The 57,671-nt window shown below is 60.4% G+C and carries 33 protein-coding genes and 2 pseudogenes (1 of these 35 running past the window's edge); 14 read left to right on the forward strand and 21 right to left on the reverse strand.

Annotated features, from left to right (window positions below; all coding sequences use genetic code 11):
* Positions 1 to 168: 168 nt before the first annotated feature.
* Positions 169 to 1,500: a hypothetical protein gene (locus TU81_RS23375; protein ID WP_048396705.1), complete on the reverse strand. Its 1,332-nt coding sequence runs from the start codon at positions 1,498 to 1,500 to the stop codon at positions 169 to 171.
* Positions 1,501 to 1,814: 314 nt separating this feature from the next.
* Here TU81_RS23375 and mrdA point away from each other — a divergent pair, with 314 nt between their 5' ends.
* Together mrdA and TU81_RS23385 are read left to right on the forward strand one after the other, a co-directional pair.
* Complete coding sequence (gene mrdA / locus TU81_RS23380) at positions 1,815 to 3,707, forward strand: penicillin-binding protein 2 (protein WP_048396707.1); 1,893 nt, start codon at positions 1,815 to 1,817, stop codon at positions 3,705 to 3,707.
* Between the two features lie 255 nt (positions 3,708 to 3,962).
* Entirely contained in the window at positions 3,963 to 4,217 is a 255-nt protein-coding gene (locus TU81_RS23385) for a DUF1652 domain-containing protein (protein ID WP_030131459.1), read from the forward strand.
* A gap of 145 nt (positions 4,218 to 4,362) precedes the next feature.
* On the opposite strand, the gene TU81_RS23390 is transcribed toward TU81_RS23385, so the two are convergent.
* From TU81_RS23390 to TU81_RS23400, 3 genes are all read right to left on the reverse strand, one after another.
* Positions 4,363 to 4,764 carry a lysozyme inhibitor LprI family protein gene (locus tag TU81_RS23390; protein WP_048396709.1) on the reverse strand — a complete coding sequence of 134 codons (402 nt, stop codon included), beginning with the start codon at positions 4,762 to 4,764 and terminating at the stop codon, positions 4,363 to 4,365.
* Between the two features lie 106 nt (positions 4,765 to 4,870).
* On the reverse strand, positions 4,871 to 5,269 hold the full coding sequence (locus tag TU81_RS23395; RefSeq protein ID WP_038982307.1) for a GFA family protein: 399 nt from the start codon (positions 5,267 to 5,269) through the stop codon (positions 4,871 to 4,873).
* Entirely contained in the window at positions 5,262 to 6,209 is a 948-nt protein-coding gene (locus TU81_RS23400) for an ADP-ribosylglycohydrolase family protein (RefSeq protein WP_038982308.1), read from the reverse strand. Before TU81_RS23400 ends, TU81_RS23395 begins: the two co-directional genes overlap by 8 nt.
* Positions 6,210 to 6,406: 197 nt before the next feature.
* Here TU81_RS23400 and TU81_RS23405 point away from each other — a divergent pair, with 197 nt between their 5' ends.
* The gene (locus TU81_RS23405) at positions 6,407 to 6,892 is read left to right on the forward strand and encodes an SRPBCC family protein (protein ID WP_038982309.1); all 486 of its coding nucleotides are present in this window, start codon (positions 6,407 to 6,409) and stop codon (positions 6,890 to 6,892) included.
* A 524-nt stretch (positions 6,893 to 7,416) separates the two neighbouring features.
* Here TU81_RS23405 and TU81_RS23410 read toward each other — a convergent pair.
* Positions 7,417 to 8,352 (reverse strand): AraC family transcriptional regulator, encoded by a 936-nt coding sequence (locus TU81_RS23410; RefSeq protein ID WP_038983655.1) that lies wholly within the window; start codon positions 8,350 to 8,352, stop codon positions 7,417 to 7,419.
* A 201-nt stretch (positions 8,353 to 8,553) separates the two neighbouring features.
* On the opposite strand from TU81_RS23410, the gene TU81_RS23415 reads away from it, so the two are divergent.
* Together TU81_RS23415 and TU81_RS23420 are read left to right on the forward strand one after the other, a co-directional pair.
* Positions 8,554 to 9,291 carry an SDR family oxidoreductase gene (locus TU81_RS23415; RefSeq protein WP_038982310.1) on the forward strand — a complete coding sequence of 246 codons (738 nt, stop codon included), beginning with the start codon at positions 8,554 to 8,556 and terminating at the stop codon, positions 9,289 to 9,291.
* A 10-nt stretch (positions 9,292 to 9,301) separates the two neighbouring features.
* A complete protein-coding gene (locus TU81_RS23420; RefSeq protein ID WP_267885943.1) occupies positions 9,302 to 9,808 on the forward strand; it encodes an SDR family NAD(P)-dependent oxidoreductase in 507 nt (168 codons plus the stop codon).
* Positions 9,809 to 9,849: 41 nt separating this feature from the next.
* Here the strand turns inward: TU81_RS23420 and inhA are convergent, their stop codons facing one another.
* A complete protein-coding gene (gene inhA, locus TU81_RS23425) occupies positions 9,850 to 10,536 on the reverse strand; it encodes an isonitrile hydratase (RefSeq protein WP_038982311.1) in 687 nt (228 codons plus the stop codon).
* A gap of 91 nt (positions 10,537 to 10,627) precedes the next feature.
* Between inhA and TU81_RS23430 the strand changes: the two are divergent.
* A pseudogene (locus TU81_RS23430) lies at positions 10,628 to 11,614 on the forward strand (GlxA family transcriptional regulator); the annotation flags it as partial.
* Here the strand turns inward: TU81_RS23430 and TU81_RS31040 are convergent.
* The 11 genes and pseudogenes from TU81_RS31040 to idi all read right to left on the reverse strand — a co-directional run.
* Positions 11,589 to 11,693, reverse strand: a pseudogene (locus tag TU81_RS31040) (alpha/beta hydrolase); the annotation flags it as partial. The pseudogenes TU81_RS23430 and TU81_RS31040 overlap by 26 nt on opposite strands.
* A 48-nt stretch (positions 11,694 to 11,741) precedes the next feature.
* Complete coding sequence (locus TU81_RS23435) at positions 11,742 to 12,131, reverse strand: hypothetical protein (protein WP_038982312.1); 390 nt, start codon at positions 12,129 to 12,131, stop codon at positions 11,742 to 11,744.
* Between the two features lie 508 nt (positions 12,132 to 12,639).
* Positions 12,640 to 14,463: a glycoside hydrolase family 15 protein gene (locus tag TU81_RS23440; protein ID WP_048396712.1), complete on the reverse strand. Its 1,824-nt coding sequence runs from the start codon at positions 14,461 to 14,463 to the stop codon at positions 12,640 to 12,642.
* Positions 14,464 to 14,563: 100 nt separating this feature from the next.
* On the reverse strand, positions 14,564 to 15,562 hold the full coding sequence (locus tag TU81_RS23445; RefSeq protein ID WP_231983828.1) for a flavodoxin-dependent (E)-4-hydroxy-3-methylbut-2-enyl-diphosphate synthase: 999 nt from the start codon (positions 15,560 to 15,562) through the stop codon (positions 14,564 to 14,566).
* Complete coding sequence (locus TU81_RS30840; protein WP_231983818.1) at positions 15,457 to 15,852, reverse strand: flavodoxin-dependent (E)-4-hydroxy-3-methylbut-2-enyl-diphosphate synthase; 396 nt, start codon at positions 15,850 to 15,852, stop codon at positions 15,457 to 15,459. The genes TU81_RS23445 and TU81_RS30840 overlap by 106 nt, the downstream gene beginning before the upstream one ends.
* 25 nt (positions 15,853 to 15,877) lie before the next feature.
* Entirely contained in the window at positions 15,878 to 16,807 is a 930-nt protein-coding gene (gene ispH, locus TU81_RS23450; RefSeq protein ID WP_048396714.1) for a 4-hydroxy-3-methylbut-2-enyl diphosphate reductase, read from the reverse strand.
* A gap of 40 nt (positions 16,808 to 16,847) precedes the next feature.
* Positions 16,848 to 17,936 carry a terpene synthase family protein gene (locus TU81_RS23455; protein WP_048396716.1) on the reverse strand — a complete coding sequence of 363 codons (1,089 nt, stop codon included), beginning with the start codon at positions 17,934 to 17,936 and terminating at the stop codon, positions 16,848 to 16,850.
* 30 nt (positions 17,937 to 17,966) lie between these two features.
* The gene (locus tag TU81_RS23460; RefSeq protein ID WP_048396718.1) at positions 17,967 to 18,932 is read right to left on the reverse strand and encodes an SAM-dependent methyltransferase; all 966 of its coding nucleotides are present in this window, start codon (positions 18,930 to 18,932) and stop codon (positions 17,967 to 17,969) included.
* A 27-nt stretch (positions 18,933 to 18,959) separates the two neighbouring features.
* The gene (gene dxs / locus TU81_RS23465; protein ID WP_048396720.1) at positions 18,960 to 20,792 is read right to left on the reverse strand and encodes a 1-deoxy-D-xylulose-5-phosphate synthase; all 1,833 of its coding nucleotides are present in this window, start codon (positions 20,790 to 20,792) and stop codon (positions 18,960 to 18,962) included.
* Positions 20,793 to 20,843: 51 nt separating this feature from the next.
* Positions 20,844 to 21,788 (reverse strand): polyprenyl synthetase family protein, encoded by a 945-nt coding sequence (locus TU81_RS23470; protein WP_231983819.1) that lies wholly within the window; start codon positions 21,786 to 21,788, stop codon positions 20,844 to 20,846.
* A gap of 16 nt (positions 21,789 to 21,804) precedes the next feature.
* On the reverse strand, positions 21,805 to 22,368 hold the full coding sequence (gene idi / locus TU81_RS23475; RefSeq protein ID WP_048396722.1) for an isopentenyl-diphosphate Delta-isomerase: 564 nt from the start codon (positions 22,366 to 22,368) through the stop codon (positions 21,805 to 21,807).
* 162 nt (positions 22,369 to 22,530) lie between these two features.
* Here idi and TU81_RS29820 point away from each other — a divergent pair, with 162 nt between their 5' ends.
* From TU81_RS29820 to TU81_RS23510, 8 genes are all read left to right on the forward strand, one after another.
* Complete coding sequence (locus TU81_RS29820) at positions 22,531 to 22,728, forward strand: hypothetical protein (RefSeq protein WP_082157873.1); 198 nt, start codon at positions 22,531 to 22,533, stop codon at positions 22,726 to 22,728.
* 79 nt (positions 22,729 to 22,807) lie between these two features.
* The gene (locus TU81_RS23480; protein ID WP_048396724.1) at positions 22,808 to 23,980 is read left to right on the forward strand and encodes an MFS transporter; all 1,173 of its coding nucleotides are present in this window, start codon (positions 22,808 to 22,810) and stop codon (positions 23,978 to 23,980) included.
* 104 nt (positions 23,981 to 24,084) lie between these two features.
* A complete protein-coding gene (locus tag TU81_RS23485) occupies positions 24,085 to 24,825 on the forward strand; it encodes a thioesterase II family protein (protein WP_048396727.1) in 741 nt (246 codons plus the stop codon).
* A 42-nt stretch (positions 24,826 to 24,867) separates the two neighbouring features.
* Positions 24,868 to 25,851 (forward strand): TauD/TfdA family dioxygenase, encoded by a 984-nt coding sequence (locus TU81_RS23490; RefSeq protein ID WP_048396729.1) that lies wholly within the window; start codon positions 24,868 to 24,870, stop codon positions 25,849 to 25,851.
* 316 nt (positions 25,852 to 26,167) lie between these two features.
* On the forward strand, positions 26,168 to 29,575 hold the full coding sequence (locus TU81_RS23495) for a non-ribosomal peptide synthetase (RefSeq protein WP_048396732.1): 3,408 nt from the start codon (positions 26,168 to 26,170) through the stop codon (positions 29,573 to 29,575).
* On the forward strand, positions 29,572 to 37,401 hold the full coding sequence (locus TU81_RS23500) for a non-ribosomal peptide synthetase (protein ID WP_048396734.1): 7,830 nt from the start codon (positions 29,572 to 29,574) through the stop codon (positions 37,399 to 37,401). The genes TU81_RS23495 and TU81_RS23500 overlap by 4 nt, the downstream gene beginning before the upstream one ends.
* 12 nt (positions 37,402 to 37,413) lie before the next feature.
* Positions 37,414 to 51,084: a non-ribosomal peptide synthase/polyketide synthase gene (locus TU81_RS23505; RefSeq protein ID WP_048396736.1), complete on the forward strand. Its 13,671-nt coding sequence runs from the start codon at positions 37,414 to 37,416 to the stop codon at positions 51,082 to 51,084.
* Between the two features lie 75 nt (positions 51,085 to 51,159).
* A complete protein-coding gene (locus TU81_RS23510; RefSeq protein WP_038982320.1) occupies positions 51,160 to 52,116 on the forward strand; it encodes an alpha/beta hydrolase in 957 nt (318 codons plus the stop codon).
* A gap of 134 nt (positions 52,117 to 52,250) precedes the next feature.
* Here TU81_RS23510 and TU81_RS23515 read toward each other — a convergent pair whose 3' ends face one another.
* The 4 genes from TU81_RS23515 to pvdO all read right to left on the reverse strand — a co-directional run.
* On the reverse strand, positions 52,251 to 52,610 hold the full coding sequence (locus TU81_RS23515; protein ID WP_048396738.1) for a DUF6124 family protein: 360 nt from the start codon (positions 52,608 to 52,610) through the stop codon (positions 52,251 to 52,253).
* 563 nt (positions 52,611 to 53,173) lie between these two features.
* The gene (locus TU81_RS23520; RefSeq protein WP_082157874.1) at positions 53,174 to 55,654 is read right to left on the reverse strand and encodes a TonB-dependent siderophore receptor; all 2,481 of its coding nucleotides are present in this window, start codon (positions 55,652 to 55,654) and stop codon (positions 53,174 to 53,176) included.
* A gap of 115 nt (positions 55,655 to 55,769) precedes the next feature.
* Positions 55,770 to 57,419 carry a cyclic peptide export ABC transporter gene (locus tag TU81_RS23525; protein WP_038982323.1) on the reverse strand — a complete coding sequence of 550 codons (1,650 nt, stop codon included), beginning with the start codon at positions 57,417 to 57,419 and terminating at the stop codon, positions 55,770 to 55,772.
* A gap of 201 nt (positions 57,420 to 57,620) precedes the next feature.
* On the reverse strand, positions 57,621 to 57,671 hold the 3' end of the coding sequence (gene pvdO, locus TU81_RS23530; RefSeq protein WP_048396742.1) for a dihydropyoverdine dehydrogenase. 837 nt of this gene lie beyond the right edge of the window; 51 of the gene's 888 nt are visible here — the last part of the coding sequence; its start codon lies beyond the right edge, outside the window — the gene reads right to left on this strand; it ends in the stop codon at positions 57,621 to 57,623.

Below are 57,671 nucleotides of genomic sequence, written 5' to 3' on the forward strand. Positions count from 1 at the left end.
CATCGCCGATGGTAGTGTGGGGTTTCCCCATGTGAGAGTAGGTCATCGTCAAGATTAAATTCCGAAACCCCTATCTGCGTATGCAGGTAGGGGTTTTGTTTTGTCCGCAGGAAAGTTCGTACAGCAACATCGGACCGCTCCATCAAATACATCAGTAGGTCCATTGTCTTATTGGGCTGCCTGTTCAGATATCTTGTCTATCAAACTGTTGGTTTTTGTTTCTCCGTCTACTTTGAGGGGAGGGATCTTTGTCGCAACCAGCTTCTTTTGATCCTCATTTGCGCTCTCAAGAGAGTTGCTTAGAATCAGCAAAAGATTGTATTTTCCGTCTTCTGAAGCTGATGGGATATTTTCGAGTGCAGGCTCTATCACCCTCGGGTCTTCCAGGCGATATAAAAACTCCGAAGCGTAAACCCGAATGGTTTTATCATCGTTTGTTGCTGCTTTGAGCAGGCGATTTATATCAGCAGGCTCAATATCTTGTTTTATGCCCTCAAAATTCGCATTCGGGTTCCGTGAAATTTGGCTCAGAGCCACCAGCGAACCTAACTGCATGCGATAACTGGCATCATCTTTGGCCAGGTTATCGAGGAGCGGTTTGACGACCGCATCACCACTTTTACCGAGTTGATCCCTGGCACTGCGGCGCAGCTTGACTCCATCTGAGTCCAGGTACTCAATCAGTTGTTCGGTAGGTGCACTTGAGACCCGTTGGTTTTCCGGGACTTCTTCGGCATAAGCTACAGGGAAAAGGCTAACGGTTGTGTCCAGGCGTTTTGTCGGGATGTAGTGGGCAAATGTACCCTCTAGTGTCGTGCACCCCCCGACAGCTGTGGCGACAAGTTTATGTGTGCGGGTATTTATGATCGTCGTTTTGGCTTCATTATATTCCCATTCAATCGTCGAACTGGATGCAAGAAGGGGCACAATCTCTCCTGCGTCGATGCATTCAAACAGTCGTTCAGTGTCACCCAGTAGGGTTATGCGTAGCATTAGCTTTGATGACTTTATTTCTTTGCCGAAAATAAAGAACCCCCAATTTTCTTTGCCGGGTAATAGTCCTCCGACATACTCACGGTCGCCGATGAGTTCAACGGATTTAACCTGTTCTTGTTTGATGTCTCCAGATAGCTTGATGTGAACGTAGCGCTCTGACATTTGATTCAGCAATACGGTGAATAGTCCAATCGCTATGGCGGCCACTCCCATAAAAGTGATGGACTGTCCTGGGATGCTCACGGACGCGGTAGAACCAAACGCACCAAGAATAATGCTGAGTCCGGCACAGATCACAAGCACTTCAAGTACCCAGTTCATGGGAAAGAAAATCATACAGGCTCCACCGAGGAGCAAAAGCACGAAACCTACAGCCAGCCCGGCTTTGAACACAGGTCCCGTATGATTGGGCCAACCAGCATTATTCTTGGCATGCTTTTCATTTTGCGTTTTAGGAATGGGTTCTTCGTTGCCCGAAGGTGGTAATGGCTGATCGTTCGGCATTTCCTGAACTCCTTGTCTGGATGAAAGGCGCAGTAGTAATCGATTGGATTGCCGTGAAAGTGTCCTTCTGCTTACAACGTTAGTGTATGAGTGTACCGGCGTTGGGTTTGTAGATAAGCGGTGGCAGGTTGCGCACCAGCGAGGCTGAGCAGCAAACAGAGGGATATCGTTGCCATCTTGATAGACATGAACTATTCAAGGAATAATCCCTGAAGCGGTTGCCGTGTTTTGGTATGGTGCAGCTCGTTTTTTAACGGACTGATTTCAAGCCTACGGATCGGCATCTCCTCTATAGTCAAAGAGCCGCTGCAGAAATGCCTGAGCCAATACCAATCAAGGACCACGAAAAAGAGACGCGCCTGGTCAACAAAAGACTGATGGCCTGCGCCTTGTTCGTCGTCGCTATTACCTGCGCGCTGGTGGTGCGGCTGTATGTTCTGCAGGTGGTCGAGTACGACTACCACTCGACGATCTCCGAAAACAACCGTGTACACGTATTGCCGATCGCCCCTACCCGCGGGCTGATCTACGACCGCAACGGCGTGGTACTGGCGGACAACCGGCCCAGTTTCAACCTGACCATCACTCGCGAACGCGCCTCCGACGTCAAAGAAGAGCTGGATGAGGTGGTCAACCTCCTGCACCTGCCGGCTGAAGACCGCACGCTGTTCGACAAGGCGATGAAGCAGGCTCGACACCCCTTCGTGCCCGTCACCTTGTTCTACGAACTCAGCGAAGAACAGATCGCGGTGTTGGCAGTCAACGAGTTCCGTTTGCCAGGAATCGACGTAGAGCCACAGTTCGTTCGCCACTACCCGATGGGCGCACACTTCGCACACTCGATCGGCTACGTCGGCCGCATCAACGAGAAAGAATCCAAAGCCCTGGATACGGTGGAATACCGTGGCACCCAATCCATCGGCAAAACCGGCATCGAGAAATTCTACGAGCCCGAGTTGCACGGCCATGTGGGTTATGAAGAAGTCGAAACCAACGCTCAGGGTCGCGTGCTGCGAGTGCTCAAACACACCGATCCGGTCCCCGGCAAAAACATCGTATTGAGCCTCGACGTCAAACTTCAGGAAGCTGCCGAGGAGGCGTTGGGCGATCGCCGTGGCTCGGTGGTTGCTCTCGATCCCTCGACTGGTGAAGTGCTGGCCATGGTCAGTAAGCCAAGCTTCGACCCGAACATGTTCGTGACGGGCATCAGCTTCAAGGAGTACGCGGCGCTGCACGATTCCATCGACCGGCCGCTGTTCAATCGTGTGCTGCGTGGGCTCTACGCGCCGGGTTCGACCATCAAGCCGGAAGTGGCGATCGCCGGCCTCGATGCCGGGGTGGTCACCCCGCAGACCCGCGTCTTCGATCCGGGTTATTACCAGCTACCGGATTTCGATCATAAATACCGTAACTGGAACCACAGTGGCGATGGCTGGGTGGACATGGACGCGGCGATCATGCGCTCTAACGACACCTACTTCTACGACCTGGCGCACAAGCTGGGCATCGACCGTCTTCACGACTACATGGCGATGTTCGGCCTCGGTGAGAAGGTCTCGCTGGACATGTTCGAAGAGTCTGCGGGGTTGATGCCATCCCAGGCCTGGAAACGCGCCACGCGCCGTCAGCCGTGGTTCCCTGGTGAGACAGTGATCCTCGGCATCGGTCAGGGCTACATGCAGGTCACACCCCTGCAGCTAGCTCAAGCCACCGCGCTGATCGCCAACAAAGGTGTATGGAACCGACCACACCTGGCCAAAACGGTGGATGGCGTAGCGCCGGTGGACGAGCATCCGATGCCGAACATCCTGCTCAAGGACCCGCGTGACTGGGAGCAGGTCAACCACGGCATGCAGATGGTGATGCACGACGCTCGCGGGATTGCCCGCGCGGCAGCGGCGGGGGCTCAGTACCGTATCGCCGGCAAGAGTGGGACCGCGCAAGTGGTGGCGATCAAACAGGGTGAGCGCTACAACCGGGCGAAAACCCTGGAGCGCAACCGTGACAATGCCTTGTTCGTCGGTTTCGCCCCGGCCGAACATCCGAAGATTGTCATCTCGGTCATGATCGAAAACGGCGAGGCCGGTGGTCGCGTTGCCGGTCCTGTGGTGCGGCAGATCATGGATGCCTGGCTACTCGATCAGGACGGTCACCTGAAGCCGCAATACGCTGTGCCGAGCAAAGGGCCGGGCGACCCTCACGTCTAAGCGATCAAGGCTTCACAGCACAGGCTCACAAAGATTGAGTATGTGCTGGCGGGTTAATCGATTGCGAACATTATCTCAGCTCGCCTGCCCTGCCGGGCAGCCCCCAAGTTTGTCGCAAATCCCGACAACCAATGAGACGACGAACAACCTGTTACGGTCTTGAGACACCTGCTATTGAGGATTAGAATTTTTGGGCTAAAGAGTGAATGACGGAGCATTTGCCCGGGTCACACATCTGGCGTGAGGGAGGTAGCGATGTTCCTTTCAACCCTGGAAATTCAAAACATCATTGAACACAGTTTTCTGCCCGCCGTGTGCACTTGCAGCATGGAGGCGGACCAGTCCCTGACGATTCGGGTCTGCGATTGCATGACCGGCAAAGTGGATCTGGTGGCCACTCATGTTCCGGTATGGACACTGGACAGCCCCCACGCGATTGCATCGCTGGTGGCTGATATGCGGCAAGAAATCGAGGCTCACAAAGGCATTCACCCTCCGTTTTACCGCTGAACCTGCGTCACGCCGCACCACGTTGGCGGTGCGGCGTGAATCCCGAAGCCGAGAAGGATCCGGCCACCGCCGAGTACCTCTACGGGCGAAGCTCCCTGTAGGAGCGAGGCTTGCCCGCGAAGAGGCCCTCAAGATCACTGCAGCATCAAGCTCCAGGCACCGGGCAACTCATATCGCCTTCCTCACACGTGAGGTAGCGATTGAAGGTTTCGACGCGCGCCTTGGTCAGGTTGGTGGTGCACAAGCTGTAGATCAGCGGATACACACTGCCACCCGACACCGTAGAGGTCGAAAACTCACACTCGGCATCACGAAACGCCACCCAGTTGCGTTGCGCACTGACCAGCAGCTTCTTGGCATCGGGATTGTCTTTCAATCGTTTGGTGATTTGCTGGTAAAGTGTGTTCAGCTCTTTATCAGCTGCTTTGTACTGCTCGGCGGCGCACTGATTCATGGTGCCCTGATCGTTCGCATTGGCACAGTCCACGGCATGCGCCACGGTGGTGAACAGCAGCGGCGTCAGTGCCAGGAGAAAGCGTGGGTGCATGGGTGATTCTCGTGGGGACATTGGAAAGTTGAGGTGCAGTGTAGCGAAGCGGATGGTTAATCAACGAATCTGCCGCTCGCCACAAAAGCGCTGCGCTGTTCAGAATTTATACCTGCCACTCCAGACACTTCTCATTCGATTCATATTCAAGCCAGGACACGTCATGGGACGTCCAGATATGAGCCTGAGGTGCCATTTTCGGATCATCGTCGAGAGTCGCCACGCGAACGATTACATGGGGTTGGGTCAAGCGCTCTGCCATCAGATGCGATCCGCAGATCGAACAGAAATGCCGAAGCTTGCCCGGCGACGACTCATAGGTGCTTAGCCGGTCCTGTCCTTTTATCCAGCGAAAATGCTCACGCATGACCCCGGCCGTCGAGGCGAATGCCGCTGCGTGTGCCTTGCGACAGGTGTGGCAGTGGCAGTGACTGATGGGCATGTCGAGGCCATCAAGTTCGTATTCGATGGCTTTGCACAAGCAGCTGCCATGCAAATTATTCATGGGGTTTCCCTGGTTGCGTGGCCGAGATGGCAGCAGCGGTGGCTGCCCGAAATAGGGCGTCAGCCGTGGCTTCGATATCTTCGCGCATGTGCAACTTCGCTAGCCAGCCGTCAGGGATGGCCTGCACACCGTAGTGAGCCCCGGCCAACTGGCCGACAATGGCGGAAGTGGTGTCGGCGTCATCGCCCAGGTTCGCGGCTTCGAGGATGGCGGCTTCAAAACTGTCAGTGTGGTGAAAGCACCACAAGGCCGCTTCCAGTGATGCAACGCAGTAACCGGTACCGCGAATATCGTCTTTGGATTTTCCGAGGTAATCGCCGCGGGCGATGCTCGCGACCTTCGGTTCCACGAACGTCGTCTCTGGCAGGCTCTGCAAATCCGGCTTGGGCGCGCCTTGCAATGCCTTGCGGATCAGATCGGCAAGCAACTGACAGCATTCAAGTGCCTCCGGCGCCGCATGGGTAGTGCGCGAGCTGTCTGCGGAAAACCTCCTGATCCGGTCGGGGTCGGGAAAGTAGTACAACACTATTGGCGCTAATCGCATCAGCGAACCGTTGCCGGCCGTATAGGGATCGGTGGATCCCGCGAATGGCTGACCGGTTTCCTGATAACGAGCCAGCGCTTCACGGACGGTCATGCCGATGTCGAAGCATTCGCCGGTTGAACTCAGGTAACCCCATTGCCACCAGTTGAGATAACGGCCCATTTGGTCGGCCGCATCAAAACCTTTTTTGTTCAACAAGCTTTCTGCCAGGCAAAGTGCCATGGACGTGTCATCGGTCCATTGGCCTGGCTTCAGATTGAACGGGCCGCCCCCAACCATATCGGTCAGAGGGGCGAATGAGCCGCGCGGCTGGAATTCGGCATGGGTGCCAACGGCATCCCCACAAGCAAGCCCCAGCAGGGTTGCGCGATAACGTTCCGTGAGTGAGGGCTGCATGAATCTTCCTTGTAAGGTTCCACGTCGCCGCAAACGTTAGCAGTTTCGGCTCGCCGACTCCCCCTTCAAACCAGAACTTATGGCCAAAACTGAGGCCGAATATTTCAGGTACGGGTGATTGCCGCACCCGTTTGATACAACTTTAAGGTTGGTCTTATGGTCTTTACAGGCCTACTGTTCAATACAGGAGGTGACTTATGAACCCAGCATCAGATCGCATCGAAAGGAAAATCCTGCTCAAGGTGCCGCGCTCGCAGGTCTGGCGTGTGCTGGCCAATGCCGAAGCCTTCGGGCAATGGTTCGGCGTGGCACTCGAAGGTAAGCGCTTTGTTGCCGGCGAGTGGACCCAAGGGCAGATTACTTACCCTGGTTATGAGCACTTGTTGTGGAATGTACTGGTGGAGCGGGTCGAGCCGGAGCGGGTGTTTTCGTTTCGCTGGCACCCGTATGCGGTGGAGCCGGAAACCGATTACTCCCAGGAGCCCACCACGCTGGTGAAGTTCGAACTCCAGGATATGGACGAAGGCACGTTGTTGACGGTTGTCGAGTCTGGTTTCGATCACATCCCTCAGTCGCGCAGGCTCAAGGCGTTCCGCATGGACAGCCGGGGTTGGGATGAGCAGATGAGCAATATCGAAAAATTTCTGGTAGACACTAAGGATCATGAGCGTCAGGGCGGCTGATGGCTGCAGGCCACGTAAATCGGGGCTTCAGGGCATAATGGCTGGCTCGGCTAGGAGTTTTCGGAAGGGCGGCTATAGCGAATGTCTTACACGCAGTAGTAGCTAAGTCTTCTATTGCAGATTGGATCCGAAGCGTAATCTAGCTTCATCAACTGAAGCACAGGAAGTGCTCCAGGGTCACGGACGATCGACCATAGCAAGGATTGCTGCCGACAGGGAGTCGATATGGTCTTGGGAAAAACCCGCTTCGGCGGGTTTTTTTTCGTCTGCAGAAAACTGAAGCCCGTTTCAGGCGCTGAATGGTCAATGGCTTACACGTAGCCGGTGGTATGTCGTCTTTTGAAGCGTCAACGATGCGTCTAATCTGGATCCATCAACTGAAGCACAGGAAGTGCTCAGGATCACGGATGATCGACCATACGCCAGGATGGCTGCCGACAGGATGTCGCAATGGTCTTGAGGAACCCGCTTAGGCGGGTTTTTTTATGCCTTTGATTTGGCTGATTCTGGTGTACACAAAACTGCTAAATCGCCTGAGCGCGCAGCCGGGCGATGTCCTTGCTCGGCGAAGCACCGAACAGACGGCTGTATTCACGGCTGAATTGCGAAGGGCTTTCGTAGCCCATTTTGTAGCCGATTGACGAAACATCGCTGTTCTCCAACAACAGCAGCCGTCGGGCTTCCTGCAAGCGCAATTGCTTCTGGTACTGCAACGGGCTCATGGCTGTCACCGATTTGAAGCGGTGATGCAGCGCCGAGGTGCTGAGATTGATCATCTGCGCCAGGTTTTCGATGCTCAGGGGTTCGGCGTAATGGTTGTTCAGCCATTCGATAGCACGGCTGACGCGATGGGTTTGGGTGTCGGGGATAGCGATTTCATGCAAGCGCTGGCCCTGCTCGCCGCGCAATAACCGATAGAAGATTTCCTGTTGCGCCAGTGGTGCCAGGGTCGCGATGTCGTCCGGTGTTTCCAGCAACCTCAGTAGCCGCAACACGGCATCAAGCAAGGGTGCGTCGATCCGGTCCAGAAACAGACCACGTCCAGTGGTTTTCACCCCGGGTACCCCGATTGGGCTGACGTCGGCGATCAAACGGCAGATCTGCGCCGGGTCAATGTCCAGACGCAAACACAGATAAGGCCGATCCGGGCTGGCCTCGATCACTTTGCCGGCCAAGGGCAGGGTGACCGACACCACCAGGTAATTGAGCGGGTCGTAAACATAGCTTTCAGCGGCCAGGCGTACTTCTTTGCGTCCTTCGACAATCACACACAGTCCCGGTTTGTGCACTGTGTGCAGGTCTTCGGTGGGATGGTCGCTGCGGATCAGGTGCAAGTTCTTGATCGGTGTGGCGTGAACGCCGTACCCCGGGGCAAAGCGCTTCATCAGGCTCACCAGTTCGGCGCGCCGAACGTCGATGCCGTCCTGGGGTAGGGCATTCGCGGAAATGGAAGTCGTCATGCTGAACATCTCCCTGGCCGATGGTTGAATCGGGCTAGTAAAACCGATTGTGTTCTTGTCGGCCAGCGTCGGTTTCGCTGGTACAGGATCGTGCAAGAACCCAGGAGAAACCGGCTAACGAAACCCATCGAAGCGTCCCTACTCTGGACCTGTCGCAACGTCCCCTCGGGGATATTCCAGCCTCCAGATAAGGAAAAAGTCATGTCCAACATTCAAGGCAAAGTGGTTGTCATTACCGGCGCCAGCAGCGGGATCGGCGAGGCCAGCGCACGTCTTCTGGCCAGTCAGGGTGCTCATGTGGTGCTGGGTGCTCGACGCGTCGATCGCCTGGAAACACTGGTCGCAGAACTCAATGAGGCCGGCCAGAGCGCAGCGTTCAGAGCGGTGGACGTCACCCGCCGCGATGACGTGCAGGCCTTCATCGATTTCGCCGTCGAACGCTTTGGCCGGGTCGATGTAATCGTCAACAACGCCGGGGTCATGCCCCTGTCGAAACTCGAGGCGCTGAAGATTGAGGAATGGGACCGAATGATCGACGTCAACATCCGTGGCGTCCTTCACGGCATCGCTGCCGGGTTGCCATTGATGCAGCGTCAGCGCTGCGGCCAGTTCATCAACATTGCCTCCATCGGTGCCTACACCGTCAGCCCGACCGCTGCCGTTTATTGCGCCACCAAATTCGCCGTGCGAGCGATTTCCGAAGGTTTGCGCCAGGAGGTCGGTGGCGATGTGCGGGTCACGGTGATTTCTCCTGGCGTGACCGAATCCGAACTGGCCGAAAGCATTTCCGATGCCGGCGGCCGCGCCGAAATGCGTGAATTCCGCAAGATCGCCATACCTGCCGAGGCTATCGCTCGGGCCATTGCCTACGCCATCGATCAGCCGGCCGATGTGGATGTCAGCGAATTGATCGTGCGGCCGACGGCCAGTCCGTTCTGAACGGTCACCTATTTGTGTATTGCGTCACGCCTTGCCGCAGTTGCGGGCGCAGCGCAGCGGGCACGTGATCAATATTTCGTCGATTGTCGGCTTCGATGGCGGTTATGCCGGTTGGGGCAGTTACGTGGCGAGCAAGTTCGCCCTCGGTGGCGTGACCGAAGCGCTGGCGGCAGAAGTTCAGGAGTTGGGAATCAAAGCCACCGTGGTTTATCCGGGGCCGGTGCGTACGGGGTTTCTGTCCAGCGCGTCGCTGGCCGTTGCCGAGCGCAGAATTGATGATTACACCGCTGCGCAAGCGTCACTGGACCTGCATCAGAACACTCTTGATGGTCAGCAAGCCGGCGACCCGGACAAGATTGCCTTGGCAATCATCCAGGCGGTCAACGTCAGTGAGCCGCCGCTGCACTTGTTCATGGGCCAGATTGCGGTTGACCTGGCACAGCAGAAAATTACCCGGGTGCAGCAGGACTTGAACCAGTGGAAAGCCATTTCGCTGGCAACGGATTTTCCGGCCTGAGTGACTGGCTGCGGGATCGATAGCTCCCGCAGCCTTTTTTTTCACTGGCGATCGAGTTTCGCCGCTGCACGTTCGGTGATTTCCGAGCGCAATTTCAACGACGCGGCAGCGCGTTTGCGGGCTTCCTCCAGCACGCTGACCGGCGCTGTCTCGGGACTGCCCGAAGCAAACGGCGGCGCCGGGGCGTATTCCAGCTGCAACTGCACCAGTTGCGCCGTGTCCTTATCGAACAATTCGGCCGCCAGGGTCAGGGCAAAATCGATCCCCGCGGTGATCCCGCCACCGGTCAGCAGATTGCCGTCGCGCACCACCCGATCGTTCACCGGGATCGCTCCCAACACCTCGAGCAATGGGTGATACGCCCAGTGAGTGGTAGCGCGCTTGCCCTTGAGCAACCCCGCCGCGCCAAGCACCAGCGCGCCGGTGCAAACCGAAGTGACATACTTCGCGTTAGCCGCCTGAGCCTTGATGAAGGCCAGGGTTTCGTCATCCTCCATCAACGGCCCGACGCCGCTGCCGCCGGGAATGCAGATCACATCCAGCGGCGGGCAATCGTCGAAGGTTGTGGTCGGTTTCAACACCAGTCCGGTACTCGCGGTGATCGGGACCAGGTCCTTCCAGATCAGATGCACTTTCACGTCCGGCAGCGAGGCCAGCACGTCATAAGGGCCGGTCAGGTCCAGTTGTTGAAGCTGTGGAAACAACAGAAAACCGATCTGCAACGTCATGGCGTTTTTTCTCCTGGTTGGGGTGGACGGCTTCACTGTAGGCTCGTAGGATCTGGCGCATACGCCAATAACCCCACGAATTACGCCAAACATGTTGAACAACCCGAAAACCATTCATGTGCTGGCCTTTGCCAATGTGCAAGTGCTCGACGTCACCGGGCCGTTGCAGGTGTTTGCGTCGGCCAACGACATTGCTCACCAGCAAGGTTTGCCGCCGCCCTATGCGCCGTCGGTGATTGCCAGCGGTGGCGGGGCGGTGATGTCGTCGGCGGGGCTGGCGCTGTTGGCGGAGCCGCTGCCGGATCAGGGCAGTGACACCTTGATCATTGCCGGCGGCTGGGGCGTTTACGCGGCGGCGAAAGACGAGTCGCTGGTGGCCTGGGTACGTGAGCACGCGACGGGGTGTCGGCGGGTGTCATCGGTGTGCACCGGGGCGTTTTTGCTGGCGGCCAGCGGTTGGCTCGACGGGCGGCGGGTGGTGACGCACTGGACCCGTTGCGAGCAGTTGGCGCAGCAGCATCCCAAACTACAGGTCGAACCCAACCCGATCTTCATCAACGACGGCCCGGTCTGGACTTCGGCTGGGGTCACTGCGGGCATCGACCTGGCCCTGGCGATGGTCGAAGAAGACCTCGGCCGAACCATGGCCCTGGACGTCGCCCGGCAACTGGTGGTGTTTCTCAAGCGTCCGGGTGGCCAGTCGCAGTTCAGCGTGACCCTGTCTTTGCAAAAGGAAGGCAATCGTTTCGACGATCTTCATGCCTGGATCAGCGAAAATCTAACTAAAGACCTCGGCATCCCGACCTTGGCCTTGCAGGCCGGCATGAGCGAGCGCAGCTTCGTCCGTCACTACCGCGCCGACACCGGCCAAACCCCGGCGCGGGCCATTGAGCTGATTCGGGTCGAGACTGCGCGACGGCTACTCAGCGACACCGGTGTGCCGATCAAACGGGTCGCGGTGCAGTGCGGGTTTGGCAGTGAAGAAACTTTGCGCCGCAGTTTTCTGCGGGCCATGGGCGTGACACCGCAAGCCTATCGCGAGCGGTTTTCCGTCAGCTCTCCAGCAGATCCAGTATTGTCTTCAGCGTCGCCTCAGGCGCTTCTTCGGCCATGTTATGCACGACGCCTGCCAGTACTCGGTGTTCGTAAGGGCTGGTAAGCCGCTGTTTGAGAGGGCTGACTCAAATCGACTCGGGGCCTTTACCTCAGGCCTCCACGTCCGCCACCTGATTGAAATACTTCGACCGATCCGGCGTAAACGTCACCATCATTTTGGTCCTGGAACAGGTCAACGCCCGTTCTGCGTTCAAATCGATATCCAGATCTTCCCCGCGCAACCCCTGCCATTGGGCGAGGTATTTGAGGGATCCGTATTTTTCGAGTTTTTTCAGACTGCGGCTGACGCCACCTTTCCAGCCTAGCACCGGAAGTTCACCGGTGAGGCATTGTCGGGCGAGGTCGGGGAAGCGGGCGGCGCGTTGGCGACCGATTTCCCAGCATTTGATCAGGCCTTTGTCGTGGCCCTCCCACAGTTCATCCCGGTTCAGGCCTGACCGGAGTGGGGTGTCGATGCTGCGATGGATACGCTGGGTCATTCTGGTTCCTTGAATTCGGGTTTTGTTGGACAGCTCCGCTGTGCCCGTTGACGTGGATGGTAGGGATGGATGTAAGCGCTGGCAACAAGGTATTTCTGGATGTAGGAATGAGTTACCGCGTGTTGATTGGGCTGGTTTTGTTTAGTGATTGTAGGTTCGGCCTACCTGGTTCTGTGGCGAGGGGGCTTGCCCCTGTCCGGTTGCGCAGCAGCCGTAAAGCCAGCAAATGCGGTGCTTCTGGAGGAATTTGGTTGTGGATTTCAGGGCCGCTGCGCGCCCCAACGGGAGCAAGCTCCCTCGCCACAGGGGTATGTAGAATGTGTTTTTGTTTACTGCCTGTAAGCCTTTCTCCTACAAAAAATGCAGTGAAAGCAGGCATTTCCGACAGGTTTTGACGACAGTAAGCCTTGTGTGGGGCTGATGGCCCTTTCGCGGGCAAGCCTCGCTCCTACGGATTCACGCTGAACCTGTGGGAGCGAGGCTTGCCCGCGATGCCGGCGCCTCGGTCTCAAGGCTGCCAAAAGTTTTTCTCCCCGCTCAACTTCCTGTTCAGAAAACTCGCCGCACTGATCAGCGCCAGGTGCGTCAGTGCTTGCGGTGTGTTGCCCAGATGCCGGGCATGGCTGTCGAACTCTTCGGCGTACAGCCCCAGCGGGTTGGCGTACTTCAGCAATTGCTCGAACTCCAGGTGCGCCTTTTCCACTTGGCCGGCCCGGGCCAGGCATTCGACGTACCAGAACGAGCACGCGGCGAAGGCGCCTTCGGTGCCGGGCAGGCCGTCGATCTGGCTGTCGTCGTTGCGGTAGCGGTAGACCATGCCCGCGCGCACCAGGGTTTTCTCGATGGCTTCGAGGGTCGAGATCCAGCGCGGATCCTTGGCGCTGACGAAGCGCACCAGCGGCATCAATAGCATCGAGCCGTCGAGGCCGGTGCCGCCGATGTGCTGGACGAAATGTCCGCGTTCTTCGTTCCAGAAGTTGCTCCAGATGTCGGTGTAGATCGCTTTGCGGGTCTGGTCCCAGCGGGCGAACGGGGCGGGCAGCGAGCGTTTGGAGGCCAGCCGGATGGCGCGGTCCACGGCCACCCAGCACATCAGTCGTGAGTGCAGGAAATGATATTGCTCGCCGCGCATTTCCCAGATGCCGACGTCTTTTTGCTGCCAGGTTTCGCAGACCTGATCGACCACTTCCACGGTGTGTTTCCAGCCTTCATGGGAAATCGCTTCACCGTGCTTGTTGACCAGGTACACCGCGTCCAACAGCTCGCCGAAGATGTCGAGCTGGATTTGATCGTAGGCCTGATTACCGATGCGTACCGGTGTTGCGCCGCCATGACCGGCCAAGTGTGGAAGTTCGACTTCCGGCAGTTCCTGACGGCCATCGATGGCGTAGAGGATGTTGAGTTTCATCGGCTTGCCGCGGCAATCGCTGACCCTGCCGCGCAGCCAGCGCATGTAGGCGTTGGCCTCCTCGACGAAGCCCAGGCGCATGAAGGCATAGACGGTGAACGAGGCGTCGCGGATCCAGGTGTAGCGATAGTCCCAGTTGCGTTCGCCGCCGGGCGTTTCCGGCAGGCCGAAGGTGGCGGCGGCGAGGATGGCGCCGTGCTTGCGTGAGGTCAGCAGCTTCAGGGTCAAGGCCGAGCGATTGACCATTTCCCGCCAGCGACCGCGATAATTGGACTGGCCGATCCAGTCGCGCCAGAACTTCAGGGTGCGCTCCAGGCACAGTGCGGCGGCGCCTTCCTTGAAGCGCGCATCATCAACGCCGCCGAGCAAGAACTCGGCGCTCTGGTCTTGTTCAAGGATGAATTCGGCGACGGCTGCATGGCCCTCGACGCGTAAGGGCTGATCCGAACACAGCTGCATGGCTGGCTGGCCGGTGGCCTCGAAACATACACTCCGGTCACGTGCGCGGGCCTTGGTGGGAGCCCGGGCATAGTCATGATGAACAGCGCAGCGCATGCGGATCGTCACTTGTCCGCTGACCACTCGCACCCGGCGCATCAGCATCGGCAAATCGTCTTCGCTGTCGCCGATGGGCAGCAGGTCAGTGACCTCGACCACCGCGTGATCGCTAAGCCAGCGGGTTTGCAGGACGTTGGTGTCGGGCAGGTAAATCTGCTCGCGACGGGCGTCGGGCAGGTCCGGGGCCAGTTGGAAAATGCCGGCTTCGGGGCTGTCCAGTAGCGAACAGAAGATCGACGGACTGTCGAATTCCGGCCAGCAGAAAAAGTCCACGCTGCCCTTGTCGTTGACCAGCGCCGCGCTGCGCATGTCGCCAATGATGCCGTGGGCGTCGATGGCGCTTTGTCGTTCGGAATGATCAGCCATTGCCGCAGAACTCCGGGGGACTGAGGGCCTAACTAGCTGACCAACGGGATCAGGCAGGAGTTCACTGGTGTATGAGTCACGTTAAAGGCCTGGGACTTTGTCATTCATCGGGCGCGATCAACTGAGCAGGCTTCAACAGCTCCAGCAGTCTTGATCTGGCTTGCGGATTTTTGCCATAGCGGGCAGCCACGTAGGCGTCGAGCAACTGAGTGAAGTCCGTTGCAATGCTGCTGCCCTTGAGCGTCATCACCCGCTCGCCGTCCATGTACACCGGTGCCGAAGGGTGTTCCCCGGCGCCAGGCAGGGAGATGCCGATGTCCGCCAAGCGGCTCTCGCCCGGGCCATTGACGACGCAGCCCATGACCGCGACATGCATCTGTTCGACACCGGGAAATTGCACTTTCCAGGTCGGCATTCGCCCCTGGAGAAAGCCTTCGATCTGCTGCGCCAGTTCCTGAAAGAAGCTGCTGGTGGTACGTCCGCAGCCAGGGCAAGCCACCACTGTGGGGGTAAATGCGCGCAAGCCCATGACTTGCAGAATTTGCTGCGCAACCAGCACTTCACGGGTGCGGTCGCCTTTGGGTTCAGGGGTGAGGGAAATTCGCAGCGTGTCCCCGATGCCTTCCTGCAACAGCACCGCCAGCGCGGTGGAGGAGGCGACGATACCTTTGGAGCCCATGCCCGCTTCGGTCAACCCCAGGTGCAGCGGAAAATCACAACGTGCCGCGAGGTTGCGGTACACCGCGATCAAGTCCTGCACATGGCTGACTTTTGCCGACAGCACGATCCGGTCTGCCGACAAGCCAACGTCGATGGCCCGTTGCGCATTCTCCAGCGCCGACACCACCAGCGCTTCACGCATCACCGCATCGGCTTCCAGCGGCAAGGCCAATGCCGCGTTGGCGTCCATCATCCGTGCCAACAAATCCGGGTCCAGGCTGCCCCAGTTGACGCCAATCCTCACCGGTTTGTCGTAGCGGCAGGCGACCTCGATCATGCTGCAGAACTGCTCGTCGCGCTTGACGCCTTTGCCGACGTTGCCGGGGTTGATGCGGTACTTGCCCAGTGCCTCGGCGCATTCGGGATACGCCGCCAACAAGCGATGACCGTTGAAATGAAAGTCACCCACCAAAACGGCACGTTGATATTGCGCCGGTCCAGCAGGTCGCGAATGTGTGCCACCTGAGCTGCCGCGTCATGACTGTTGACCGTGATCCGCACCAGTTCGGCACCGGCCAGGGCCAGGCTTTCGACCTGAAGAGCGGTGGCCGTGGCGTCGGCGGTATCGGTGTTGGTCATCGCCTGCACCACAATGGGCCCATCGCTGCCCACCGTGACGTGGCCGATGGTCACTTGTCGGGTTTTGCGTCGAGTGATTGCGCTGTCCATGGATTCGACTCCAGGTGGTCGCGGCTTACTGACGAGCAATCAGCCCGTCGGGAAGGCGGAAGTGAACATGTTCTTCGCGCCCTGGCAGGTTCTCGATCTCGAGCGGGGCGATCCGTTTCAGGGCGTTGAGTACGTCGTCGACCATGGCCTCGGGCGTTGAGGCGCCGGCGGTAATGCCCACGGTAGATTCATGGTTAAACCATTCGTTGCGAACCGCACTGCCATCGGCGATCAGGTAACTGGGCTTCCCAGCTTGCGCGGCGATATCACGCAACGTCACGGAGTTGGCGCTTTGGGCGCTGCCGATCACCAACACCACATCGACGCATTGGCTCAGTTCACGTACTGCCGTTTGGCGATTCTGCACGGCATAGCAAATGTCACGGGTGTCCGGCCCGATGATATGAGGATAACGCCGCTTGAGTGCCTCGACCACCGCACGGGTGTCGTCGACACTGAGAGTGGTTTGGGTGATATAGGCCAGTGGGGTGTTCTGCGAAAGCTCAAGGGCGGCGACGTGCGCTTCGGTTTGCACCATCACTACCGGGGCGGGAATTTGCCCCAAGGTGCCGATTACCTCGGGATGATCCGGTTCACCAATCAGGATCACCTGATAACCTTTGGCGGCGTACTGACGGCCATGGTTATGCACCTTGGTCACCAGCGGACAGGTGGCGTCCAGCACCTGTAATCCCCGCTGATGAGCCTCGTTTTCCACCTCTTTGCCCACGCCGTGGGCGCTGAAAATGGTGACGGCATTGGCTGGTACTTCATTCAGGTTTTCGACGAACCGCGCTCCCTTGGCTCGCAAGTCATCGACCACGTGCTGGTTATGGACGATTTCGTGTCGCACATAGACCGGTGCACGGTGGTGTTTGAGAGCCTGTTCGACGGTATCGACAGCGCGAACTACACCGGCGCAGAAACCTCGGGGTTGGGCGAGGATGACTTTCATGGTGATGCCTTAGGATCGGATTCTTATCGCACGCTTTTCTCTATGTGGCCTGCGATATGGGATCTGAATACGCGGGGTCGTAACGCCACCACCAGGAAATTGAAGAAATATCGACTATTTCCCTACAATTATCCGGGAAGGTTTCGGTCAGAGTTCCCCCCTGATAAGCAGCTTGACCGTCGATTCCATTCAAATAGCGGTATCTAGGGTTTTTACTTATCCATTCCAACCCCCCACGCCAGTAACAATCCAGACTTTGGATATATGCTTCAACTTCGGGTGATGCTTCTGCTAACACAGATTCTCTCAGTCGCATATACAGGCCGGCAGTGTTGTCGCGCAAACTGAAGGCTTTTGCTAATGCTTGTTCATGAGTAATTCCAGTACGCTGTTGAATCAGCGAGACAATATTATGTTGTCGGTCCTCGGGCTCTCTTGCCAGTTCCTTGGCATACGAAAAAAAGTCACTTTCCCAGACAATCATCATGGCAGCCATTTCGGTCAGAGCGCATAGACGTCGATCCTCCATTTTTAACTGGCTTATATTAACCAGGGTGCTGATATGGCCAAGAGTTGGAAAAACCATTCCGCCACCTGAACTGAGACGTAGGAGTGCGCAATCGCTCATGGTCGGTTGTGGATTGACCAGTTTTCCTACTTCGACCATAAAGTAGCCACGTTGAGTATTTACAAATCTAGAGGTGTGTAATGGAGTTGTATATTTGTCCAGTCGTAGACGTATGTCGCGTAAGGCCATTGCAAAGTTGTTTTCAGGGTAAGCGGGGACTTCGGGGGATTCGATCGAGCGTTGCATCTGTAACATGGCGGTAATGGACAGCGCCGGTTTTTTACTCATTGAACCTTCGTCGCAGTACTCATCGTCAAATGAGAAAGCCCAAAGAATATAGTCCGACATGATTTGTGCGACTTCAGCATTCGCTGCATAAGGGTACATCAACGCCCCTAGGCGGCCACATCCAATGCGGGACAGACGTTGCCGATGTTTTTTATCACTGTATAAATGCCATTTATCCATCCACGAGATAGTGCCTTCCTCAAGTTTTTCACTTTCTGGGTAGATTCGATACGGCAATGGACAATTGATATTGGGTAGCGTAAGAGTGGTCATGTAACCTCCTTGTGATATTTTTAAACGGAGTCAGATTTTTTCGCTTGGCTTCCTCATAATCACGCTATACGTCGAAACCTTACCCTTAAGCAGCGCCACCGACCAGTTCTCCGCCAGCACCCGCAACTCTTCCAACGCCCCCGTCACTCCATTCGGAAACAATTCCTTGTTTTCAATATTGGCTTTCGAATCCATCAACCAGCGAGCAACATCAATGTTGGAGGGCAACACGCGCATGTCATGTGTGGTGAAACCACTCTGCTCCAGCACTTCTCGAAAGTACGCCGGTGATTTGCGGTGTTTGCAGGCCAGGCGATCGACTTCGTCCGGAGTATCTGAGGTGTAAGTCTGAAGTTCGGTGTTGTAGAGATTGTCCGAAATGACCACGACACCCCCTTCGCGTACCCGAGAGGCGAGGGCGTGCATGGTGTTTTCATAGAGTTCATTCGGGAAATGCGAGATCACGCCGCGAATGATCACCAGGTCATAAGGCTCATCAGCGTCGGGTAACAACTCGACGTCCTTGGCATTGCACAGGTACAGATTGATGCGATCGGACAGTCTCTGTTCGGCGTGAAACTTTGCGCAGTAGTCGAGTTGGCGCCGACTGACATTGACCCCGTCCAGGCGCTGGCATTTCGGAAAGTATTCGGCCAGGTATTTGAGGATGTAACCCCATCCACAGCCAACATCCAGAATACGTTTGACGCGCCGATCGCGCTTTTTCAGACCGGCCAGTTTCAGCTGACGCTCGAAGTAACGAATACCTGACTCATCGAGGCTGATTGGCGGCTTCGACCGTGGATCGTCATAAACACCGAACTGGAACAGCCGACAATCACCGATGGCCTTGCCCCAGTCCTCCGGGCTGTCGCCATAGGTGTACACGACCTTTTCCTGGTAGCTGTCGACGGTGGACCCTTTAATGACCTTATAGGGTGGGCGCACTTTATTGGCGGTGACAGGTTGTTTGGCCCGTTTGGCTGGTGTGTTCATTAGTCTCTCTCCTTGTGAATATTCACTTCATGCGCTTGCCCACAACGAGACATTGGGCGTTGCGCTGCCGTTGTTGGAAAACGCCAAGTCGTGCGTGCTCAAAAACGCCTTTATCGAGCGCGTGATTCCGGGCGCATCGAGCCCGCACAAACTCAGCAATTTCTCGGGTGCGCCGTGTTCGATGAAGGTATCGCTGAAGCCCAATTGCAGCACCGGAGGTGAATGGCCGACTGCCGCCAATTGTTCGAGACACACCGAGCCGGCGCCGCCCATCACGCAACCTTCTTCAACAGTCACCAGCAGGTCATGGTCCCGGGCCAATTGCTCAACGAGGGCGCCATCGAGCGGTTTGATAAAGCGCATGTTGGCGACGGTGGCATCGAACGCTTGAGCGGCTTCAAGGGCTGGCAGCAACATCGAGCCAAACGCCAGGAGGGCGATGCGATAGCCGGTGGGTTGCGCCGAGGTTCGGCGGATTTCACCTTTGCCCACCGGCAAGGCTTCCAATACCGATGACACATCGATCCCGTTACCCGACCCGCGTGGGTAACGCACGGCGCTTGGGCCTTTCAGGAGGAGGGCGGTGTGCAACATTTGCCGGCATTCGTTTTCATCTGTCGGGGCCATGACGGTCAGGTTCGGTATGCAGCGCAGGTAGGCAATGTCGAAGGCTCCGGTGTGGGTGGCGCCGTCGGCACCGACGATACCGGCCCGGTCGATGGCGAATACCACGGGCAGATTCTGGATCGCGATATCGTGAATCAGTTGGTCGTAGGCCCGTTGCAGGAAAGTCGAGTAGATCGCCACTACCGGTTTCAAACCATCGGCCGCCAAGCCCGCCGCGAAGGTCAGCGCGTGTTGTTCGGCAATCCCGACGTCGAAAAAACGGTCGGGGAAGCGCCGTTCGAACTCCACCAGGCCTGAGCCTTCGCGCATCGCCGGGGTAATGGCCACGACCCTTGGGTCAACGTCGGCTTCATCGCATAACCAGTCGCCGAAGACTTGGGTGTACGTGGGCTTGCTGGCCATCGATGGATCGATTCCGTGTGCCGGGTCGAATTTTCCTGGGCCGTGATACAGCACTGGATTCGCCGCAGCCGGTGTATAGCCGTGACCTTTTTCCGTGACGATGTGCAGCAGTTGCGGGCCGCGCTTTTTTTTCAGGGCGTGCAGAGCAGGGAGCAATTCGTCGAGGTTGTGACCGTCGATGGGGCCGGTGTAGTTGAAGCCCAAGGCTTTAAAAAAAGTCGCATCGGTTCCTGACCCTTTTACCTGCTTCAGTTTCCCGAAGTACTCGCGCAAGGCCCCGACCGGGGGCGAGATCGACATGTCGTTGTCGTTGAGGATCACCAGAAACGGTAACTCCTTATATAAGCCGGCATTGTTCATCGCTTCGTACGCCATGCCGCCGGTTACCGCGCCGTCGCCGATCACCGCAACGCAATGGCGAGGTTGTGACTGATTACGAGCAGCCAGGGCCATGCCCAACGCCGCCGAGATGGAGGTGCTGGAGTGCGCTGTGCCAAAGGTGTCGAATTCAGATTCGCAGCGGCGGGGAAATCCGGAGATTCCGCCGAGTTGACGAATGTTCGTCATCGCGTCACGTCGGCCGGTGAGGATTTTGTGGGCGTAGGTCTGATGGCCGACATCCCACACGACCCTGTCGTTGGGGGTGTCGAACACGTAATGCAGCGCGATACTCAATTCCACGGTGCCGAGGTTGGCCGACAGGTGCCCTCCGGTTTTCGCGACGCTCTGCAAAATGAACGCCCGCATTTCGTCCACGAGTGGGCCGAGGGCGGTGAAATGCAGTGCTCGCAAATCAACGGGGCTGTCGATGGTCTTGAGTAATTCGAACATGCTCGATTCCTTTCCTTGAACGTTGTTCCGGTGCGCTCGCTGAAGCGGTATTCAGTGCAAGCGATTGATGACCAGATCGACCAGGCCATGCAGCGGGTCGGTCCTACCGGGCAGGGTTGTCAACGCTTGTTGGGCTTGTTCACCTAGCTGCTGTGCCAGTTGCCTGGACCGCTTCAGCCCGAGCATCGAGACGTAGGTCGGCTTATGGTTTTTGGCGTCCTTGCCGGCGGTTTTGCCCAGCGTTGCGGTGTCGGCGGTGGCGTCGAGGATGTCGTCGACGATCTGGAACGCCAAGCCGATTGCGTTTGCATAGCGATCCAGGCGGTCAAGGTTCTCTTGCGTGGTTTCAGCGCACAGCGCTCCCATGCGGACACTGGCGTGTATCAATGCACCGGTTTTCATCCGGTGCATGTGTTCGAGTTGCGCGATGTCGAGTTCAGCGTCGATGCTGGATAGATCGATCATCTGCCCGCCCACCATGCCCGTGGAGCTCACCGCGATGGCCAGCTCTCTGATCAGCAGCACCTGACAAGCAGCCGACACCGGTGCCTGGCTCAAGGTGATGAAGGCCTGCGCTTGCAAGGCATCTCCGACCAGAATCGCGGTGGCCTCGTCGTACTGCACATGCACGGTTGCTCTGCCGCGTCGCAGGTCGTCATCGTCCATGGCCGGAAGGTCGTCATGCACAAGTGAATACACGTGCATCATTTCCAGAGCGGCAGCTACCACATTCAGCGCCGGACACCTGGCAGCGACGGCTTCTCCGGCGGCGTGACACAGCAGGGGACGCACGCGTTTGCCAGGGCCCAGAACGGCGTAGCGCATGGCTTCATGCAGGCGTGCCGGGGTTTCATTACTGGCCGGCAACGTATGTTGCAGTGTCAGCTCTGTGCCGTGCAGCACTGCCTGTTTCCAGGCTTCGAACGTCTGGGGCGCAGGTGTCTGGTCAATGTTCGGCAATGGTGTTCCCGAAGCCATCCGGTGGCTGTTGTTCATGGCGTGTCTCTCGTGATCAGGAAAAGGGACCGGCCTGACGGCGGGTTTCTGCGAGTTCTTTCCAGGCGCTGATTCCGACAGGTCCGGTGGTCTGGAGTATTCGACGGAACCAGAAGGTGAAGCTCTCGGGGGCAGCGGCAATGCGCTCGCAGATTTGCGAAAGCGTCAGCCACTGCCAGGCGTGGGCTTCCTCGGGATTGGCGATGGGGTCGCGATCGCTGATACCGACGAATACGTGGTCGAACTCGTGCTCGATCAGCTGGTTTGAAACCTGTTCGCGGTAGAGCAGGGTGGAGACTTTACGCAGCGAGCAGGTCATGCCCATTTCTTCCTGCAAGCGGCGTTTTGCCGCCGCCATTGTCCGTTCGCCAGGCCGAGGGTGACCGCAACAGGTATTGGTCCACAGGCCTTGAGAATGGTATTTGCCAAAGGCGCGTTGTTGCAGCAAGAGACGGCCGGCATGGTCGAAAATGAAGATCGAGAATGCTCGATGCAGGAGGCCTTGTTGATGGGCCTGTAGTTTGGGCGCACAGCCCTTTTTGCGATCGTGCTGGTCGACCAGAATCAGTAACTCTTCCATAGCAAGACTCCACTATTGTGTCTTCGCTACTGGACGTTACTACTGACCAGACTATCTAGGGAAATTCAGACGGTGTTCATGTTTGGTTCGAATCTAGTTGGCGGTTTTGTGTGCTGCAAGTTTTTCTAAGAAAACCTAGCAGAAATATCAGGGTGAATCGGAATGTTACAGCGCCTATATGTTCTTGGTTCTACCGGGTCTATTAGTGACAGTACTTTAGAGGTAGTTGCACGTAATTCGGACGCCTTTGTTGTGTATGCATTAAGTGCGTATCGCAATATGAGAAAGTTGTTCCGGCAATGCTTGAAATTTCATCCGGCATTGGCAATTGTCAGTGAGCCCCGTCACGCTAGAGGTTGACGAAGGCCCTGCTCGGACGATCTTTTGATCCTCGAGGGTTTATGGCACCGTGCACGTCCAAAACGGACGTGAGGATCCCATGGCAAACCCCTACCGCGAGCTGTTCCACGCCCCAGGCGCACGCGCCTTTGTGCTGGCCGGCATGATCGCGCGCATGCCGATTTCCATGACCGGCATTGGCCTGATCACCATGCTTTCGCAGCTCCAGGGCGGTTACGGATTGGCCGGCTCCATCGCGGCGACCTTTGCCTTGGCCACGGCGATTTGTGCGCCGCAGGTTTCGCGGTGGGTGGACCGTTTTGGTCAAAGCCGGATCTTGCCGGCGTCGGCGCTGGTCGGTGGCGGCGCGCTGTTGCTGCTGTTGCTTTGTACCCGCTTGCAGGCGCCGCACTGGACGTTGTTTGTGTTTGCCGCGCTGGCCGGTTGCATGCCGAGCATGTCGGCGATGGTGCGGGCGCGCTGGACCGAGTTGTATCGCGGCCGCCCTGAGTTGCAAACCGCTTATGCGCTGGAGTCGGTGCTGGACGAGGTGTGTTTTATTGTCGGGCCGCCGCTGTCGGTTGGGTTGTGTGTGGTGGCATTCCCCGAAGCTGGGCCGTTGGTGGCGTTGTTGATGCTGGCGATCGGGGTCACGGCGTTTGTGTTGCAGCGCGGTACCGAACCGCCGGTGCATCCTTATGAAGAACACCATCAGGGCTCGATCATCCGCTCGAGCGAGATCCAGTTGCTGATACTGTTGATGGTCGCCTTGGGCACCATCGTTGGTGTGGTGGATGTGGTCAGCGTCGCGTTCGCCGAGCAGCAGGGGCAACCGGCGGCGGCGAGTATTGTGCTGTCGGTGTATGCCATCGGCTCATGCCTGGCCGGGTTGGCGTTCGGCGCGTTGCGCTCGAAACTGCCACTGCCTCAACTGTTCCTCTACGGCGGGGTGGCGACGGCGGTGACCACGTTGCCGTTGTTGCTGGCGGCCAATATTGTCGGGCTGTCGCTGGCGGTGTTCGTCGCCGGGCTGTTCTTTGCCCCGACCCTGATTGTGGCCATGGCGCTGGTGGAGCGCATCGTGCCACCGGCCAAACTCACTGAAGGCCTGACCTGGCTGGTCACCGGCTTGAGCATTGGCGTGGCGATTGGCGCGGCCAGTTCGGGCTGGCTGGTGGATGCGTTCGGTGCGCGCAGCGGGTTCTGGGTGTCGATTGCTGCGGGTGCCGTGGTGATGGGTTCGGCGGTGCAGAGCTATCGGCAACTCAAGTGATAACTGACTGCTGATCCCACAGGTAAACCTCATCCATCCCACAGACTAATTCTCATGGCGGTTCATCCGTTCTCCTAAACATATAACCAATCGAGGTAAGTGCGGTGACAAAGCTGACACTGCTGTGCCTGCCCTATTCGGGCGCCAGCGCCATGGTCTATAGCCGCTGGCGGCGCCAGTTGCCGCCGTGGCTGCACTTGCAGCCCGTGGAGCTGCCGGGGCGGGGCGCCCGTTATGACGAACCCTTGCAGACCGACATGCGCGCCCTGGCCCTGCAATTGGCCAGGGAGCACAAGCCGTCCTTGCACGGCCCTTACGCCCTGTTCGGTCACAGTCTGGGGGCGTTGCTGGCCTGCGAAATGGCCCACGCCTTTCGTGCCCTCGGTGCTGCAGAGCCGGTGGCGTTGTTTGCTTCCGGCACGGCCGCCCCGACCATGCGCAGCGACTATGACCGTGGCTTCGCCGAGCCCCAGAGTGACGAGCAGTTGATCGAGCAACTGCGCACCTTCCAGGGCACCAGCGAGGACGTGTTGGCCAATCAGGAGTTGATGAGCCTGACACTGCCGATCCTGCGCGCCGATTTCATGCTCTGCGGGCGCTTCCGTCCGATGCAACGCCCGCTGCTCAAATGCCCGGTGCACGTGCTCGGCGGCAAGGAAGACAAGGCCACCACCGAGCAATTGATCGGCTGGAGCCAGGAAACCCTGGGCAGTTTCTCGGTGGACATGATGACCGGCGGGCATTTCTTCATTCATGAGCATGAAGCCAAGGTGATCCGGATTATCAAGAATCATCTGGAAGTCCATCACCGACGTCATGCGCAGCTGGCTGCTCAGGTTTATTAACGCGCGCGGTTCACTTTATTGAGTGTTAACAGGAGGCCCGTCATGGGTGTTGCTGTGGGTTTTGCCGTTCGGCCGTTGCTGCCGGCGCGAGGTCGTTTGCCGCTGTTGGTGGAGGCGACCGAGCCGAATACCAGCCTGTTGGCGGTGTTCGATGAATTGAATGAGCTGGTGGATGAGCATTTGCTGCGTGACGGCGGCATTCTGTTTCGCGGGTTCCAGCTGGAGGGCGCCGAGCAGTTCCGCCAGTTCGCCGCCGGCTTCGGCCATCCGCTGCTCAATTACGAGTTCGGCTCGACGCCGCGCACCAATGTCACCCAAGGGGTCTATACCTCCACCGAATACCCGGCGCATCAGAGCATTCCGTTGCACAACGAGCAGGCCTACTCCCGGGACTGGCCGATGAAAATCTGGTTCTACAGCATGATCGCCGCCACCTCGGGCGGTGAAACGCCGATTGCCGACAGCCGGGAAGTCTATCGCCGCATGCCTGTCGCGATTCGCGAGCGCTTCGTCAGCAAGGGGCTGATGTATGTGCGCAATTTCGGGAATGGGCTGGACGTGGCCTGGGAGCAAGTGTTCAACACCGAAGACCGCGAGGTGGCCGAGGCCTACTGCAAGGCCCACGGCATCATTTGTGAGTGGAAGGACGACGGAGAATTGCGCACCCGCCAGACCTGTCAGGCGGTGGCGCGTCATCCGGTGACCGGCGACATGGTCTGGTTCAATCAGGCTCACCTGTTCCACATTTCCAACCTTCAGCCGGAGGTGCGTGAAACCCTGCTGGACATCGTCGACGAGGAAGACCTGCCGCGTAACGTCTACTACGGCGATGGCTCGCCCATCGAAGATGAAGTGCTCAATGAAATTCGCGCCGTGCTCGATGACTGCGCCATCAGCTTTCCCTGGCAGGAGGGCGATGTGCTGATGCTCGACAACATGCTCTCGGCCCATGCCCGCGCGCCTTTCGAAGGCAAGCGCAAGGTGATCGTCGCGATGGCCGAAGGGCATTCCCAGGATGTGCGCTGATCTGATCAGTCCCTGACGCGCCTGTCGCCGAAGCCGGTCTTGCACCGGCTGTGGCATTTTTGTTGCGCTGTCCACTGCTCGGTCTAATGCCTGGTGCGGAACCTGTGGGAGCGGGCTTGCTCGCGAAGAGGGCGTGTCAGTCAACATTAATGTTGCCGGGTACACCGCTTTCGCGAGCAAGCCCGCTCCCACAGGTTCTGCACCTCAACTGACTGGCCGCGTTTGTCAGTGCCGCTAAATCATCGCATCAGCCATTCGTTCTTGTTGATACGACCGGGCCTCCTGGTCACGCCGACGATCAGCAAGGACCCAATGCATGAATGCCGCAGACGCACAGAAACTCGCCCGCCGCTTTATCGAACTGCCGCAGGACAAGCGCCGCTTGTTTTTGGCCGGCATGGCCCGCGAAGGCATCGATTTTGCGCAGCTTCCCATGACCTCCTGTGTCGGGGTCGACGAGCGTGACGGCCTGTCCTATGCGCAGCAGCGGATGTGGTTTCTCTGGCAGCTGGATCCGCAGAGCGCGGCCTATAACCTGCCGATGGCGGTGCGCCTGAACGGCGCGCTGCAAACCGAGGCGCTTGAGCGCGCGTTCAGCCTGTTGGTGGCGCGTCATGAGTGCCTGCGAACCACCTTCGGCCAGGAGGGCGAGCGTGCGTTCCAGCAGGTGGCCGAACCCCGTGACCTGACACTGGCGATCAACGACCTGAGTGCCTTGCCTGAAGAACGGCGCTGGCCGCAGGCGCAACAGCACATGATGGCTGAAGCCACTCAGGCGTTCGACTTGCAACAGGGACCGCTGCTGAGCCTTCGCCTGTTGCGCCTGGCCGAACAGGAACACGTGCTGCTGCTGACGCTGCACCACATCATTGCCGATGGCTGGTCGATGAACATTCTGATCGACGAGTTCATGCGCACCTACGACGGGTTGGTGGCGGGACGGCAACCGACCTTGCCGGAATTGGCCGTGCACTACCGCGACTATGCCCTGTGGCAACGCAGCTGGCTGGAAGCCGGGGAGCGCGAGCGTCAGCTCGATTACTGGCGCATGCAGTTGGGCGAAGAGCACCCGATTCTCGAATTGCCCACCGACCGTGCCTATCCGGCCCAGTCCAGCCACCAGGGCGCGCGCCTGGAAAAAGTCATCGACGGTGCCCTGCGCCAGGAGCTGAAAACCCTCGCCCAGCGCCAGGGCGTGACGCTGTTCGTGGTGCTGCTGGCTGCCTTCAAAACCTTGCTGCATCGCTACAGCGGCCAGACCGACATCCGCGTCGGTGGCTTGATAGCCAACCGTACCCGCAGTGAAACCGAAGGCCTGATCGGCTTCTTCGTCAATACCCAGATCCTGCGCAGCGAGGTCACCCCTCAAACCCGTTTCAGCGACCTGTTGCAGAGCCTGCGTCAAGCGGCGCTTGGCGCCCAGGCCCATCAGGAGCTGCCGTTCGATGCGTTGATCGAAGCCCTGCAACCGGCCCGCAGCCAGAGTCACAATCCGCTGTTTCAGGTGATGTTCAACCACCAGCCACTGGTGACCGATCTGCAGGACGTGCGGCTCGATTGCGGTTTGCAAGTCGGCTATCTGAGCGAGCAGCAACTGGCCGGCAGTGGGCGTCAACATGCGGCCACCAGTGACCTGATGCTCGACACCCGGGAGGAGGGCGAGCAACTGTTCGCAGCGTTCACCTACGCCACCGACCTGTTCGACGCACAGACCATCGCCGCGTTGGCCGAGCATTGGCACAACGTGCTGGTGTCGGTCTGCCGTGATCCGCAACAACCGTTGGGCGAGGTGGCGATGCTCGGCACGGATGAGCGCGAGCGCTTGATTCAACCCGTCGCCATCCCGGCGTCGCTGCCCGGCATGCCGCAGCTGTTCGAGGCTCAGGCCGCACACACTCCCGACACCACCGCCGTGATTCTGGCTGGCGATCAGTCGCCCTCACTCAGCTATGCCGAACTGAATGCTCGCAGCAATCGTCTGGCCCATCAGTTGCGCGCCCAAGGTGTCGGCCCCGATGTGCTGGTCGGTGTGGCGTTGGGGCGCTCGCTGGAACTGGCCGTGGCGTTGCTGGCCGTGCTCAAGGCCGGTGGCGCCTATGTGCCGCTGGACCCGCACACGCCGGCCGAACGCTTGCGCCATGTGCTGGATGACAGCGGGCTGAAGCTGTTGCTGACCGAGAGCTCTCTGCTGACCAGTCTGCCGGCGCTCGATGGCATCGATTGCCTGTGTCTGGACCGACTGCCGGACAGCGACGCTGCGAATCAAGACAACCTGCAACGGACGGTGGATCCGCAGAACCTCGCGTATGTGATTTACACCTCCGGCTCCACCGGCCGGCCGAAGGGCGTGGCGGTCAGCCATGGCGCGTTGGGCGAATTCATCGCGCGGGCGATCGACTACAGCGATTTGCGTGAAGGCGATCGCGTGCTGCAATTCGCCACCAGCAGTTTTGACGGTTTCGTCGAGCAATTCTTCCCGCCGCTGTGCCATGGCGCCGCTGTCGTCCTGCGCGATACACGCCTGTGGGACAGTACGACCTTGCGCGAGGTGATCGTCGAACAGGGCATTACCCTGGCGGATTTGCCGGCCGCTTACTGGTATTCGGTGGTGCAGGATTACGCGGCTAACCCGCCTGTCCACTTCGGCGCCTTGCGCCAGATTCATGTGGGCGGCGAGGCGATGGCGGTGGACGGGCTGCGCCTGTGGCAACGCGCCGGGTTGGGCCATGTGCGTTTGCTCAACACCTACGGCCCGACCGAGGCGACGGTGGTTTCGACCATCCACGATTGCAGCACATTGACCGCCGAAGCGGTGTCGTGGCGCGGCATACCGATCGGTCATGGCCTGGAGCAACGCCGGTTGTACGTGCTCGACGACGATTTGAACCTGCTGCCGCAAGGAGCGGTGGGCGAGTTGTACATCGGCGGGCCGGGCCTGGCTCGTGGTTATCACCAGCAACCGACGCTCAGTGCCCAGCGGTTTATCGCCGATCCGTTCGCGGTCGGCGAGCGCCTGTACCGCACCGGCGACCGTGCCCGGCTGCGGGACGACGGCGCGGTGGAGTACATCGGCCGCGTCGATCACCAAGTGAAAATTCGCGGGTTCCGCATTGAATTGGGGGAAATCGAATCGCGGTTGCAGCAATGCCCGGGGATTCGTGAGGCGGTGGTACTGGCCTTGCCCCTGATTGGCGGGACGCAACTGGTGGCGTATCTGGTCGTCGATCCGAGCGTGCTCGGCAGTGCGGCGGAGCAAGCGATTTTGCGTCAGCAAATCAGGGCCTCACTGCAGAAGAACCTGCCGGACTACATGGTGCCCGGCCACTTGCTGCTGTTGCCGCGCCTGCCTCTGACCCCCAGCGGCAAACTCGACCGCAAGGCCCTGCCGATCCCCGATCCGAGCCAATTGCAGAGCACTTATCGCGCACCGCAAACCGACACCGAACAGGCTCTCGCGCTGATCTGGATCGAGGTACTGCAGGTGCCACGGGTCGGTATGGATGACCATTTCTTTGAGTTGGGCGGGCATTCGTTGCTGGCCGCGCAAGTGATCGCGCGGATCAAAAGCCAGTTGGGCGTGGTTCTGCCGTTGCGCAGTCTGTTCGAGACACCGCTGCTGGGCGATCTGGCGCTGGAACTGGCCGCGCTGGCAGAAGGTGCAAGCGATAACGACTGGTCCGACATGGATCAGTTCATGAGTTCTTTGGAGGGGGTAGAAGTATGAGCGGCACTATGGCGGAGCGTATCGCTAAAAGGTTCGTCGGTTTGCCGCTGGAGCAACGTCGACTGTTTCTCGCCAAACTGCGCGAGGAGGGCAAGGACTTCAGCCTGCTGCCGCTGCCGGTCAGTCGTCACGACTGCGCGGCGATCCCGCTCTCGTTTGCCCAGCAGCGCTTGCTGTTTCTCTGGCAGCTCGATCCGCAGAGCGCCGCGTACAACATGGCCGCCGGCCTGCGCTTGCATGGGCAACTGAACGAGGCAGCGTTGCTATGTTCCTTCGATCATCTGGTGGCGCGCCATGAAGTGCTGCGCACGGTGTTCCAGACCGACAACGACCCGCCGAGCCAGATCATCCTCGACCAGCAGAGCGTGCCGCTGCAACGCGTCGATCTGTCGAACGTCGCCGCGCAAGAACGTGAAACCGAGCTGGCGCGGCGGGTCCGGGAAGCGGCCGCGCAACCATTCGATCTGCTCCACGGGCCATTGCTGCGGGCCAGTCTGTTCTGTCTGGCGGACGATGAACATGTGCTGATCGTGAGCATGCACCACATCGTCTCCGATGGCTGGTCGATGGACGTCATGGTCAAGGAATTCGTGCAGTGCTACCAGGCCTTCAGCCTCGAGCGCGAACCGCAATTGCCGGCGTTGCCGTTGCAGTACGCCGACTACGCGATCTGGCAGCGCCGCTGGCTGGAGGCCGGCGAGGGCGAGCGGCAACTCGATTACTGGCGTCAGCAGTTGGGTGAAGAGCATCCGCTGTTGGACGTGGCGGCGGATTTCCCTCGGCCGCTGACCCAGAGCTTTGAAGGCCAGACCCTGAGCTTTGATTTCGGTGCGGACCTGTCCCGGCAGTTGAACGGCTTTGCCCGGGCTCAGGGCATCAGTTTGTTCATGCTGGTGCTGGCCGGGTTTTCGCTGTTCCTGTCGCGTCTTGGCGGCCAGCGCGATATCCGTGTCGGCGTGCCCAATGCCAACCGTGGGCGCTCCGAGGTCGAAGGGTTGATCGGTTTCTTCGTCAACACTCAGGTGTTGCGTTGCCAGGTCGATGAGCGCGGCAGCTTTGACGATTTGCTGGCCCGGGTTCGGGAAGCATCGTTCGGTGCCCAGGCTCATCAGGAGCTGCCCTTCGAGCAACTGGTGGATGAACTGGTGCCCGAGCGAACCCTGGGGCACAACCCTTTGTTCCAGGCCAAGTTCAACCAGAACGTCGGCATGCAGACCCAGCGTTCGATGAACCTGCCGGGCCTGAGTGTCACCGAGTATCCGCTGGACAAACAAGGCACGCACTTTGATCTGGCGCTGGACATCACCGATGACGGCACGCTGATCCACGGGCAAATGACTTACGCCAGTGACCTGTACCAGCACTCGACCATCGAGGGGTTTATCCCGACGCTGCTCGGCCTGTTCCGCGAATTGCTGAGCGCCCCGCAGGCGCCGCTGCACAGTCTTGCAACCACACCTGTGCAACCGGCGCTGGCGCCACGGCAGCCGGCGGAGTCGGTGTTGCAGCAATGGGATCGTCAGGTGGCCGCGCAGCCTGAAGCGCTGGCCGCACGCTGTCTCGAACGGACGTTGAGTTTCCAGGCGCTGGATCAGGACGCCAATCGCCTGGCCCACTACCTGCGTGCGCAAGGCGTGCAAAACGGGCAGCCAGTGGCGGTGCTGATGGAGCGCTCCCTGGAATGGCTGACCTGTGTGTTGGGTATTTTCAAGGCCGGGGCGGTGTACATGCCGCTGGACGTCAAGGCGCCGGCCGCGCGATTGCAGCAGATGCTCGAAGGCGCGCAGGCGAAAGTCCTGCTGTGTGCCGCAGGCGACGCGCGGGAAAGCAGCCTGGCGGTCACCGGTTGCCAAGAGCTGGCCTTCGCGCCCGAACGCTGGCAGGACCAGCCGACGACGAAGCCTTCGCTGACCGTGTCGGCGGATGCAGCGGCCTATGTGATTCACACCTCCGGCTCCACCGGCCAACCCAAAGGCGTGCTGGTGAGCCACGGCGCCCTGACCAGTTACGTGCGCGGTGCATTGGAACGTCTGGCGCTGGAGCCTGCGGCAAGCATGGCGCTGGTCTCGACCATTGCGGCGGACCTGGGGTTTACCGTGCTGTTCGGCGCCTTGTGCTCCGGTCGCTTGTTGCATGTATTGCCCGAAGAGCTGGGCTTCGACCCGGACCGGTTTGCCGATTACATGGCCGGGCACCAAGTGGGCGTGTTGAAAATCGTGCCGGGGCATTTGGCGGCGCTGATGCAAGCGTCCCGGGCCGCCGATGTGTTGCCGCAACACGCACTGATCGTGGGTGGCGAGGCCTGCTCGCCGGCATTGCTGGAGCAGGTGCGGCGACTCAAGCCGGGCTGCCGGTTCATCAACCACTATGGTCCGAGTGAAACTACAGTCGGCGTGCTGACTCATGAACTCAAGGATCTCGACTCGGGTGCCCGCAGCGTGCCGGTCGGCCGTCCGTTGTCGGGTGCGCATGTCTACGTGCTGGACGATGTGCTCAACGCGGTCGCCGATCAGGTGGCGGGCGAGCTGTACATTGGTGGCGACACTGTGGCGCTGGGTTACCTCGGGCAGCCGGGGCTGACCGCCGAACGCTTCCTGCCGGATCCGTTTGGCGCCGTCGGCGCCCGGGTGTACCGCAGCGGTGACCGGGTGCGGCGCAATCGTCAGGGAGCACTGGAATTCATCGGTCGCGCCGACGATCAGGTCAAGGTGCGCGGCTATCGGGTGGAGCCGGCGGAAGTCGCCCGGGTATTGCTGGGCCTGAGCGGTGTGAGCGAGGCCGCGGTGTTGGCCTTGCCGCTGGACGGTGATGAAACGCGCCTGCAACTGGTGGCGTACTGCGTGGCCGCGCCTGACCTGCCGTTGGATGTCGACGCCTTGCGTCAGCAGTTACAGGCCTGCCTGCCGGAGTACATGGTGCCGGCGCAGATTGTTGTTCTGGAGCGCCTGCCGCTGACCGCCAACGGTAAACTGGACAAGCGTGCCTTGCCGGCGCCGGGGCTGGTCACGCAGCAATTTGTCGCCCCGGTGGGCGAGATCGAACAGAAGCTCGCCGCTATCTGGGCCGATGTCCTGAAGCTTGAACAGGTGGGCAGTACCGACAACTTCTTCGAGCTGGGCGGCGATTCGATTCTCAGCCTGCAAATCATCGCCCGGGCCAAACGCCAGGGCATCAAGCTGAGCCCCAAGCAACTGTTCGAGAAGCAGACCATCGGCCAGTTGGCGGCAGTCGCCAAGCTGGTCGAGAGCAAACCGGCGGCCAGCGTCGCGCAAAAGATCAGCGGCGAGCTGCCGTTGTTGCCGATCCAGGCCCGCTTCTTCCAGACCGACATTCCCCAGCGTCATCACTGGAACCAGTCGGTGATGCTGCAGCCGCAATCCCCCCTCGATGCGACCCATCTAAGCAACGCATTGGCCACCCTGATCGAGCAGCACGACGCGCTGAACCTGAGTTTCCAGGCGTCGGGCGAGACTTGGCAGGCGACATTCCAGGCGCAACGTCACACTGATCTGTTGTGGGTGCGGGCACTGGACGACCTTGCCGATTTGCCGGCGCTGGCCACCGAAGCCCAGCGCAGTCTCGATCTGCAACAGGGCCGTCTGGTGCGGGCGGTACTGGTGAACCTGCCTGACGCTACACAACGTTTGCTGCTGGTGATCCATCACCTGGTGGTGGATGGCGTGTCCTGGCGGGTGCTGCTGGAAGATTTGCAGCAGGCCTATACCGCGTTGGCGGCAGGCAAGACGATCGTGTTGCCGGGCAAAAGCAGTTCGCTTCAGGCCTGGGCGCAACACCTGCACCGTTACGGGCAAAGCGATATCTTGAAGGCCGAGCGCGATTATTGGCAGCGCACGCTGGAGGGCGGTAACAGCGACTTGCCGAGGGATTTCCCGGAGACAGTTCAGACCCGCCGTCAGGCCGCTCGGGCCACTTCACGCCTGAACAAGACACAGACCAACGCCCTGCTCAAAGTGGCACCGGCCACTTATCGCACGCAGATTAACGACCTGCTACTGACAGCCTTGGCGCGGGTGCTGTGTGACTGGAGCGAACAGGATTCGGTGCTGATCCAGCTCGAAGGCCACGGTCGCGAAGACCTGTTCGACGACCTAGATTTGAGTCGCACCGTCGGTTGGTTCAGCAGTCTGTTTCCGGTGCGCCTGACCCCAGAGGCAGAGCCAGGCACTTCGCTGTGCGCGATCAAGGAACAACTGCGAGCTGTGCCGGGTAAAGGCATCGGCTACGGCGTGTTGCGCTACCTCGCAGGCTGCGAACCGCTGCGTGAATTGCCGCCGCCGCGCATCACCTTCAACTACCTGGGCCAGTTCGACGGCGCGTTCAGTGCCGCTGACGGCGCACTGTTCGTGCCGGCTGCCGAAAGCACTGGCGAGCATCAGGATGAAGATGCGCCCTTGGGCAACTGGCTGAGTGTCGACGGCCAGGTCTATGGCGGTGAGCTGGAATTGGTCTGGACGTTCGGCCAAGGCATGTACCGCCCGCAAACCATTCAGACGCTGGCCGATGCCTATTGCCATGAGCTGCAACGATTGATCGAACATTGCACTGCCGGTGAGCATGCCGGGGTCACGCCGTCGGACTTCAATCTGGTGCGCCTGACGCAAGCGCAACTGTCGGCGCTGCCGGTGCCGGCGCGGGATATCAGCGATCTCTATCCGTTGTCGCCGATGCAGCAAGGCATCCTGTTCCACAGCCTCAACGAACCGGACGGCCCGGCCTACACCAATCAGTTGCGCGTCGATGTGCAGCAACTGGACGCCGAGCGTTTCCGTCAGGCCTGGCAGCAGACGCTGGAGGCCCATGAGATTCTGCGCACTGCGTTCGTCTGGCCCGAGGACGCCGATGCGGCGGTGCAGATTGTAAGGCAGACGGTGCAGATGCCCCTGACCGTGCAGGACTGGCGCGGTCGTGATGACCTTCACGGGGCGCTCGATCAGTTGGCTCGGGAAGATCTGGCCGCCGGTTTCGAACTGGACCAGGCTCCGCTGTTGCGCGTGCTGTTGGTGCAAACCGGTGAAGCGCTGCATCACTTGATCTACACCAGTCATCACATCCTCATGGATGGCTGGAGCACCTCGCAGTTGTTCGGCGAGGTGTTGCAACGCTATGCCGGCATGACCCCGGCGGCGACCCCGGGACGCTATCGCGATTACATTGAGTGGCTGGGCCAGCGCGATGTTCAGGCCAGTCGCGAGTTCTGGACGTCGGCATTGGTTGACCTTCAGGAGCCGACCCGCCTGGCCAGCGCGATGCCGGTCAGTCAGACGTTGGCCGGCGGTTATGCCGATTACCAACATGTGTTCAGCGAACAACAAACCGGCGACCTGAACCGCTTCGCCCGCGAGCAGAAAGTCACCCTCAATACCTTGATGCAAGCCGCGTGGCTGGTGCTGTTGCAGCGCTATACCGGCCAGGACACCGTGGCTTTCGGCGCCACTGTGGCCGGTCGCCCGACGGACTTGCCCGGCGTCGAGCAGCAGATCGGCCTGTTCATCAATACCTTGCCGGTGGTGGCTTCGCCGTCCGCCGAGATCCCGGTCGGGCAGTGGATTCAGCAGGTGCAGAGCCTCAACCTGGCCCTGCGCGAACATGAGAGCACGCCGCTTTACGATATCCAGCGCTGGGCGGGGCAGGGCGCGGGCGCGCTGTTCGACAGTATTCTGGTGTTCGAGAACTACCCGATGGCCGAAGCGCTGGCCCAAGGCTCTGTCACCGGGCTGGAGTTTTCCACCCTCCAGCGTCAGGAGCAGACCAATTATCCGCTGACACTGGTGGCGGTCACCGGTCGTGAGTTGACCCTGGGCTTGAGCTTCGATCAGGCCTGTTTCGATCACGCCACCATCGCTGACCTGAGCACCCAGCTCGAAGGCCTGATGATGCAAATTATGGCGGACGCTTCGCAGCCTCTGGGCGCGTTGCAACTGCTGGACGGCGCACCGCGTCAAGCGGCTGTCGACTGGGGCAAGGCCGCGGTCACGGCGCTGGATTCGCGCAACGTGGTCGAACGGATTGACGCACAGGTACAACGCCAACCACAGGCTGCGGCGGTGTTGTTCGCCGAGCAGACCCTCGATTACCAAACCCTCGACGCCCGGGCCAATCGACTGGCGCACAAGCTGCAAACGCTGGGCGTCGGGCCGGAAGTGCGGGTTGGCGTGTGCATGCGCCGCACCCCGGACATGCTGGTCGGGCTGCTGGCGATTCTCAAGGCTGGCGGTGCCTACGTGCCGCTGGATCCGGAGTATCCGCAAGAGCGCTTGCTGCACATGCTCGAGGACAGTTGCGCAGCGGTGCTGCTGACCGAAGCCGCGTTGCAGGCGATGTTGCCCGAGGCGTTGCCGTCGCAAGTGCTGTTGGTCGAAGAGGGCGCCGAATGGCTCGCCGGGTATCCGTCCACGGCGCCAGTCAGCCGGATCGTTGCGCAGAATCTGGCGTATGTCATTTACACCTCCGGCTCCACCGGCAAGCCCAAAGGCGTGGCGATCACCCACGCTAACCTCGCGGCGCTGATCCAGTGGTCGCAGGGTGTTTACCGCGATGAGCAGCTGCGTGGCGTGCTGGCCTCGACCTCGATCTGCTTCGACCTGTCGGTGTGGGAGATTTTCGTCACGTTGGCCAGCGGCGGTTGCATGGTGCTGGCGGACAACGCTCTGGCGCTGTCCGAGTTGCCGGCCTGTGAGCGCGTGACGCTGATTAACACCGTGCCGTCGGCGATTGCCGCGCTGCAACGGGCCGGGCAGATTCCGCCGTCGGTCACCACCATCAATCTGGCCGGCGAGCCGCTCAAGCAGACGCTGGTCGATACGCTGTACGCCAGCACGTCGGTCAAGCAGGTTTATGACCTGTACGGGCCGTCGGAAGACACCACCTATTCGACCTTCACCCTGCGCACTGCCAACGGCCGGGCGAACATCGGGCGGCCGCTGGACAACACCGTGGCCTACCTGCTCGACAGCCAGTTGCAGGTGTTGCCGGCAGGGCTGGCGGCCGAGTTGTACCTGGCCGGTGCCGGTGTGACCCGAGGTTATCTGCTGCGTCCCGGTCTGACCGCCGAGCGCTTCGTGCCGGACCCGTTCGCGACCCATGGTGAGCGGCTGTATCGCACCGGCGATCTGGTGCGCCAGGGGCCAGACGACACGATTGAGTACATCGGTCGTGCCGACCATCAGGTGAAGATTCGCGGCTTCCGCATCGAACTGAGCGAGATCGAAGCCCGATTGCTGGAGCAGCCCGAGGTGCGCGAAGCCGTGGTGCTGGCGCAGGAGGGCGCGGCGGGCAAACATCTGCATGCCTACGTCGTAGCGAGCCAACCAGGCAATTTATCGTTGGTGGAAACCCTGCGCGCGGCGTTGGCCAGCCGCTTGCCGGCGCATATGGTGCCGAGCCATCTGCATGTGATCGACGCGCTGCCGCTGACCCCCAATGGCAAGCTCGACCGCAAGGCCCTGATGGCGCTGGGCGGCAATCCGACGCTGCAGCGTTACGAAGCGCCGCGCACCGACCTGCAATGGGAAGTGGCGACCGTCTGGCAGGAGGTGCTGGAAGTCGAGCGCGTGGGCCTGACGGACAACTTCTTCCAGTTGGGCGGGCATTCGTTGCTGGCGACGTTGGTGGTGACCCGGATCAAGGAACGCCTGGGTGACAAAGTGCCGCTCAAGGAGCTGTTCGAAGCCGATACCCTGCACGCGTTCTGCGCCCGCATCGAAGCGTTACGCGTCGATTTATCGCCGGTTCAGGACGAATTGGCTAAATCCCTGGAGGCCCTCAAACGTCTATCCCTCGATGATCTGGAAAAACTGATTTCTTGAGGGGAACAACGCGTGCAAGAGTTAATCGAGTCGGTAGGACAACTTTCGGCTAAGCAAAGAAAGGCTCTGGCGGTTCTGCTCAAGCAGAAAGGCGTCAACCTTTTTGACATTGCCCCGGTTTTCAAGCGCACGGCTGAAGAACCGTTGTTGCTGTCCTACGCTCAACAGCGCCAGTGGTTTCTCTGGCAATGGGCGCCGCACAGCGCGGCCTACAACATTCCCACGGCCCTGCGCTTGCAGGGCCCGCTGGATGTGGCCGCGTTGCAGCGCAGCGTCCAGGCGCTGATCGAACGTCACGAAACCTTGCGCACGGTGTTCACTCAAGACGCCGGGCAACCCTTGCAAACGATCCTGCCCGCAGGATCGTTTGCCCTGGATATTCACGAGCTGAGCCCTGAACTGGCGGCAAACCCGCAGGCGTCGATCCAGGCCTTCGTCCAGACCCAGAGCCAGCAAGCTTTCGATTTGCAGACCGGCCCGCTGTTGCGCGCGGCCCTGCTGCAAGTCACCCCGCATGATCACGTGCTGGTGCTGACCCTGCACCACATCGTGTCGGACGGTTGGTCGTTGCAGGTGATGATCGAGGAACTGGTGCAGCTGTATGCCGGTTTCAACCTCGGGCATGACGCCGGGCTGCCGGCCTTGCCGATTCAATACGCCGACTACGCCCTGTGGCAGCGGCAGTGGATGGAGGCCGGCGAACAGGAACGTCAACTGGCCTACTGGCAACACAAGCTCGGCGGCGAGCAGCCGGTGCTGGAGTTGCCCACTGACCGTGCGCGTCCGGTGGAGCAGAGCTTTGCCGGGGCCAGCCATAACCTGATTCTGGACCCGGTACTGAGCGACAGCCTCAAGGCCTTTGCCCGACGGGAAAACGTCACGCTGTTTGTGCTGTTGCTGGCCTCGTTCCAGGCCTTGTTGCACCGCTACAGCGGCCAGGCCGATATTCGCGTCGGTGTGCCAGTGGCCAACCGCGGGCGCGTGGAGATCGAGCGTCTGATCGGTTTCTTCGTCAACACCCAGGTGCTCAAGGCGGACGTCGACGGGCAAGCCAGCTTCGTCGATCTGCTGCGCCAGGTTCGGCAAACCGCCCAGGAAGCCCAAGCGCACCAGGACCTGCCGTTCGAACAACTGGTGGAAGCCCTGGAGCCAGGCCGCAGCCTGAGTCACAGCCCGTTGTTCCAGGTGATGTTCAATCACCAGGCCGAAAGCCGGATCAGTGTCGAGACGCGGTTGAACGGCTTGAGCATCGAGCCGCTGGAGTGGCAAAGCGCAACCGCGCAATTCGATCTGGTGCTGAACACCACCGAACAGGCCCATGGCATTGAAGCGGTGCTCAAATACGCCACCGATTTGTTCGAGCCTGCGACCATCGAACGTCTGGCGCAGCATTGGCGCAACCTGCTGCGTGCAATCGTTGAGGACCCGACCCAGCGCATTGCCCAGCTGCCGGTGCTCGATGACGCGCAGCAACAACAACTTCTCGCGCACTGGAACCCGAGCCCGAACCCGAACCCGATGGCGCGCCCGGTCAGCCAGTGCATTCATCAGTTGATCGAGGCTCAGGCCGAGCGTCGTCCAGATGCGCCAGCGGTGGTGTTCGCCGGGCAACGGCTGACGTATGCCGAACTCAATCAACAGGCCAACCAATGGGCGCATCAGCTGATCGCCCGTGGCGTCGGCCCCGATGTTCGAGTGGGCGTGGCGGTTGAGCGTTCGCTGGACATGATCGTCGCCATTGTTGCTGTGCTGAAGGCCGGTGGCGCTTATGTGCCGCTGGACCCAAGCTACCCCGACGACCGTTTGCGCTACATGATTGAGGACAGCGGGATCGAGCTGTTGCTGACCCAGGGTCACCTGTTGGCGCAGCTGCCGATTCCACCGGGGCTGGCCTGTCTGGACCTGAATCAACCTCCGCAGGACAGCAGCACCGCCAACCCTCCTTGCCGCACCACCGCTGACAACCTCGCGTATGTGATTTATACCTCCGGGTCCACCGGCAAGCCCAAAGGCGCGTTGCTGCCCCATGGCAATGTCATTCGCCTGTTCAGCGCCACCGATCACTGGTTCGGTTTTGGCCCCGAGGACAGCTGGACGCTGTTCCATTCCTACGCGTTCGATTTCTCGGTCTGGGAAATTTTCGGCGCGCTGCTTCACGGCGGCAAACTGGTGGTGGTGCCCCACGACGTCACCCGTTCGCCGGAAGAGTTCTACACCTTGCTCTGCGATGAACAGGTCACCGTTCTGAACCAGACGCCGTCGGCGTTCAAACCGCTGATGCAGGTGGCCAGTGCTTCGTCGCGCAACCATGCGCTGCGTTACGTGGTGTTTGGTGGCGAAGCGCTGGAAGTGCAGAGCCTGCGCCCCTGGTTCGAGCGTTTCGGCGACCGCGCGCCGACTCTGATCAACATGTACGGCATTACCGAAACCACCGTGCATGTGACCTATCGCCCACTGTCCATGGCGGACTTGCAACAGACCCACAGCAGCCCGATCGGCGAGCCGATTGTCGACCTGTCGTGGTACTTGCTCGATGACGCGCTGAACCTGGTGCCCCAAGGCTGTATCGGCGAGTTGTACATCGCCGGGGCCGGGCTTGCGCGGGGCTATCTGAACCAGCCAGGCATGAGCGCCACCCGGTTCGTCCCGGATCCGTTTAACCCTGTGGCCGGCGAACGTTTGTACCGCACCGGCGACCTGGCGCGACTGCGTGGCGACGGGGTGATCGAGTACATCGGCCGTATCGACCATCAGGTAAAGATTCGCGGTTTCCGTATCGAGCTGGGGGAAATCGAAACCCAATTGCTCAACCATGACGCCGTGCGTGAAGCCGTGGTGCTGGCGGTCGAAGGGCTCAGTGGGCAGCAACTGGCTACCTGGATTGTGCCGAACGAGCCACTGGACGCAGATGCCCATGGCGGCTTGCGCGATTTGATCAAGGCGCAATTGCGTGAAACCCTGCCGGACTACATGGTGCCGGTCAGCTGGGTGTTCCTCGACCGCCTGCCGCTGACGGCCAACGGCAAGCTCGATCGCAAGCAACTGCCCAACCCCGATGTGAGCCTGGTGCAAGAAGCTTACGCGGCGCCGCGTAGCGAGCTCGAACAGCGTTTGGCCGAGATCTGGCAGGACGTGCTGAAAGTCGAGCGGGTTGGGCTCAACGACAACTTCTTCGAACTGGGCGGCGATTCGATCATCTCGATTCAGGTGGTCAGCCGGGCGCGTCAGGCGGGCATCCGCTTCTCGCCCAAGGACATCTTCCAGCACCAGACCGTGCAACGCCTGGCCACCGTCGCACAGCAGAGCGATGCGGTGCAGGCGATGCAAGGTGATGTGCTTGGCGCTGCCGTGCTGACCCCGATTCAACAGTACTTTTTCGCCACCGACATTCCCCAGCGTCAGCACTGGAACCAGTCGATCCTGCTGACCCCGGCCGAACCTCTGCAAGCGGCTGCGCTGGAGCAGGCCCTGGAACATCTGCAACGGCATCACGATGCCTTGCGTCTGCGCTATCGCCAGACCGCAGGTGGCTGGGCGCAGGAACATGCCGCCGTCGATCAGCCGAACGCACTGCTGCGCACCGTGGCGTTGCCTGACAGCGAGGCCTTGCCAGCGCTGTGCCTGGAGTTGCAGCGCAGCCTGAACCTGAGCGACGGCCCGTTGATCCGTGCGGCCTTGGTAGATTTGCCCGACGCCAGTCAGCGACTGCTGTTGGTGATCCACCATTTGGTGGTCGATGGTGTGTCGTGGCGGATTCTGCTGGAAGACCTGCAAACCGCTTATCAGCAACTGAGCGCCGGCACGCCGTTGCGCCTGCCGGCCAAGACCACGGCATTCAAGGATTGGGGCGAACGCCTGCAAGGTTATGCGCGCAGCACCGGGCTGGAAACCGAGCTGGATTACTGGCGCGAGCAACTGGCCGAAGCGCCGACAGACTTGCCGCTGGACAACCCTGATGGACAACTGCAGAACCGTTTCGAGCGCAGCGTCGATACGCGTCTGGATGCCGAACGCACCCGGCAACTGCTGCAACAGGCGCCGGCGGTGTATCGCACTCAGGTCAACGATTTGCTGTTGACCGCATTGGCCCGGGTTTTGTGTGAGTGGACCGCCTCCGACAGCGCCCTGGTGCAACTCGAAGGGCATGGCCGCGAAGACCTGTTCGATGACCTCGACCTCAGCCGTACCGTGGGCTGGTTCACCAGCATGTTCCCGGTGCGCCTCACTCCGCAGGCCAGCCTCGAAGCGTCCATCAAGGGCATCAAGGAACAACTGCGCTCGATCCCGAACAAAGGCATCGGCTTTGGCTTGCTGCGGTATTTGGGCAACGACACTGCGCAAGCAGCCCTGAGCGGCTTGTCCCAACCCAAGGTGACGTTCAACTACCTGGGGCAGTTCGATAACAACTTCGACGAAGACGCCCTGTGGGTGCCGGCCACCGAAGACAAGGGCGCCGGGCAGGATGAACAGGCGCCGATGAGCAACTGGCTGACCATCGACGGCCGTGTCTACCAAGGGCAATTGAGCCTGACCTGGACCTACAGCGGTGACGTGTTCGAAGAGGCGACCATCAACGCTTTAGCCCGCGCTTATGAAGTTGCGCTGGGTGAGTTGATCGACCATTGCCTGAGCCATCCGAGCGGCGGCCTGACCCCTTCCGATGTGCCACTGGCCGGGTTGTCCCAGGCGCATCTGGACAGCTTGCCGATTGCGGCGCAGCGGATCGAGGACATTTACCCGCTGGCGCCGATGCAGCAGGGCATTCTGTTCCACAGCCTGTACGACGCCGATGCCAGCGCTTACGTCTATCAGATGCTGCTGGATATCGACGGTCTGGACGTACCGCGCTTCCAGCAAGCGTGGCAGCGGGTAGTGGATCGTCATGAAGTGCTGCGCGCCGGTTTCATCTGGGGCCGCGACGGCCTCGATACACCGCTGCAAGTGATCTATCGCCAGCTGACCCTGGAAATGCCGGAAGTGGATGTGCGCGCCGAACCGGACTTGCAAGCCGCGCTTGAGGCCCGTGCCTTGGCCGATCGCGAACGCGGTTTCGACTTGCAGAATCCGCCGCTGCTACGCCTGTGCCTGCTGCGCACCGCCGATGACCGTCATCGCCTGATCTTCACCTGCCACCACATTCTCATGGACGGCTGGAGCAACTCGCGGATGTTTGGCGAAGTGCTGCAGGATTACGCCGGGCATCCGGTGCCGAGTGCGCAGGGCCGTTATCGCGACTTCCTGGCCTGGCTGCAACGCCAGGACAAGGACGCGGCGCAAGCCTTCTGGCGCGGGCAGTTGGCCGAACTGGACGAACCGACGCGGTTGGCCTCGGCCTGCCACGGACAAACCGTGCCCGGCCCCGGCAAAGGCGTGCATAAGCTGACCTTTGACGCAGCCTTCACCCAGCGCCTCAACGGTTTCTCGCGTCAGCAGCAAGTGACGCTCAACAGCCTGGTGCAAGCCGCGTGGCTGCTGGTGTTGCAGCGCTACACCGGGCAAAGCAGTGTCGCGTTCGGCGCGACGGTGTCCGGTCGCCCGGTGGACCTGCCGGGTATCGAGCAACAGTTGGGCCTGTTCATCAATACCCTGCCGGTAATCGCCAGCCCGCCAGCGACCTGCAGTGTCAGCGACTGGGTGCGCAGCGTGCAGGACAAAAACCTGCTGCTGCGCGATTACGAACAGACGCCATTGCAAGACATTCAACGCCTGGCGGCGCTCAACGGCGAAGCGTTGTTTGACACCTTGCTGGTGTTCGAAAACTACCCGGTGTCCGACACCCTGGAGGCCAATCCGGGCGGCTTGCGTTTCAGCGGTCTCGAACACCGTGAGCAAACCAACTACGGCCTGACGCTGATCGCCGGTGCCGGCGAAGTATTGAGCCTGGACTTCAACTACCTCACCGAGCACTTCGCCGAGCGCAGCATTGCCGGCCTGGCCGCTCATCTGGAAGAAGTGCTGCGCCAGTTCCTCGACGCACCGCAACGCCTGCTGGGCGAGATCGGCCTGTTGCCGGCGAGCGAGCTGCGCACGCTGGCCGAATGGAATGACCATCATGCGGCGTACCCGGCCCAGGCCTTGATCCATCAGGGCTTTGAAGCCCAGGTCGAAGCGCGGCCACAGGCGATTGCCTTACGGCATGCCGGTGCTGGGCTGACCTATGCCGAACTCAATCGCCGCGCCAATCAACTGGCCCGTCATCTGCAAACGCTGGGTGTCGGTGCGGAAATCCGCGTGGGCGTGGCGATGCCCCGTTCCGCCGAGCTGGTGATTGCCTTGATGGCGGTGCTCAAGGCCGGTGGCACCTACGTGCCGTTGGACCCGGACTATCCGGCGGATCGCGTGGCCTACATGCTCGACGACAGTCAGGCGCGGGTGTTGCTGACCCAGCCGCACTTGCTGTCGCAGTTGCCCGAGACCCAAGCCCAAGGGGTGTGGGTCGAGGCGGGCGGTCAGGCCTTCGCCGACCAGGCACCGCACAACCTTGAGGGCCGGATCGACTCGGCCAACCTGGCGTATGTGATTTATACCTCCGGTTCCACCGGTAAACCCAAAGGCGTGGCGATTGCTCATCGCAACGTGCAGGCGTTGATCCACTGGTCGCACGAGGTGTACAGCGAGGAGGATCTGCAAGGCGTACTGGCCTCGACCTCGGTGTGCTTCGACCTGTCGGTGTGGGAGATTTTCGTCACCCTGGCCCGCGGCGGCTCGATCATCATGGCGCGCAACGCCCTGGAGTTGCCGGACCTGCCGGAACGCGATCAGGTGCGCCTGATCAACACCGTGCCGTCGGCCATCGCGGCCTTGCAGCGCGCCGGGCAGATCCCTTCAGGTGTGCGCATCATCAATCTTGCGGGTGAACCGCTCAAGCAAGGCCTGGTGGACACGCTGTACCGTGAGACCTCGGTCGAGCACGTTTACGATTTGTACGGGCCGTCGGAAGACACCACCTATTCGACCTGCACCCGCCGCGAAGCCGGCGGTCAGGCGAACATCGGTCGGCCGCTGGTGAATACCACCGCGCACTTGCTCGACGGCCAGTTGCAGGCCGCGCCGATTGGCGTTGCGGCCGAGTTGTACCTGGCCGGCGACGGCATTACCCGTGGCTATCTGTTCCGCCCGGGCCTGACCGCCGAGCGTTTTGTGCCCAACCCGCTGGCCAGCCATGGCGAGCGGATGTACCGCACCGGCGACCTGACTCGTTTGCGTGACGACGGCCTGATCGAATACGTCGGCCGCATCGACCATCAGGTCAAGGTGCGCGGGTTCCGTATCGAACTGGGTGAAATCGAAGCACGCCTGCTGGCCCACGACAGCGTGCGCGAAGGCGTGGTGCTGGCGGTGGAAGGCCATAGCGGTCAGCAACTGGTGGCCTATGTGGTGCCGACGCAGGCCGATCTTAGCCCGCAACAGCAGGACGATCTGAGCGAGGCACTCAAGACCGGCCTCAAGGCACATCTGCCGGATTACATGGTGCCGGCGCAATGGTTGTTCATCGAACAATTGCCGCTGACCCCCAACGGCAAACTCGACCGCAAGGCCTTGCCGACCCCGGGCGCCAACCCGCTGCAACGCGATTACGTGGCACCGCGCACCGCGCTGGAACAGCAGATTGCCGGGATCTGGCAAGACATTCTGAAACTTACGCGGGTCGGCGTGACCGACAACTTCTTCACCCTGGGCGGCGATTCGATCATCTCCATTCAGGTGGTGAGCCGGGCGCGTCAGCAGGGAATCAGCTTCACGCCCAAGGATCTGTTCCAGCAGCAGACCGTCCAGGGGCTGGCCACTGTCGCGCAGCTCGGCAAAGCCCTGGCGCCAACCGATCAAGGCCCGGTGACAGGTGAGACACCGTTGCTGCCGATTCAGCAATGGTTCTTCGAACAACCCTTGCCGCAGCGTCATCACTGGAATCAGTCGGTGCTGCTCAAACCGTTGAACCCTCTGGTGGCCGCGCCGCTTGAGCAGGCCTTGCACGCGCTGATCGATCATCACGACGGCCTGCGCCTGGGCTTTACACAAACCCCAGGCAGCTGGTCGGCGAGCTATCGGACCGTGGAACAACAGCGCCTGTCGCCGTTGTGGCTGGAATCGGTCAGTGATGCCGCTCACCTGGAACGCGTCGCCGAACACGCCCAACGCAGTCTGGATCTGCAACAAGGCCCGTTGTTGCGCGCGGTGTTGTTCGATTTGCCTGAGGGCGAACAGCGCTTGTTGTTGATCGTTCATCACCTGGTGGTCGATGGTGTGTCGTGGCGGATCCTGCTGGAAGATTTGCAGGGCAGCTACCGCCAGTTACTGGCCGGCGAGCCGTTGGCATTGGCGGACAAGACCACGTCCTTCAAGCATTGGGCGGAGCAATTGCAAGGTCACGCCCGCAGTGAATCGCTGCTTGAACAACTGCCTTACTGGCAGGCGCAGCGCTCGGACGGCGCGCCGCTGCCGCAAGATAACCCCCAGGGCAGCCTGCAGAGCCGCCATGCCTTGACGCTTTACAGTCGCCTGAACCCGACCTTGACCCGACGACTGCTGCAACAGACCCCGGCGGCTTACCGCACGCAGGTCAACGACCTGTTGCTGACGGCACTGGCACGGGTGATCTCCCGTTGGAGCGAACAGTCGTCGGTGCTGATTCAGCTCGAAGGCCACGGTCGTGAAGATTTGTTCGACGGCCTCGATCTGACCCGCACAGTAGGCTGGTTCACCAGCCTGTTCCCGGTCAAATTGACCCCGACCCAGGAGCTGGCCGGCTCGATCAAGCAAATCAAGGAGCAACTGCGCGCGATTCCGGATCGTGGCATGGGTTACGGTGTGCTGCGTTATCTGGGTGACGAGGCGTGCCAGGCGTCGCTGCGGACCCTGCCGACACCGCGTATCACCTTCAACTACCTGGGCCAGTTCGATGGCAGCTTCGATAGCCAGAGCGGTGCCTTGTTTGTGCCGGCCGATGAGGTCAAGGGCGCAGAGCACAGTAACGATGCGCTGCTGGGTAACTGGCTGACGCTCAATGGCCAGGTGTACGGCGGCGAGTTGAGTGTCGGCTGGTCGTTCAGCACGCACATGTTCAACGCCTCGACCATCGAACGCCTGGCCGAGGAATACGCCCGGGAACTGGAGTTGCTGATCGAGCATTGCTGCCAGCCGGACAGCCATGGAGTCACGCCGTCGGACTTCCCGTTGGCGCATCTGGATCAGTCCCGACTGGACGCCTTGCCGGTAGCTCCGTCCCGGATCGAAGACATTTATCCGCTGTCGCCGATGCAAGAGGGCATGCTGTTCCATACCTTGTCGGACAATGGATCGAGCCTGTACGTCAATCAGATCAGTCTGCCGGTGGGCGGTCTGGATGTTGAGCGTTTCCGTAAGGCCTGGGAGGCGGTCATCGAGCGTCAGGCGATCCTGCGCACCAGCTTCCATTGGCACGATGGCTTGGCCAAACCGCTGCAAATTGTCCAGCGTCAGGCGACACTCGATTTGCAGGTGCTCGACTGGCGCAATCGCGACGCCAGCGAGGCAGACATCGCCGCGCGGGCCGCCGAGGACCGGGCGCGAGGCTTCGAGCTGACCCAGGCGCCACTGCAGCGAGTGTTGTTGATTCGCAGCACTGAAGATCAGTATCAGATGGTCTGGACCAGTCACCACATCCTGATGGACGGCTGGAGCAGCTCGCGGCTGTTTGGTGAGGTGATCCAGCACTACGCCAAGGGTGAAATCAGTGCAGAAAACGGCCGCTACCGCGACTTCATCGCCTGGTTGCAAGCCCAGGACCAGGACGCCCGGGAACTGTTCTGGAAAGCCCGGTTGGCCCCGGTCAACGAGGCGACGGCGTTGAGCCAGGCCATCCATCCACGGCATGTGTCCGATGAACCCGGCCACAACGCCATTTACTCCCATTGGGACGCGCAACAGACCGGTCGTCTGCTGCAGTTCTGCCGCGATCTGCGGATTACGCCGAACACGTTGATCCAGGGCGCATGGTTGCTGCTGTTGCAGCGCTACACCGGGAAAAACACCGTGACCTTTGGTGCCACGGTGTCCGGGCGTCCCGAGAGTTTGCCCAATGTCGGCAACATGCTGGGGCTGTTCATCAACACCTTGCCGATCATTCAGACGCTGGAACCGGATCAGCCTCTGGCAGACTGGCTAAACCGGATCCAGGCTTACAACCTGGATATCCGCGACCATTCCCAGGCTCCGTTGGCGGACGTGCAACGCTGGTCCGGCCTGGGCGGGCAGGCGCTGTTCGACAGCATCATCGTGTTCGAGAACTACCCGATCGACGACCGCCTGCAAGAGGACAACGATACCGGCCTGAGCTTCGGCAAATCCATCGGCCATGACGTGACGAACGTGCCGATGGACCTGGCGGTGACGCTCGGCGACGAATTGTCGATTGAATACCTGTACCTGCGCAGCCACTTCAGTGCCGAGGCGGTGGAAGGAATTCGACTGACCCTGGAAAACACCCTTGAGGCGATGATGCGCGCGCCTCACGAACGCCTGGGTAACCTGCAGCGCCTGTCTTCTGAACAATGGCAGGCGATGCAAACCTGGAGCGCCGAGCCGCCGGCGGATCATCAGCCGCAGCTGTTGCCGGAACTGATCAGCCGACACGCCTTGAGTCAGCCCGAGGCCATTGCGGTGCAATGCGCCGGGCAGAGTTTGAGCTACGGCGAGCTGGAACGCCGGGCCAATCGTCTGGCTCACTGCTTGATCGAGCATGGCGCGGGGCCGGAAGTGGTGATCGGCGTGGCACTGCCGCGCTCGCTGGAAATGGTCGTCAGCTTCCTCGCCGTGCTCAAAAGCGGCGCCGCATATGTGCCGCTGGATATTGATTATCCACCGGAGCGTCTGGCGTACATGATCGAAGATTCCGGCATGGCGCTGCTGCTGACCCAGAGCAGCCTGCGGACGACGTTACCGGCGCCCGAGGGCCTGTTGCGCCTTGAGCTGGATCACCTCGACGAATCCCGTTATGGCGATGAGGCGCCGGTGTGTCGCGTGCTGGAGCAAGGGCTGGCCTATCTGGTTTACACCTCGGGTTCTACCGGACGGCCAAAAGGCGTGGCGGTCACCCAGGGCCCCCTGAGCATGCACTGTCAGGCCATCGCCAAACTGTATGAAATGGACACCCGCAGCTGCGAGCTGCACTTCATGTCGTTCGCCTTCGATGGTGCTCATGAGCGCTGGTTGAGTACGCTGTACAGCGGCGGTCGGCTGGTAGTGCGGGACGGTTGCCTGTGGACGCCGGAGCAGACTTATCAGGCACTGCACGAGTACGGCGTGACCATCGCCTGCTTCCCGCCGGCCTACCTCAAGCAACTGGCCGAGTACGCCGCGGCCAGCGGTATCGCACCGCCACCGGTGCGCATCTACTGCTTCGGCGGCGATGCGGTGCCGGACCAGACTTTCGAACAGGTCAAGGCGGCGCTGCGTCCCGAGTACTTCACCAACGGCTACGGCCCGACGGAAACCGTGGTCACGCCGATGCTGTGGAAAGTGCCGGTGAGCCAGCAGTGCGAAGCGGCTTATGCGCCGATCGGCCGGGCGGTGGGCGCGCGTTCCTTGTATGTGCTGGATGAAGAACTCAATCCGCTGCCGCCAGGTTTTGCCGGCGAGTTGTACATCGGTGGCTACGGGGTTGCCCGTGGTTATCACGGTCGGCCAGACCTGACCTGCGAACGCTTCGTGCCCAACCCGTTTGCTGGCGGCGAGCGGTTGTACCGCACCGGCGACCTGGTGCGCTTGCGCCAGGACGGCGTGGTCGATTACGTCGGCCGTATCGACCATCAGGTCAAGGTGCGCGGGTTCCGTATCGAGCTCGGTGAAGTCGAGGCCAGCCTGCGGCAACTGGCGCAGGTCAGCGACGCCTTGGTGATCGCCCGGGACAACGCCTCCGGCAAGCAACTGATCGGTTATGTCGTCACCGATGCTGGGCAGGAGCTGGGCGATGAACTCAAGGCTGGTCTGCGCAGCACCTTGCCTGAATACATGGTGCCGGCGCAGATCGTTTGCCTCAGTGCCTTCCCGATCACCCCCAACGGCAAGCTCGACCGCAAGGCATTGCCCGAGCCGGAATTCAAAAGCGAAGAATACGTCGCCCCGCGCAATCAGCAGGAACAACTGCTGGCGGAGATCTGGTCGCAGGTGTTGCAGGTGGAGCAAGTCGGTATCAGCGACAACTTCTTCGAACTGGGCGGCGACTCGATCCTGAGCCTGCAAGTGATTTCCCGGGTCAGGAACCACCCGACCCTGCAGATGGAACTCAAGCTGCGCGATCTGATGCGCTACCAGACCATCGCCGGCATCGTCGAACAGGACGTGGTGAAGGCGAGCACCGCGCAACCGTCGGTAGACCTCACTCATGTGGCCAGTGAAGGGTTGTTCAATCTGCTGCCGATTCAGGAGTGGTTCTTTGCCGAGGGCATGGCCGAGTCTCATCACTACAACCAGTCGTTTTTGCTGAGTGCGCGTCAGACTCTGGATCTGGATGCCCTGGAACGAGCGCTGGGCTGGATCGAAAACCACCACGACACCTTGCGCCTGCGCTTCTGTCAGGAAGGCGGACGCTGGTTGCAGCGCTATGCCGCACCGACCGAGCGCCGCGAGCCGGTGCTCTGGCGCCGCGAGGCCGAGAACAGTGAGCAGGTCGAAGCCTTGGCCAACCTGACGCAGCGCAGCCTCAAACTCGACGATGGACCGGCCTGGCGCGTGGTGCACATCGCCTTGCCGGACGGCCAGGCGCGGCTGTTGATGGTCATCCACCATCTGGTGGTTGACACCGTGTCGTGGCGGATTCTGCTCGATGACTTGAAGGTGGCCTACGAGGCTTGCGTGATGGGCATCGAACCGCAATTGCCGATCCGCACCAGCAGCTATCGCGCATTTGCCGAAGCCCTGCAGGCGCAGGCGCCGGTGATTGCCGAGCAGGAATTGAACTACTGGCTGGAGCAACTGGATCAGCCGGGTATCGACCTGCCGTGCGACAACCGTCGCGGCAAGAATCAGGTGCGTCACCAGGCTCAGGCGCGGCTCAAGTTGTCCCGCGAGCACACCGAGCAGTTGCTCAAGCAGGCGCCGGCGGTCTATCGCACGCAGATCAACGATTTGCTGCTGTCGGCCCTGAGTCGGGCGTTGTGTCGTTGGAGCGAACAACCGTCGGCGCTGATTCTGCTGGAAGGGCACGGTCGCGAGGACCTGTTCGAGAACATCGACCTGAGTCGCAGCCTGGGCTGGTTCACCAGCATGTTCCCGGTCCGGCTCACTCCCGACAGCGCGGACATCGGTGCGTCGATCATCAACGTACAGGCGCAGTTGGCGGCCATCCCACAGAAGGGCATCGGCTACGGCGTGTTGCGTCATCTGGCCGGCCCGCAACTGGCCCGCCAATTGGCCGACCTGCCGCAGGCACGGGTGACGTTCAACTATCTGGGGCAGTTCGACCAGAGCTTCGACGAGCAAGCGTTGCTGGTGCCGGCGCTGGAAGAAACCGGCGACAACTACAGCCTGCAGGCCAATCTGGGCAACTGGCTGGAGGTTGTCGGTCAGGTGTACGACGGTCAGTTGGCGCTGCGTTGCATCTACAGCACCCAGCGTTATCGAGCCAGCACCATGGAGTCGTTCATGCAGGATTATCAGCGCGAGCTTGAGGCGTTGATCGAGCATTGCATGGCGCGGGTGGGCTGAGTGCCGGGGCTTTAATCATTGCTGGAGGGGCGTTGCTCAGGCGCGCCCCTTTTTACGGACATAAGGATTTTTTCGATGTCGTTACACCCTGATCTGGAAGCCTTCCTCGACCTGGCGCAAGACGGCCAGGACGCAGGCCTGCCGGCGCTGCATCAAATGACACCGGTCGAGGCCCGGGCGATTTTCGAACAAACCACGGCGCAATTGCGTTGGGATGCTCCTCAGGATCTTGACGTGTTGGAGGTCAATACCACGGCGCGGGACGGTGCGCCGCTGGCGTTGCGTTTGTATCGTCCGAGCGGGGCGATGTCACCGATGCCGGTGCTGGTGTATTTCCATGGCGGTGGTTTTGTAGTGGGCAGCCTGGATTCCCATGACGGAGTCTGCCGCGAATTCTGCCAACGTACGCCGTGTGCGGTGTTGTCGGTTGGCTATCGGCTGGCGCCGGAGCATCGTTTCCCGACGGCGCTGGAGGACGGTGAAGACGCCTTGTCCTGGCTGGCGGAACAGGCGCTGGCCCTGGGGCTGGATGCCGGTCGTGTCGCGTTCGGCGGTGACAGTGCCGGTGCCACATTGGCGACGGTATTGGCCTTGCAAGCGGTGGTTCAGCCACACACCGTGGCCATCGTCCCCAAGGTGCAACTGCTGTGTTATCCGGTCACTGATGCGTCGCGCACTCACGATTCGCGTTTGTTGTTCAGTGAAGGGTATTTGCTGGAGAACGACACGCTGGAGTGGTTTTACCAGCACTACGCCCGCAGCCCCGAAGACCTGCTGGACTGGCGCTTCTCACCGTTGCTGGCTGAGGATCTGCGCGGTGTGGCGCCGGCGATTGTGCTGCTGGCGGGGTTCGATCCATTGCTCGATGAAGGCCAGGCCTACGTCGATAAACTGCGCGCGCAGGGGGTGAGTGTCGAACTCGAACATTGCCCGGGCCTGACCCATGATTTGCTCAGGCTGGCCTCGGTGATGCCGGATGTGCTGAGCGTGCATGAACGCTTGAGTCGGGCGCTGAGTCGGCATTTGGGTTGATGCCGACATTGATCGTTCCCACGCTCTGCGTGGGAATGCAGCCCGGGACGCTCCGCGTCCCACCCTCTAAAGCCGAACGCGGAGCGTCCGTTGAGGCATTCCCACGCAGAGCGTGGGAACGATCAGTGCGTCTGTTAGCCTCGCGGATCGTAGTTATCCAGCACCCGGTTGACGGCCAACTCCCCGAGCATCACCACCGATTGAATCCCCAGCATCATGTTGCGATGTGGCATGTCCATCAACCCGGCGAACTCACTGAGCATCATGCTCGCTGACGCCAGGGTTTCACAGGCGTTGACCAGCAGGGTTTCGTTATCGACCTTCTCACCCACATGGTAAATGGTGCTGGGTTTGCGCTTGGTGTCTTGGGGGATGGATGGCTTGAGGTGGTAATCGAGGGCGCGGTCGGCGGCTTCGTTGAGTTTTTTGGAATCGAGGGATTCGTAGGGGGAAACGTCGTCGGTTTTCGGAGGGTTTGGCGTAGGTTTGAACATAGATGAAACTCCTAGAGTTGTGGAGCCGCTACACATCGCTGCTAAACGAAAAAGAGGTGGCGGCTGTACGCGGGTTAGCAGACCAGGACTCTAGAACCCGGCGCACCGAAGTGCCCCACGCAAAGCCGCCATAACATGAACGACTAACGTTGTACGTCTAGAGATGACCCGGGCTGCTAAACCCGATCGCTGATTGATCAGCGACCCGGAAACGATAGAGCCCGGCCCTTAGACGCACAAGCCAGCGGATTCTGGCGCAGTCGTAGGCAACGGCGCAAGAATGTGTAGCCTGAGTGAGTATCTGGAAGTGTCGATTAAACAGTGCTTGTTTAGTGGTCTGACTGTGTCTTGTGGTGGATGGACTGGCCTCTTCGCGAGCAAGCCCGCTCCCACAGGGGATCTTCGGTGAACACACTATCTGTGTACGCCTGAGATCAAATGTGGGAGCGGGCTTGCTCGCGAAGAGGCCCGCTGGAACACCCTCGAACTTTCAGTTAAACCACCGTCCTTTTCCCGCACAAAAAAACGCCCCGCATTGCGGGGCGTTTTCATTGGCGCTGCAATCAGAAGTCAGCCTTGACCGACATCACGAAGTTGCGCGGTTCACCGTAGAAGTTACCCCAACCTTCGGAACCGATCGTGGCGTAGTAGCGCTTGTCGAACAGGTTGTTGCCGTTCAGTGCCACGGACCAAGTGTCGTCGATGCGGTAGCCGACGCGACCGTTCCAGACCGCATAGCCAGCCTGGGTGATATTTTTGCCGCTACTCGGCGAGACGCGGTAGTTGCTGCTTTGGGCATTGACGCCGGCACCGACGGTAACGCGCTCCAGCGGACCGCTGAGGGCGTAGTCGCCCCACACGCGCAGCAGGTGGCGCGGCACATACGAGTTATACGACACACCGTCCTGACTGGCGTCGGCGTCTTCCAGCACCTTGGTCTGGGTGTAGGTGTAGCCGGCCAGCAATTGCAGGCGGTCAATGACTTCACCGCTGACTTCAGCTTCGAAGCCTTGGGCGCGCACTTTGCCGGAGTTCTGCGAGCAGCTGCTGTCCGGGCAGGCCGGGTCATCCTGGGCTGCGTCTTTCTGGACGGTGCGGAACAGGTTGAAGGAGCTGTTCAGGCGACCGTCGAACCATTCACCCTTGATCCCCAATTCATAGCTCTGACCGATCAATGGCTTGAGCGTCGAACCGGTGATGGTCTTGTAGTTGCCTTGCGGGGTGAAGATATCCGCGTAGCTGGTGTAGACGGTCAGGTTGTCGTTGATGTCGAACAGCAGCGCGGCGAACGGGGTGACTTGCCCGGTTTCCTTGGCCTCGGAACTGATCGGTGTGCCTTCGCCGCGCCAGAACGAGACGGAGTCGGTTTCGGACTTGTACCAGCTGACGCGGCTGCCCAGTACGAAGGTCAGCGGGTCGGCCAGTTTCAGGCGTGCCGTGGAGTAGGCGCCGTATTGCTTGATCCGCATGTCCACCGGACCACCCCGGGTGGCGTTGGCCAGGTAGAAACTTTCATCCGGCTGGGGCAGGTGATGGTTGGGGTTCAGCACATCCTGACGATCAGGCAGGAGGGCCACGGCGTAGAAGTCATCTTTGTGGGAGCGGCTGGCGTTGGCTCCGACGATCAGCTCGTGCTCTTGGCCGAATGCGTCGAACTTGCCGTCCACATAAGCGTCGAGGCCGTAGTCGACCTGATCGTAGTCAAAGATGCTGCCGATCATCAGGGTATTGGTGCTGGTGGCGCCAACCGGTACCGTTCCGCTCGGGAAGGCGTATTCCATGTCCTGGGTGTTTTTCGAGTAAACCCCCGCGACCTTCAGCGCCCAGTTGTCGTTGAACTCGTGTTTCAGGTCGCCAAAGTAAGTGGCCCGTTTGCTGCGCTGGTTGTTCCAGGCGGTGTTCAGGCACGTGGAGCGAGAGAGCTTCAGGTCGCTGCCATCGGCGTAGCGCGGCAAGCCGCCCCAGCACGGAGTGGCATCGACGTCTTCATAGGCCATGCCCAGGCCCAGGGTGGTGTAGTCGCTCAGGTCGAAGTCCAGCGCGCCGTAGTAGATCTGGTCCCTGCGTTCGCCCACGTCATAGAAATACTGACGGGTCTGCTGGGTCACCACGGCCCGGCCACGGATGGTGCCGGCGTCGTTCAGCGGGCCGCCGGTGTCGACCTGTCCACGGTAGTTGTCCCAGGTACCGGCAGACAACGACAGTTGAGTGTGCGGGGTGTCCTGGCCGCGCTTGCGCACAAAGTTCACCCCCCCTGCGGTGCCCCCGGCACCCTTCATCATCCCGGCCGCGCCGCGCAACACTTCGACCCGATCATAGATCGCCATGTCGCTGTTGAAGGCATCGGCCTGCACGTAGCTGCTGCCGATGTCCAGCGGCACGCCGTCGTACTGGTACTGGCCGGTCATGCGGAAACCGCGGGAGTAGAAATACTTGCCGCCCATGGGCGAATCGTAAACGGTGATGCCCGGGGTCTTTTCCATGACCTGTTCGATGGTGTTCAGGTTCTGGTCATCGAGCATCTTGCGCGTGATGACGGTGATCGACTGCGGGGTTTCCCTGAGCGAATGCTCGCCCTTGCCAATGGTCACCGCCCCGGTGGTGTAAGAGTTGCTGCCTTCGGTGGTCGCACCCAATCGCTGACCGTTGATACTGGTCGGTGCCAGTTCCATCGCGCTGCCGGTGGCCGGCGCCAGAAGGGTGACCGTGTTGCCGTCGCGCTGATGGCGAATCCCGGTGCCCTTGAGCATCGCGCTGAGCGAATCATCGTCCTGATAGCGGCCGTTGAGGGCACTGGAACGCAGGCTCTGAATGCTCTCCGGGCTGTAGATGATTTGCAGACTGGTCTGTTGACCGAGGGTCTGCAGCGCCTGAGCCAATGGCTGGGCCGGGATGTTCAGGGTCCATTCCTGGGCCTGAACATACGGCGTCATGGCCAGGGTCATCGCCAGGCCGAGGCCGGTAGACGTCATGCGCGAGCGGGTCGTGCTGCTTATTAACAGGGCGCGGGTCAGAGGTCGAAGCATGAAACGAGATGCGGACATGAGGTTAAGACCTTGGCAGGTATAGTTGGTAATGGTTCTTATTCATCTCATTAAGACGAGGAGGCCGCGGCAAACCGGAAAAAAATATTTTTCCGACCGGCCACGGCCTCGTCGATTACGCGGGTTGCAGTTCGCTTTTAACCTTGCCGGCTTCCATGCGCACCAGTTGATCGGCTACGTCGAAGTAGCGGTCATCGTGGGAGATGACGATGATGGTTTTGCCCAGGCGCTTCAGGTCGGGCAGCAGTTCGGTGTAGAAAATGCGGCGGAAGGTCGGGTCCTGATCGGCCGCCCATTCGTCGAACACCAGCACCGGCCGCTCTTCGAGCCAGGCATTGACCAGCGCCAGGCGTTTGCGCTGGCCGGTGGAAAGATCGGTGGTGCTGAATGCGCCGTCGCGCACGCTGACCTTGTGCGCGATCTCCAGGCGTTCGAGGTAGCGCGTGGCATCCTGCGGCACTTGCCGGTCGCCCTGAATCAGGTCATCGAACAGGTAATAGTCGGCAAATATCGTGGTGAAATTCTGCCGGTAGTCATCGCGGTTGAGGGCGGTGATCGGCTGGTCGTTCACGCGGATCTCGCCTTCGGTGGGCGCATAAAGACCCAGCAGCAGTTTGATCAGCGTGGTTTTGCCGCAGCCGTTCTCACCGACGATGAACACAATGTCGCCTTGTTCGATGCGCAGGTTGACCGGGCCGAGGCGGAAGGGCTCGCTGCCTTCCACCGGCGGGAAAGCGTAACGCACGTTGCTCAGTTCCAGGCTGTGGACCGGGCCGGGTTTGTGGCCCTGGTCTTCCAGCAGCAGGTGCGGTTCCGGGGAGGAAAATTGTTCGCTGAGCTCGGCGATCCGGCGAAACGCAATCTGCGCCCGGCTGATGATTGGCAGGGTGCTGACCAAATGTTCCAGCGGGCCTTTCATGTACAGCAGCACCAACACAAAACCGCTCATCACGGCTTTGTCGGAACTGGGCCAGAACGATTGCAGGGCCAGCGCCAGGCCGATGACCACGAAGAACAGCATCGAGCCGAACGACTTGGCAATGACGAAGGTATTGATCGAGCGGATCTGCGTGTCACAGATTTTCTCGGCGGTTTTCTGGATGCCGGACACGAACATGCGCTGACGCCGAGGGCGGTGGATGCGCAGTTCCTTGGCCCCTTCGGCGATGGCGTTGTAGTGCTTTTGCAGTTCGTCTTCGGAGTCTCGCGCCGCGTAGAAACCGCGCATGCCCTTGGCCCGGGCGATGGCCTGGATGGTGGTGCCGATGGCGATGGCCACCAGCATCATCAGAAACATCGGCCACGACAGCATCGCCAGATAGCCGAGGCAACCGAGGGTCACGGTCAGGGAAATCGCCAATGGTGCGAAGGCGAAGGCGAAATCGCTGATGGTGTCCACGTCATGGGTCAGCACCGGGATCAACCGATGGCTGCGGTAGCGCTCGATCTGGTCGATCGGCGCCGACAGCACTTTCTCCCCCAGCTCTTTGCGCAGCCTGGCGATGATGTGCTGACCGACGTAGTTGGTGCCGATGTCCGACAGAATCGAGGTCAACAGCGCCAGCACACACAGCCCGGCGAAAATCATTACCACGGTGCGGGTCAGCCCGTCAGCGGAGTGCAGGGCATTGTTGATGGTCGCCAGCAACACGGTGACGCTCAGGCCACCGATCATGCCGAGCACGATGGACACAGAGACGATCAGCCGGAAGGGCTTGAGCAGGGCGAACAATTCGTTGATCGCCCCACGCGTTGGCTTGGTCATGGAGGATTCCTGCTTCGATGCGGAGTGCGGAGGGAGTGCCGGTACTTAAGGAAAACGAATGGTTGCGGACTTTATTTAAACGGCTAAAGACGGTAATGCCCGTAGGAGCCAGGCTTGCCGGCGAAGGCGTCCTTGAGAACGCCTTCGCCGGCAAGCCTGGCTCCTACGAAAAGCGGGGCAAGCCCCCTCGCCACAAAGGATTCAGAGCTCACGCACTACGCGAAACCCCAGCCAGTCGCCGCTGCTGGTGGG

It is taken from the genome of Pseudomonas lini (assembly GCF_001042905.1).
In the GTDB taxonomy this organism is placed as follows: Bacteria; Pseudomonadota; Gammaproteobacteria; order Pseudomonadales; family Pseudomonadaceae; genus Aquipseudomonas; species Aquipseudomonas lini.

Excerpts from the sequence above, each read along its gene's own strand:
- TU81_RS23480 (WP_048396724.1), top strand. The coding sequence starts at position 22,808 with ATGGCAAACCCCTACCGCGAGCTGTTCCACGCCCCAGGCGCACGCGCC.
- inhA (WP_038982311.1), bottom strand. The coding sequence starts at position 10,536 with ATGACGTTGCAGATCGGTTTTCTGTTGTTTCCACAGCTTCAACAACTG.
- TU81_RS23400 (WP_038982308.1), bottom strand. The coding sequence starts at position 6,209 with ATGCAGCCCTCACTCACGGAACGTTATCGCGCAACCCTGCTGGGGCTT.
- TU81_RS23385 (WP_030131459.1), top strand. The coding sequence starts at position 3,963 with ATGTTCCTTTCAACCCTGGAAATTCAAAACATCATTGAACACAGTTTT.
- TU81_RS23440 (WP_048396712.1), bottom strand. The coding sequence starts at position 14,463 with ATGGCTGATCATTCCGAACGACAAAGCGCCATCGACGCCCACGGCATC.
- TU81_RS23435 (WP_038982312.1), bottom strand. The coding sequence starts at position 12,131 with ATGACCCAGCGTATCCATCGCAGCATCGACACCCCACTCCGGTCAGGC.
- TU81_RS23470 (WP_231983819.1), bottom strand. The coding sequence starts at position 21,788 with ATGAACAACAGCCACCGGATGGCTTCGGGAACACCATTGCCGAACATT.
- TU81_RS23390 (WP_048396709.1), bottom strand. The coding sequence starts at position 4,764 with ATGCACCCACGCTTTCTCCTGGCACTGACGCCGCTGCTGTTCACCACC.
- TU81_RS23490 (WP_048396729.1), top strand. The coding sequence starts at position 24,868 with ATGGGTGTTGCTGTGGGTTTTGCCGTTCGGCCGTTGCTGCCGGCGCGA.
- TU81_RS23500 (WP_048396734.1), top strand. The coding sequence starts at position 29,572 with ATGAGCGGCACTATGGCGGAGCGTATCGCTAAAAGGTTCGTCGGTTTG.
- TU81_RS23455 (WP_048396716.1), bottom strand. The coding sequence starts at position 17,936 with ATGACCACTCTTACGCTACCCAATATCAATTGTCCATTGCCGTATCGA.
- dxs (WP_048396720.1), bottom strand. The coding sequence starts at position 20,792 with ATGTTCGAATTACTCAAGACCATCGACAGCCCCGTTGATTTGCGAGCA.
- TU81_RS23410 (WP_038983655.1), bottom strand. The coding sequence starts at position 8,352 with ATGACGACTTCCATTTCCGCGAATGCCCTACCCCAGGACGGCATCGAC.
- ispH (WP_048396714.1), bottom strand. The coding sequence starts at position 16,807 with ATGAAAGTCATCCTCGCCCAACCCCGAGGTTTCTGCGCCGGTGTAGTT.
- TU81_RS23375 (WP_048396705.1), bottom strand. The coding sequence starts at position 1,500 with ATGCCGAACGATCAGCCATTACCACCTTCGGGCAACGAAGAACCCATT.
- TU81_RS23395 (WP_038982307.1), bottom strand. The coding sequence starts at position 5,269 with ATGAATAATTTGCATGGCAGCTGCTTGTGCAAAGCCATCGAATACGAA.
- TU81_RS23515 (WP_048396738.1), bottom strand. The coding sequence starts at position 52,610 with ATGTTCAAACCTACGCCAAACCCTCCGAAAACCGACGACGTTTCCCCC.
- TU81_RS23525 (WP_038982323.1), bottom strand. The coding sequence starts at position 57,419 with ATGACCAAGCCAACGCGTGGGGCGATCAACGAATTGTTCGCCCTGCTC.
- TU81_RS23520 (WP_082157874.1), bottom strand. The coding sequence starts at position 55,654 with ATGTCCGCATCTCGTTTCATGCTTCGACCTCTGACCCGCGCCCTGTTA.
- TU81_RS23510 (WP_038982320.1), top strand. The coding sequence starts at position 51,160 with ATGTCGTTACACCCTGATCTGGAAGCCTTCCTCGACCTGGCGCAAGAC.
- TU81_RS23495 (WP_048396732.1), top strand. The coding sequence starts at position 26,168 with ATGAATGCCGCAGACGCACAGAAACTCGCCCGCCGCTTTATCGAACTG.
- idi (WP_048396722.1), bottom strand. The coding sequence starts at position 22,368 with ATGGAAGAGTTACTGATTCTGGTCGACCAGCACGATCGCAAAAAGGGC.
- TU81_RS23415 (WP_038982310.1), top strand. The coding sequence starts at position 8,554 with ATGTCCAACATTCAAGGCAAAGTGGTTGTCATTACCGGCGCCAGCAGC.
- TU81_RS23405 (WP_038982309.1), top strand. The coding sequence starts at position 6,407 with ATGAACCCAGCATCAGATCGCATCGAAAGGAAAATCCTGCTCAAGGTG.
- TU81_RS23460 (WP_048396718.1), bottom strand. The coding sequence starts at position 18,932 with ATGAACACACCAGCCAAACGGGCCAAACAACCTGTCACCGCCAATAAA.
- TU81_RS30840 (WP_231983818.1), bottom strand. The coding sequence starts at position 15,852 with ATGGACAGCGCAATCACTCGACGCAAAACCCGACAAGTGACCATCGGC.
- TU81_RS29820 (WP_082157873.1), top strand. The coding sequence starts at position 22,531 with ATGTTACAGCGCCTATATGTTCTTGGTTCTACCGGGTCTATTAGTGAC.
- mrdA (WP_048396707.1), top strand. The coding sequence starts at position 1,815 with ATGCCTGAGCCAATACCAATCAAGGACCACGAAAAAGAGACGCGCCTG.